This is a genomic window from Treponema primitia (genome assembly GCF_046533075.1).
Taxonomy (GTDB): domain Bacteria; phylum Spirochaetota; class Spirochaetia; order Treponematales; family Breznakiellaceae; genus Termitinema; species Termitinema primitia_B.
On sequence record NZ_JAJQRB010000088.1, the window covers coordinates 1 to 56,057 of the forward strand.

Below are 56,057 nucleotides of genomic sequence, written 5' to 3' on the forward strand. Positions count from 1 at the left end.
GAAATTATACGCATTGAACCAAACTCAGCCGATGCTTTTGAAAAACGGGGAAAGGCTTACGGAGCGTTGGGTCAGCATGACAAGGCAGCAGCGGATAACAACGAAGCGGCAAGGCTAAAGGATGAACAATTTGATGTGTATATTATTATTAAACATATAGCAGACTCTATATTCGTTGACATACAATTCTTTGAAATGTACGACAATGCAATAAAAATAATTAACGAAAAAAAAGAGACCCCTGTAAAAATGGCTGAAGCATATCTGAAAAGAGGCTGCCAGTTATTCTCAAATGAAAGAGAAGCTGATGGCATGGAAGCTATCAAAAAAGCTACTGAATTATTTTCAAGCATGAGTGAAACGGATATCATGAAGTTAAAATCGGAAATTGTTACGGACTTAAATGTCCATAGAACTGCTGCGATAGAGAATTTTAATAGTGAAATTGTCGATTGGACCGATGCCATAGATAAGGCGCCGGAGAAAAAAGCCGATTTTCTCGATAATCGGGGCAATGTCTTTATTGAGAAAGGGAAGTACATCAAAGCTTTTAGCACATGGCAAAAGGCAATACAACTGGAAAAAATAAACGATGACAGTAAAGATGTATTTGACCAGGCGATTGCCGATTATACTAAAGCCATAAGTTTAAACAATTCAGAGCAAAGTTTTTTGATAGATATTCTTAAAAACCGGAGTATTGCCCATATCGAAACCGGTGAATACGATAAAGCGATAGCCGATTGTAATGAAGCCCTGTCGCTGGATAAAGATGAGAATGTTTCGGTCTTGTACCTCCGGGAAATTGCCTATGACGCCAAGGGCGATCATGATCAGGCAATAGCCGATTATACCAGGGCCATAGAATTAACGCCCCCTAAAGAGAGGCAAACCATCGGTGACTATTTTTATAACCGGGGCTTTGTCCACGACGAAAAGGGCGAGTATGATCTTGCTATTGCAGACTATACCCAGGCTATATGCATTGCGGTATTGTCTCCTCTGCACAATGCCCGTGAAGCGTACCGCAACCGCGGTCTTGCCTACAAAGCATTGGGACAGATGGACAAGGCGGAAGCGGACTTTGCCAAATTGGACGGGGAAAATCATGAAGAAACAATCTACAGGCAGGGAAGAAAAAGCTACTCCCCATCACTGTACTCTGATAAAACTTAAAGGAAGAAAAAAACCTCCGCTTCCTTGCCTTCTTCGACTTCTTTTCCTTTGCGGTTGGATTTTTCTTCAAATTGGCTATGATATTAGCGATCGGATCAATCCACCCTATCACTCAATGATAGACTTATGTGATATACTCTAAACTATGAAGAATCAAAAAACCCTCCCCAAGACGGCGCTGCCGCGAATCTATCTTATCGACAAGGAAATTTCCACCGGGAAGTATCCCAACACCAAAACCCTGTCCCAGAAATATGAAACCGGAACAGCCACCATCAGCCGGGACATTGAGTTTATGCGGGACAGGCTGGGCGCTCCTATCGAGTACGACTATTTTGAAAGGGGGTATTATTACACCGAAAAGACCTTCCGCCTCCCCGCGGCCTTTACCTCCGCGGAGGATATGCTGGCCCTGGGGATGGCGAAGACCCTGCTTTCCCTCTACCGCAATACCCCGATATACGAAGCTGTCCACCAGTTGGTGGAGACCATCACCGCCCCGCTGGATGATCCCGGCAAAACCCGGTGGTATGAGGATCGTATCGTGGTTCCCCCGGTTCCAACGGTCCAATTCAAGCCCGAAGTCTGGCAAAACATCGTCGAGGCCCTGGGGAAAAACCACATACTCCGCTTTGAGTACCGCCGCTCATGGTACAGCGCCTGGCAGGTCCGCCGGGTACGACCCTACCAGCTCCTCTTTGACAACGGCGCCTGGTATCTTTACGGCTATGCCGAGGATCGCCGCGGCATGGGAATGTACTCCCTTTCCCGGATACGGACAATCACCCTGCTGAATGATATTTTTACCCTTCCCGCATCTTTTGATATCCGCACAAAAAACAAAGGAAGCTATTTTGGCGCCTATTCCAGTGAAAAGAAACAGCGCTTCCGTATCAATTTCTACGGCGAGGCAGCCCTGCGAATCCAGGAACGACAGTGGGCAGAGGATCAGCGCATTGAAGAAAGCGCCGACGGCATCACCCTAAGCTTTACCAGCGCCCAATACGGCAAAATCCTGGAACTGGTGCTCTCCTCCGGCCGGGACGCCCTGCCGCTGGAACCGCAGGAACTGGTCGACGACTGGCTTGGCAATGTGCGGGATATGGCGAAGCGGGCGAAGGGTGTTGCGCGGTAATAAGAAAGGGCGCATCCCCGCCTGCGGGAAAATATTTCACTCTATCGGTATATGATAGACTTGGGCGGTATAATACTCTTTGAAAGGAAAAAGTAATGGATAAAAAGGATTTTGAGAAACCCCATAATGAGCAAAAAGAAAGCCATGTTCCTATCTTTGAGAAAGAAGCCGATTTACCATCAGAAGTTAAGTCTGCTATGGCCGAAATATTTTCCCAGAACGAAATTGATCAATTGCTCAAAACAATAAATGGCGATGTACCTGATGACATAGATTTGTGTCCCTCAAAAGCTACCCGTAAGATTAAAATGTACGATTTTAAGCGCCCCGACCGTTTTTGCAGAGAGGAGCATGATTCCCTCCAGTGTCTTCATGAAAAATTGGCTCATAAATGGTCCGTATATATTTCCCGTTACTTCCAAAAGGAAATAGAAATTAATTTTGCCTGTGTAGATCAATTGACATACGACGAGTTTAATCGAAGCATCTCCAATCCAACAACAATGCTTGCTGTACCAGGAAGGTTTAGCTTTTCCATACCCCAGCCGTCTCCGCCATTGATTATTATTGAAATAGATCCTGTGATAACCATTGAATTCCTTAATAATCTATTTTGCGGTACTACGACGGAAGGACAGTTATTTCGCGAATTAACATCTATTGAAAAATCCGCATTACGGCATTTCTGTAAACCGTTATTGGACACCTATTCTCAAATTTGGGATGACAATTACGGAGAAAAACTGGAATTAGGCGATATGAGAATTGAATCAAATCCATATTTTAATAGAGATGCTTTTCCCGGAGAAATGGTGGTCTTGGTTACTTATCACATTCAATTCGGTAATGCAAAAGGCATGATAAACATTTGCCTGCCTTATCCTATTTTACATCCAATGAATCCTTTTATGCTCCCAAAGTATCACTATAACAATTTTTATCTTCAACAAACAGAAAAAACCTTGCCTAAAACTTTGCTAAAAAATTTACCCGTCGTATTGCAGGTTGAATATTTTCGCCAGATTATTTTGTACAAGGACTTAAAAAGCCTGCGCCCGGGGAACATCCTTTACGCTCCCCGCTGTTATCAAGACGGGTTGTGCAGTCTGATGGTTGGGAGCAAGGTTTTATTCCGGGGTGAAGTTATCGCCGATTGCACAAACCGGCTGAACCCTTACTGTAAAAAAATAATTAAAATTGTTGAAAAAATAAATCCTCATAAGGAGTTTGATAGTATGGCTAATCGTGATTGTATGGAAATGGAAAAGACCCTTGCCAATATGAAGGTTCTGCTTGCCGTGGAAATTGGCCGCACGGTAACCACGGTAAAGGAATTATCAAAAATGCGGAAAGGAACTATTGTCGAGCTTGACAGCCTTGCAGGTTGGCCTGTAACGGTATTTGCCAACAATACCCTTGTCGCCCGGGGCGAAGTGGTGGTTATAGATGAAAACTTCGGCGTCCGTATAACCCATCTCGCCGAAGCACCCGATGATCCGCCGGAAGGCGCCGCTGACGAAGGCGGCGCAGAGGCTGTAGTTTCCTCCGCAGAAGAACCCTCCCGGGGGGACGATGATAATGCCGCTGTTTAAGAAAAAGACCGGGGTACAACCCTTTGCCCCCTTGTTTCAACGCCTAAACCCGGCGGAATTCTCATTTTTTTTCCGGCTGGAGTACCCCCAAACCACCGCCTTTATCCTTTCTTTTGCCCCCAATAAAAGGTATGTCAGAAAAGTGATAAATTTGATCAAAGAAGCCGGTGAGCGGACGCAGCTTGCGGATTGCCTTAATACCATAGACACAAGGGCCAAATACCGGGACCCGGCCTTCATAGCGGCAATGGAAAAGGCGGTGTTGGAAGAAATAAATGCCGCAAAGTCCCAGGCCCCTCTTGTATATATTTTTAAAAAGTCCTATTGACAGGGGTATAAAATATGGTGTTGACTTTAACGATGCGGTCCGGGCGTATTATGATCCGTTCCGGCAGGACATTTTTGACGAACAACACAGTACCCAGGAAGAAATCCGATGGATATATTTGGGTTCCGTTGACGGCCTGGTTCTTTTTGTGGTTGAAACAGAACCTGACCAAAATACAGTCCGTATCATATCGGCCCGCCCAGCCTTAAAAAGAGAGCAGGAGGTTTATTATGCGAATCGTGAAAAGGACAATTAATTCATTACCGCCCCTTGATAGTGAGCGCATCAATAATTTAAAGCAGCTCAAAGATAAGGACATTGATGTTTCCGATATGCCCCCCCTAACCGAGGAACAACTTGCCCGACTGGTACCTGCAAAATTGCTTAATCGTTCACTCTATAAGCCGGTAAAAATTCCGATTAAGGTAAATTACGATGCTGATATTATTGAGTGGTTCCGTTCTTTCGGGAAAGGCTATCAGACCAAAATGAATGCAGCCCTTCGTGAATATATGATGGAGCATTTTGCAAAAAACAAATGAGGAATTATAGGAGCATATGTATACACGCCGTTTTTGGGTAGACACCGAAACCACCGGACTTGATTCGCGGAAACATTTTGCGTTTCAAATCTCCTATTTCATCGAAGAAAATAACCGGCTGCTCCTTGAACGCACCCTGGAAATGCACCCGGATAATTATGAACAGTTTGAATTCGATCCCGAAGCCGAAGATGTCCATGGGTATTCAAAGGAAAAAATCCTGTCCTTCTCTTCTGAATCGGAACAGTTCAGCGTATTCCTTGAGGATCTGCGGCAATATGGGAAGAACCGGCTTACCATAACCGGATATAACGTTTTGTTCGACATTCACTTTTTGCGCGCCCTATTTGCGCGGGAAACTGCGTTGAGAAATGCACGGAATGAACCATCGAATCCGGAAACAACGGATTTTTATAATTACTTTGATTACATGTACTGTGATGTCATGCAATTGGTCCAGGCCCACCGTGTTGCCGGAAAACTCAATTTGCCCAGCATTGAACTGGAGAAGGTATGTGGACATTTCGGCATCAGTATTGAAGGCGCCCACCACAGCATGACCGATATTGTGAATACCAAGGCGGTCTTTGACCGGTTGCTTGATAGGTAGAACGATGGGTGATATGATAAGGGAAATAGGAGGAAGGGTATGAAGATTCTGAGTTGGAATTGTCATGATCATTTTACTGATGCAAAATCAAAAAAAGTGACCCCTGAGGATCCTGATATACTAATTATTCAAGAATGTCAAAAGAAAGAATATGAAGAACAAAAAAAGGGCTGGGCATACCATTGTTGGTATGGCGATGGTCTGAATGGCGAACCTGGAGGAATTGCCATCTTTTCCAAAGATGGATACAGGTTAGAAAGATATCCCATTTCTGAATTCGGTAAAAAATTGAGATATGTTATACCTTACAAAATATCTGGAAGAAAAGATTTTACATTAGGTGTTGTATGGACAAAAGGGAAACCGTTTGGTTATACTGAAACAGTTTTGATGGCTATTGATGAATATAAAATGTATGACTCGACAATATTGATAGGTGATTTTAATACAAGAAGTAAAAACAACAAAGATGATAATTACCTCAAATTAGAAAAAGGAATGCAGTATAGAAACTTTTTTAATTGTGATATAGATGAGACCCCTGCATTTACGTTCTACAGAGGATTGAAAAAAGTAATAGACGATTATTGTTTTGTATCTGAAGATATAAAATGTCAGGTAAAAAGCAAAACTGGTTTTCATGAAACATGGACCCCCGCTGATTATCAAAAAGGAACGAGCGATCACTGCCCTTTAATTGTTACAGTTGACCTTTAAGCAGTAGGGAAAAAATGTCCTATTCTTTGAAAGAGGGCCGATACTATCCCCGGCCCTCTTTTTTTGCTCATCCTGTCTTAAACAAAAAACCATAAAAAATGATCCACCCTATCACTCTATGATAGACTGATGGTATATACTGACATTAGTCATCAAAAACTATGACCAATGGAGGAATTAGGTGTCTAAATACAACCAAGAAATAAATTACCTGTTCGTAGGCACAGACATTTCCGAAGAAGAACTCGTTGAAATAATCGCAGAAGCCGACAGAATAATCCTGGAAAACAAGGAAACTCCGGAAAAGATCGCAGAAGCGTACCTTAAAAAAAGCCAATGCTTGCAGAAACTAGAAAAGTACCAGGAAAGCAGCGAACCTCTGGAGAGGGCCTTGGAACTGGCGCCAAAAACGGCCGAAGCCTTTACCCAATTGGGGAATATCCTTCACGAAGAAGAAAACTACGAAAAGGCAATAGCCCACTATACGGAAGCGATACGGCTTAAACCGGATTATGCGGTGGCATTTAACAACCGGGGGAATTCTTTTGCTGAAAAAGGTGAATACAATAAGGCGATAGCGGACTATACGGAAGCGATACGGCTTAAACCGGATTATGCAATTGCTTATTATAATCGTGGAAACAAATACAGGAACATTGGAAAGTTTGAGCAAGCTCTGGTGGATCTGGAAGAAGCTATTCGGCTAAAACCATGTTTAAAAGATTTAGGAATAGATCTTCCTCTTGATATTGCTCTTAGACACATATTTGATTCCGATGCCGATGAAATTTCTGAAATGTACAATGACGCAGAAATAGTAATTAAAGAAAAAATAAAGAAACCTGAGAAAATAGCGGAAGCGTATCTTAAGCAAAGCTTATATTTATTTTTGAACGAAAAAGAAGAAAATGGCAAAGAAGCCATCAAAAAAGCTGCCGATTTATATTCCGACATGGATGAGGTGGATGTCACCGTACTTAAATCAGATCTTGTCAAAGCTTTAAATATCCATGGAACCACCGTGGGAGAAAGACTTGATGAAGGAATTGCCGAATGGACCGATGCCATGGGTAAAAATCCGTGGAAAAGATCTGTTTTTCTTAATAACCGGGGCAATACTCTTATTGCGAAAGGAAAATATATCAAGGGTTTTAGTGCATGGCAAAAGGCGATGCAACTGGAAAAAATAGGCGATGAAAGTAAAATAATATTTGACCAGGCTATTGCCGATTATACCAAGGCCATGGGATTAAATAAATCGAATCCACGTTATTTGGCGGGGATGCTTAAAAATCGGAGTATTGCCTATATCGAAACCGGTGAATACGACAAAGCTATAGCGGATTGTGATGAAGCCTTGGCGCTCAGTAAAGATGAAGGTGTTTTTATCTTGTACCACCGTGGAATTGCTTATGACGCCAGTGGTAATCGCGAACAGGCAATCGCCGATTACACCAGGGCTATAGAGTTAGCTCCCTGCAATTACGAAAGGTTGTTCTATGAACTATTCTATAGCCGGGGCCTTGTGCATGACGAAAAGGGTGAGTACGAACTTGCCATTGCAGACTATACCCAGGCGATATGCATTACGGCAGCAATGTTTTCGTCCGGCGATGCCGTTGATGCATACTGCAACCGGGGCCTTGTCTACAAAGCGCTGGGGCAGATGGATAAGGCGGAAGCGGATTTTACCAAATTAGACGGGGAAACTGCCTATAAACGTGGAAGAAAAAAGGGCATTTTAACCGATTTAATTTAATCGGATAAGTATTTGTGTCTACCATTATATGATAGACACAAATATTATTATGGCTACATACGGAGGAAAATACTATGTCGGCATTAGCTAATGTTATTTGGTTTGTATTTGGGGGCAGAACCTTGTGCGGGAAATATTTTTCACTCTATCGGTATATGATAGAGTGAAATGGTATAATGACGCTACATGGCTAATACAAGCCATGCAAGGAGTCGTCTATTAAGACTGAAATACTTACCCAGGATGAAATTGAACAATTGCTTGATGCATTAAATGGGGGAGATAATCGAGATTCTTTTACCTCCGAGGACCCTTCCAACATAAATACCGAGGATATTGAAACCATAGATTTATGCTCCTCAAAGGCTACCCGTAGAATTAAAATATACGATTTTCAACGCCCCGACCGTTTTAGGAAGGCGGATATTAATACCCTTTTACATTTACATGAAAAATTGGCGCCCATATGGTCCGCTCTTATTTCCCGGTATTTCCAAAAGGAAATGCAAATTCGCGTTGCCAGCGTGGATCAATTGACCTATGAAGAATTTATAGGAAGCATCCCCAATCCCACCGCTATGTTTATCACATCGGGAACGCTTAATTCCGTTGCGCCCCAGACGCCATCCATACCCCTTACGCCGCTTATTATTGAAATAGATCCGGCTTTTGACATTGAAATGTTTAGATGTCTGTTTGGCGGCGCAGCGGAAGAACCCGCAGAAAAAGCTCAGCCATTTCATGAATTAAGCACTCTGGAGAAATCAGCGCTGCGTTATATTAGTAAGCCCTTGCTGGATATCTATTCTCAAATCTGGAATGACTATTGCGGGGTAACCATAGAATCCAGCGATGTAACGATTGAATCCCATACCTCTTTTGATAGTAAGATTCCTCCCAAAGAAATGGTCATCTTGGTTACCTGTGAAGCCAAATTCGGCAGTATCGAAGGCATGATAAACATTTGCCTACCCTATCCCTTTCTGTATCCTTTGCAAAAGCTTCAACTCCTTAAGCATTACCAGGATGATTCCCCTCCTCAAGTCCAATATTCAAAAAACACCCTGCATAAAACTCTGATAGGCGATTTGTCTGTCGTATTACAGGTAGAATATTTTCGCCAGATTGTTCTGTACAAGGATTTAAAAAACCTACGTCCGGGCAACATCCTTTACGCTCCCCACAGTAATCAAGACGGGTTGTGTAATCTGATGGTTGGGAACAAGGTTTTATTCCGGGGCGAAATTATCGCCGATTGCACAAATCGGCTGAACCCTTACTGTAAAAAAATAATTAGAATTGTTGAAAAAATAAATCCCCACAAGGAGTGTGACAGTATGGCTGATCGCGATTGTATGGAAATGGAAAAGACCCTTGCCAATATGAAGGTTCTGCTTGCTGTGGAAATTGGCCGCACGGTAACCACGGTAAAGGAACTATCAAAAATGCGGGAGGGAACTATTGTCGAGCTTGACAGCCTTGCGGGTGAGCCGGTAACGGTATTTGCCAACAATACCCTTGTCGCCCGGGGCGAAGTGATGGTTATAGATGAAAACTTCGGCATCCGTATAACCGAACTCGCCGAGGCGCCCGAGGATCTGCCGGAAGGCGCCGCTGACGAAGGCGGCGCAGAGACCGCAGTTGTTTCCGCAGAAGAGCCCTCTCGGGGGGAGGATGATAATGACGCTGTTTAAGAAAAAGACCGGGGTACAACCCTTTGCCCCCTTGTTTCAACGTCTAAACCCGGCGGAATTCTTATTTTTCTTCCGGCTGGAGTACCCCCAAACCACCGCCTTTATCCTTTCCTTTGCCCCCAATAAAAGGTATGTCAGAAAAGTGATGAATTTGATCAAAGAAGCCGGTGAGCGGACGCAGCTTGCGGATTGCCTTAATGCCATAGACACAAGGGCCAAATACCGGGACCCGGCCTGCATAGCGGCAATGGAAAAGGCGGTGTTGGAAGAAATGAATGCCGCAGTATAATATCCTAAACGCCGATCACTACCTTCTAGAAATCAGCCTGCGCCGGGAAACTGTCCCCTCGTTTAAGGAGTACCCTTTTTCCCTGCCCATCATACGGCATTTCCGCACCCTGTCCCCCCATCCCAAAATTACCTTTATTGTAGGCGAAAACGGCAGCGGTAAATCGACCCTGCTGGAGGCCATTGCCGTTGCCTGGGGTTTCAACCCGGAAGGGGGCACAAAGAACTTTAATTTCCAAACCCGCGCTTCCCATTCGCCGCTCCACAAACACCTTAAACTTTTAAAGGGCCTCACTCCCAAGGATGGATTTTTCTTTCGTGCTGAAAGTTTTTTCAATCTTGCAACGGAAATTGAAAATCTGGATAAAGGCGCTGGACCCAGACTCATCATTGATTCCTATGGGGGCATCTATTTGCATAACCAATCCCACGGCGAATCCTTCTTTGCAACGATACAGAACCGTTTCGGCGGAAACGGCCTTTACCTGCTTGATGAACCGGAGGCTGCCCTGTCCCCCACTCGTCAAATGTCCATGCTGCTGCTTTTGCACCAACTGGTACAAAAGCATTCCCAGTTTATTATAGCCACCCATTCCCCTATACTGCTGGCTTATCCCGATGCGGATATTTATCAGATTGGGGACAAGGGCTTGTGTAAAATAGCCTATGAAGATACCAGCAACTATATAGTAACCAAGGCGTTTATCAACAATCCCAGGGGGATGATCGCAAGGTTGTTTGAGGGGGATTGAAGGTTGAGAGAAATATTTCAGTCTATCGGCATATGATAGAGTTAGGTGGTATAATATTCTTTAGTAAAGAGAAAAGTAATGAGAAAAAAAGAAAGGGCTATTTCAGCAAAAGCTCTGAAAGCCCAAATGGATCTAGAAAAAGAAAGTGCAAAAACCTTCTTAAAATATCTGGAAACTTTAAAAGAGGATAATATGAGAATAGTAAGCTGGAATTGCCATTATGGATTCACCTCGGAAAAGGCGAAGGCTATATCAGAGTACGATGCGGATATCCTGGTTTTACAGGAATGTACCAAAGCAGACTATGACGCACAGAAAGCCGAATGGAAGTACAGGAATTGGTATTGGGATGATTTGAACAATGAAAACAGCAGTCTCGGAGTTGCGATCTTTTCAAATGAGTATAAAATAGAATTTACCGTTAACTTTGACCGCAATTGGCGTTATGTCGTTCCCTATCATATAACAGGCAAGGATACAGATTTTGTTTTAATGGCCGTTTGGACCAAATCGGGATACACAAATTATCATGAGCCAATTTACAGCGTATTAAATTCGCATCAGGGCACGTTTGAAACCCCGGTACTGCTTATCGGCGACTTTAACACAGGCAGAACGGTAAATGATGAATCCTGGTATAATGACCTGGTAACAAAATTAGCGGCAAAAGGATTAAAGGATTGCGGCAACAAAAAGGCGCCGACCTATTTCCGCTATTTTGACTTGGACCGACCATATCAAAATGATTATTGTTTTGCCTCGGAAGGATTTGGCCGGATCGTCAGTTTTGAGATCGGCGATCCAAAAGAATGGATAAAACCGGAACTTTCGGATCATTGTCCTATTATTGTGGATTTTGAGTTTGATGATACGGATAAGGTAATTTCTACAGAAGAAGAAGCTCATAAAGCAGCACATGAGGACTTTGAAAGAGCTGCCTTTTTGAGAAAGAGGAATTAAAAAAATATTATCGTTATAATAAAGGAGAAATGCTATGCATTTTGATGAAGTAATACAAAGACTTAGTGAGTGGGATATTCACTATCTATGGCGGGAAGCGAAGTATGAAATGTCCCGTGCTTTGATTGGCGCTGCGGAAGAAACAAAAGAAAAAGCGTTAACTGCCATTTCAGAAACTAAAGGGAAAACTATACGGATTGAAATGGATAATGCAAAAATGTGGTCTACCAACCATTCTACAAAAGATCAAAAATATATTTTGAGGCTTGTTAAAAAAATGATAGATGAACACCAGTTTAATTCACACGAAGAAATTATCATTACAGATGATGACATTAAGGAAGAAAAAATAGAAAAAACTGTTCCCGAAGAAACCGATAATGATATTCTTGAAAGTATTATAAAAAATATTGAGGTTACAATTAAAGAAAATAGACATTTGGATTTAATGTTGTGTAATCTTCAATCTCCGGAACAGCATTTTTTGGCCAAGGCCCTTGACCATTTTGAAGACCGTAAGGATGATCTGGCAAAAATCACATCTCTCCATATTGAGATGAAATACCTGAATGACGCGAAACTGTTATTTGAGATAAATGGCATAAAAAAATATTTCATTATGTAAATTTTTTGATCCAAGTAGCTATTCCCTTGAAATACTAAGTAAGTGCACTAACCTGCGAGAGCTTGAAATTCATGATAGTGACTGGAAAACAATTCCTGACTGGATGAGTGCTCTGACATTCCTCGAAAGTCTAGTCTTTGACTATATAAAAATAACCGAATTGCCGGATTGGTTTTCAAAGTTTACAAATCTTAAAAAGTTGACCCTTTCTTTGGACGGTAACCCTGTAATATTTCCCGATGTTATTTGCCGTATGCCTTCGCTTGTTAGCCTTAATTTGAGTGGTACTAATATCACAGGTATTCCTGAAAATATTGTAAATTTGTCACTGCTTGAAGAACTCGACTTGAGTAACGGAAAACTATTGTCGCTGCCTGATAATTTTGGTAGTCTTGGGGCGCTCAAAAAAATCAATATAAGTGGAAATGAATTGATCTCCCTGCCGGACAGCGTGGGAAATCTTTTGGAACTTCAGGAATTTAATTTATCCCGAAATCCGCTCCCATATCTTCCTGAATGTATAGGTAAATTGGAAAAACTTGAAAATCTTGATTTGAGCAATACTAAAATCAATGGATTGCCAAAAAGTATTGGGAACCTTGCGCAGCTTACCAGCCTGGATATTCGGGGACTGAATATTGAAGACGCTTATATTCCTAAAAGTCTTTTGGACAGACCCGGTGTTTACAGTCCGGATAAGGAAAATCACGGTTTGCATATCATTCGATACAAGTATGCCTATCCTGAAGGCGCCCTGAATTATGATACTTTTATTGCCCTATACTATTTAACTTTTCAGGATATTTTATGTTTTTCAGAAAAAGCAGAAAGGGAAGGGCTTCTGTCATTGGAAGATGAAATTGAATATATAGGAAATGCTATTTTCAGGAAGGGTTTACGCCTTGTGGTTGAAGGGACTGATAATAGTATAATTAGGCATGTTTTATTAACCTCTATCGAAAGAGAAACCAACCAGTACCAGAAAAAACTAAAAATGCTTGCCCTTGAAGGTATACTAGCTATACAGGCCGGTGAGTCTACATCATCAATGATGTTACGCCTCAATTCAATGATAGCTATTAAAGACAATTTGTTTGATAAGGCCTGCGCAGCTTATCTTAATGGCGATGAAGAATCCTATGAAAAAGCTATGGAGGCTATTAGTAAAATAAAGATCCCCGAAGAACGTGAAGAAGTGAATTTTATCCTGCGGGCCATAAAGTTTAATGAGATTATCCGCCGTTCCGGGTTTAAGGCAATAGAAAAAATGCTTAATACCCAAGCCCTCGCTTCCCGTGATATTTTTGAATATGGGCTTCGGCTTTATTTGGATTGCGAACAGGAGGAGTATATAAACCAAATACTTGATAATTTTATTTCCCAGGAGACAGATCCTGATCGGAAAAATTTATGCCTCGCTAAAAGGAAAGCCCTTGACTGCATTATTGCAGGAGATAATACTCGTATATTAACCATGAGCCTTATAGCCTATTTCGATGAGTATGTAGAACAGCGTGTACTAAAATCGGGATACGCAAACTATCACGAACCAATTTACAACTAAGCCTTGGCTAAAAAGACAGCAAATCCGCGGGTACATTCAATATGTAAGGACTTACTATCGCCGCCGCCTTCCACATAGATCTTCATTACTACCACCTTTTTCCGCCAAGTTCTCCGCTTATCCAAAGTTCACCGAGCCGATATTTTTCAAGCCATGGCTTAAGTTCTTCAGCGCTTAACCGGCTTAATTCTGTTCCTGATTCACCTTTTTCGCAGATCAAAACAGATTCAGGCTGGTCGGTCATCGCATCGACTAGAATATCCGAATGGGTAGTTACGATGAGTTGACATCGTGTTGAAGCTTCCTTCAGCAACTCCGCAAGGGTAGGTAAAATATCAGGGTGCAATCCCAGTTCCGGCTCTTCAATGCAAATGAGCGGCGGTGGAGTGGGGTGACAAAGTATTGCAAGCAAACACAAATAGCGCAATGTGCCATCAGAAAGGCGTGTTGCGGGTATCGTAAAACCATGCTCTTGCATGACTACCTGAACATATCCGGCTATAACTTGCACATCATAGTCATCAATTCCATCAAAAAGTTCTTGCAAGGCGCTTAATATTCGTTGCTTTACCGGTGGTATTTGACGAAGGCGATTTAAGACTAACCCTAAATTAGAACAATCTTCATCTAAAAAGTCATTTGGAAGATCCGCCTTTTGAGGATGACGGGGAAGACAATTCTGCCCAATTCCCCACTTATCATAAAGTTTTATATGATTCAGCGTATCTCCAAGATGAGTGATTTCAGGATACATATCGGGATCGCGCAGTTGCGCAAGAATTGAACGCTCCGGGTCAACGCTTGTTAATGTCCGTATAGTATCTTTTGATTTTGCCCTTGGTTCCCTTTCATTAAACTGATAATACCATTTAGGAGTTTCACAATCCATTTGCGGTTTTGCGTCTTCAATTGATTCATCAACCATAAAAAAACGATGATTGCGGATAGCGAAGCAAAGAAAGTAACGCAAATCCATATTTGGCGAATCAGGATAATCAATAACTGCATCAACACCAACAATCGGCGTTTCATTTGCTCCTCTCCACAACCAATCATCTACACCACCGGTTTCATGAAAAGTTTTTTGTAATTGCCCTGGTAAATTTTTCAATAATCCTATTGCTTCCAGGAAATTAGATTTGCCTGATCCATTCGGCCCAATAATAACATTGAGCGGTTTTAGTTCGGTAACATCAGAATTGCTGCCAAAACTCAATAAATTTATCAACTTGAGTGATTTAATTAACATATTTCCCCCTTCATCTGTAGAAGCTTCTCTCAAAGATGCCTGGCTTCCTAGGTAACTATATTATATCAATAAATCCTGGGGATGCAAGCGACAAGGAAGAACTTAGTCCCAGTACCAGCGCCCCGCTCTTCCCGTCCCTCTTTTCCGGCGTTGTTGCGGTAAGCGTTACCTGCGTCCCGGACTCCAGGGTTTCTACGCCATCTCTTTTACCGCTTACCAATACCAGCCCCCGGACGGAACAGCCGTAGCGCCCGTGAAGCGCCGCTGGGCCATTCCGTTTTCCTTCGCCGGTCAGGGGGAACGGGTCGGAGATGACTCGCACCGGGAGGGAATCTTGAGGGGCAGGTTCCGATGCCGGCGCCAAAGCTGCGTTAACCGGTCCTGCCAGGAGAAAACTCAGGACGGCCCGTTCCTTGGGGATCCCCGCAGCTTCCGAGAGCCGGTGCAGGGCTGCCGGGGCATCGGTGGTGGTAAAGGCAAAGTGGCACCACTTGGTATCCGCTTTTTCGGAGCGGGAGGCGGCGGGAATACCCGGCAGCGGACAGGGGCCGGTGTGGGGACAGGGGGACAGGGGAAGACGTCCCTTGGCGGAAAGGGAAGCCCGGAGGAGGCTTATAAATTCGCCGCAGCGGGGAACTCCGGGCTCAAGCGCCAGGATGGAACCCGATTCCAGGGTCAGGGGCGAAAGGATACGGGCCTGTTTTTCCGTAAATGACGCAAGGGCCGATACTCCGGGGAGCTTCCAGAAAAGTTCGTTAAACAGATTAACTGCGGTAAGCAGCTTAGCCTTGGAGAAACGGACCGGCTCTCCAAGGGAAGCCCGGATTGTTTTGATGGTCCAGGGGCAGCTCGTGTTGGCAGCAGTGTTACTGCTCGTAAGGGCTGTGAAGATTTTTTTCCCCGCCTCAAGGGCAGGACCGGAGCGATCCAGGCAGCGGAACTCCAGGGGGAGCTGCCGCAAATCGGGCCGGGATATCCACAGGGCAATAGGCAGGGTAAGAGGGCCTGAACCCAGGTCGGTCAGGGCGTCGCCGGCGGCAAGGGGGAGGGGCAGGGACGGGAACAGCCGGGCAAGGCGATAGACATTCCAGGGGAGGAAGTAACGCAGGTAGGCCGAGAGCAGAGGAGCTTCGTTCAGGTAGGAGTCGTTCCGCTCCCCACGGCCGCTGGTAAGGAGGCGGGAAAGTTCCGCCACATCCCGGCTCAGACCGGAACGGAAACGCTTCGGTATGGGGAGGACCTGATCGACCAGGGCGGGGATTGAATCTACCTGCCGCCGTATTTCCACAGATAGCGGTGGGAAAAGAGTTTCCATCAGACAGGGCCCTGGTCATTCGCGGGGGGCTGGGTTGGACCGTCCGGCTGATGGACCAGAAAGTACAGATCCACCAGGTCCGAACGGAGCGCTTCAATGTACGCTTTGAGATTTTGGTTTTCAAGCCCGGCGCCGGTAAATTCCCGAAAGAGCTGTTCCCGGGCGCCTTCAATAGTAAAACGGCGATCGTAGAGGAGGTACTTCAGCCGGAAGAAGATCAACAGGTCCCGTTTGGCGTAGACCCGTCTGCCGGCGAGATCCTTGCGGCTCTGAATCAGGGATATTTCCTTTTCCCAGTAGCGGATCACGTGGGCCTTAACCCCCAGGAGTTTTTCCAGATCCCCAATCCCGTAGCTTGCCATGGCTCAATGCCGCTCTTTTCGGGAACTATTCTTCCGGGTCAAATCGTTCTTGGCGGAAGCGCGTATCTCTATACCCAGGGGGATCAGGGAATAGCCCAGGTCCCGGCGTATCTTGTTTCGGAGGTAACTGACATAGGATTCGCTCACCGCCTTGGGACGGGAGGCGAAGACGATAAACTTTACGGGGTTGTCCGAAACCTGAACAGCGTACTTCAGCTTGAACCGGGTTTGGGGGCCCGACGGCGGCGGACTTTCCGTAAGCCAGCGTTCCAGGGCATGGTTCAGGGCGCCCGTATCGGTGTGGAGATTAAGCTGGGCGTACATCCGGACAGCGATGTTGAGCAATGCATCGATACCGGAACCGGTTTGGGCGCTGACCGGCATGATGGGGGCGTATTCCATCTGGCCAAAGAGAAAATGGATACGATCCTGAACCGCAGTAAAGGTGTTTTTTACATCCGGCATGGTATCCCACTTATTGAGGACCATGATGATCCCCCGGCCCCGCTCATCCGCCAGGGCGGCTATCTTCTTGTCCTGATCCGAAAGCCCCTCCTGAGCGTCAATCATTAAAAATACTATATCTGCGTCGTCCATGGTTTTGATGGCCCGGTTCACCGAATAGTATTCGATATTCTCCGTAACCTTACTTTTCCGGCGTATCCCTGCGGTATCCAGAACCTGGAAATCCCGGTTCTTGTAAGAAAAATGACCCTCCACCACATCCCGGGTAGTGCCGGGAATATTGCTTACAATGGAGGCCGTAGTGGAGGTAAGGCGGTTCGAAAGGGTGGACTTCCCCGTATTGGGTTTCCCCACGATAGCTATTCTGATGGGCCGCTTATCCGGATCGTCAAGCTCAACCTTGGAAAAATCGAGCCGGGCGATGATGGCGTCCTCCAGATCCCCCACATTGTCCCCGTGTTCGGCGGAGATCATCAAAACCTTGTCAAAGCCGTAGGAGAGGATATTCCAGGATTCGTTTTCCCGGCGGCCGCCCTCGGTCTTGTTCACCACCGCTAAAAGTTTTTTCTGGTATGGCCGCAGCAGGCCGATGAATTCCTCATCCTCGGGGGTAAGTTCCCCCGCTTCCAGGATCAGGAGGATCAGGTCCGCGCTTTCCAGGGCTCCCAGGGTCTTCTCCACCACCAGATCATCCAGGGTATCGTCGGGAATATCCCTGCCGCCATCGGCCTTGCGGTCCAGCTTAAAGCCGCCGGTATCCATGAGCCGCAGGGGTTTCCCGTTGATAAAGGCGTCCATGGCCACGGGGTCCCGGGTTACCCCCGGAGTCGGATCCGTAATGGCGCGCCGCGTGTGGAGGAGGCGGTTGAAAAGGGTGGATTTGCCCACATTGGGGCGGCCGGCCAAGACTACCGTGGGGAGCTTCCGGTACTTATACTGGGGATCAAATTCCATTATGGCAGGTCCTTTACTTAGATGGGAAATATTCGGCTAACCAGGCGTTAACCAAGGTGTCGGTCTGCTTGTAGGAGGTACAGCCCATGGCTTTCTCCGCCAGGGTACGGCAGCTTTCGATGGTGGTACCCAGAATAATCCGTTTAACCATAGGGATAGCCGAAGCGGTCATACTGAATTCATCCAGCCCGAGACCCAAGAGTATGGGCGTTGCAAAGGTGGCGCCGGCCAATTCTCCGCACATGGCGGCCTTAATACCCTTGGCATGGGCAGCGTCGATGGTTAGCTTGAGGAGCCGCAACAACGCCGGATGGAAAGGCTGGGCAAGGTAGCTTACCTTTTCATTTCCCCGGTCAACCGCCAGGGTATATTGGAGAAGATCGTTGGTCCCTATGGAGAAAAAGTCCGATTTTTGGGCAAGAATATCCGCAGTAAGGGCAGCGGAGGGGATTTCGATCATGGTCCCCACATCTATCTTTTTGGCAAAACGCTGCTTCCTCTGCAGACATTCCGCCTTCGCTTCCTCCAATAAAGAAAGGGCCTGCTCCAGTTCCTCAACTCCGGAGATCATGGGGAACATGATTTTTACATTTCCATGGACACTGGCCCGGAGTATAGCCCTAAGCTGGGTCTTAAAGAGGTCCGGCTGGGCAAGACACATTCGTATAGCCCGCCAGCCGAGGAGCGGATTTTTATCATCCGCCGGCTGAATATTGGGGGATACCTTATCGCCTCCCATATCCAGGGTCCGGATGGTCACCGGCAGATCTCCCATGGCTTTCAGCACCGAGCTATAGGCATGGTACTGCCGCTCTTCCTCCGCAGCCTGACCGGGGGTAAGGAAGAGAAATTCCGAACGGTAGAGGCCTATGCCCTCGGCGCCATAGTGCAGAACCGCCTCCGCTTCCTCGGGTACTTCGATATTGGCCTTGAGGCATACCCGGTGCCCGTCCTTGGTTTCCGCCGGCAGATCCACCTCCGAAAGGAGTTTATCCTGTTTCCGCTGGTATTGTTTTATGGCATCCTGGTATTTAAGCAGGACGCTCTTACTGGGATTGATGATAACCTGACCGGCGCCGCCATCCACCACCAGGATATCACCGGTGGTGATCTCCCTGGTAACCGTGGAAAGCCCCAATACCGCCGGTACCCCGAAGGCCCGGGCCAGGATAGCGGTATGGGAGGTCCGGCCCCCCATATCCATCAGAATACCCTTGACCCTATCTTTATTCATGGCCAATACTTCCGACGGCATAAGGTCGTGGGCAACCAGGATAACGTCCTCGGTTAGATCCGCCAGGGAAAATTCTTTTACCCCAAGGAGCTTATGCATCATCCGGTGGGACACATCGGCTATATCCACCGCCCGTTCCCGAAGATAGGCGTCGGAAGAGGACACCATTTTTGAGACAATTCCACGGGAAATATCCGAAACAATCCACTCAATGTTTTCACGATCCGCTTCCAGCTGTTTCTTAATCTGATCCTGAAATTCCGTATCCTCCAGCATCATCAGGTGGGCCTGAAAAATATCCGCTTTTTCTTTGCTCGTTTCTTGGACAGCCTTATCATGCAGGGCGCGGACATCCGCCGCCGCCGCCTCGGTGGCCGCAAGAAAACGCCGCCACTCGGAATCGATCTGGGTCTTTCCTATGGCATACCGGGGAATATCATGGAATTCATTCCCCTGATAGAGAAAAAACTTCCCAATAACGATACCCGGGGATGCGGAAACACCGCTCAACTTCTTCATATTATTGAAGAATACCCCAAGAGCCGGGAACTGTCAAATGAATGAGGAGTGAGAGGGCGGTTCCTCATTGCTCATTCCTCATTCCTCATCTTATAATGGGTGCAGGAGATTTCAGGTGGCAAAACACCAGGATAAAAAGCCCCGGGCCCCGGACTGTCTCAAGTGCGTCTATTTTAAGGTTACCTGGGAACCTGCCTTCCCCCGTTCCTGCGCGGTATTCGGCATTAAAAGCCGGAACCTCCCCTCCCTTGAGGTACTCTCCGCCACTGGGCGCCATTGTCCAAGCTTCCAGCCAAAGGAAGGCTTTTAGTGTTTTGTCTGGTCCAACCACCCCTGGTACAGCTCAACTCCCCCTACCCCGCTCCGTATTACCTGAAAACTTTTCTTGAAGGCCGGGGTTATCAGGTCCGGGTCCAGGATCATTCCATCGGTCTCTTTGAACGGATCTTTTGCCGTTCCGGGCTGGAACGGATCTTTGTCGACGCCCAAAAGGCAGGTAAACCAAAAAATAAAAATGTTTTCTATAATATAGACCGTTTTCTCTCCGAAGAGGATCGCTGGCTTTCCTCCATAGACCGGCTGATTGATTTTCTTCGCGGCCGTGACCGGGAGTTCGGCCACCTTCTGGCCCTGGCAAACGGCGTTCTCCCCGGAGGTCCCCGGTTCGACGCCTGCCTGGATTCCCTGGATGGAAACCCCCTAAGTGACGATGCCCCACTCCTGGCAAGCAAACTCCTCGCAGATCTGGCGGACTTTATCACCGTCACGGTGGACCCCTCCTTCAGCCTCGTCCGCTACGCCGGTAGTGTTAGTGCGGGGCTTCGGGATTTTTCTGCGGTGGAGCAAGGTCTCAACAGTTATATTCTGCGGGAATTCTACCGTCCCCTGCTTGAGGATCATTGGGACGCACTGGACCGGCTGATTGCCGCAGGCAACGATCCCCTGACAATCGGGGTAACCATCCCCTTCCCGGGCTGCCTCGCCGGAGCCCTTGTCTGCGCAGCCTCCGCCAAAGCCCGGTACGGTAGTAACGTTACCACCATTGCCGGGGGCGGTTATGTGAACACGGAACTCCGGTTTATGGACGAGCTGGCGTTTTTCAACTACTTTGATTACCTTTCCTTTGACCGGGGTTACGGTTCCCTGGCAGCCATCCTGGAACATACCGGAGATACGCCGGTATACAAAACCAAGTACCGGTCCCGGCTTGACGGTCATGTTATAAGCGATCCGGGAATTGACAGTATTTCTACCCTTGGGGAGATTGACCGTGATGCAGTACAAACCGTCTTCCCCGATTACAGCGCCGTGGATTTTTCCCGCTACCTCCGCCCGGTGGACGACTTGAACCCCATGCACCGGCTCTGGTCCGACGGCCGCTGGCTCAAGGCCTACCTGGCCCACGGCTGCTACTGGCACGCCTGCGCTTTCTGCGATGTGCAGCTCGACTACATCCGGTGTTTTGAGCCCCTGGAACCGTTGGCCCTTTTCCGGCATCTGCAGGACCAGGCGGAAAAAACCGGTGTCCGCGGCATCCATCTGGTGGACGAAGCGGCTCCGCCGGATTCCCTGCTTCGCCTTGCCCTGCTGAACCGGGAGGCGGGACTTCCACTAAGCTTCTGGGGAAACATCCGCTTCGAAAAAGATTTTACCCCGGATACTACGGCTATCCTTGCCGCCGGAGGATTAGTGGGAGTCTCCGGAGGAATTGAGGTGGCCGCCGAAGAGGGCTTTAAGCGCATTGGTAAGGGAATAGGCCTTGGGGATGTGGTCAATGCCTGCGCCGCCTTTAAGGAAGCGGGTATCCTGACCCATGCCTACCTGATCTACGGATATTGGGACCAGGATGACCAGGAGATCATCGACTCCGCAGAAATACTGCGCCAGCTCTTTGCGGCGGGTCTCCTGGATTCCGCCTTCTGGCACAAGTTCGTCCTAACCAGGCATTCCCGGATCTACGCCGAATGGAAACGGGGCAAACACCCGGAACTTATAGTTACGGGCGATGGCAAACAACGGAACCTATTTGCCCTGAACGATTTATCCTTTGCAGGGGAGGAAAAATTTGACCGCTTCACCGGGCCCCTGGACCAGCTTCTGACCGCATGGATGGCCGGAGAAACTTCGGCGCCGGTGAAACAGGGCTTCCCCTTTACGGTCCCTAAACCAAATGTAGCGGCGGATCTGGTAGCGGGACTTCTGGACGACTACGCCCGGAACCGGGACTGTAATCGTACCGAGCTACCCGCTCCCGGCAAAACGGACCGCGTACTTTTCCTGGGCTCAAGACCGATGGTACAGAACACTGCAGGGGGGCTCTTCTGGCGATGGCGGCTGGAAGACCGGCTGCTGCCGATTGGGTCAAACCAAGAGAAAGCAGCGGCGGCAGTAGTACTGCTGGAGAAAGCAAGAAGAAGTAACGGCCTTGGCACCGCAGACTTTTACCGGGATCTGGCGCGGCTCCTCGGGGACAGCGCAGCGAAAAAAGCCTGGAACGTTTTGCGGGAGAGCGGGCTGGTACAATATAAGGAATAACTGAACTTGTTAGCGGAGATACTTGATTCTTTTTGTAGTATATTCTATTTTTAAGGTTGATTTTTCAAAATTTGCGGGGATTTATGGAAAACGTCACCATGCGGCCGATTATCAAAGTTCTGGAAGATAAATGTATCAACTGCCACCGTTGTATCATGGTGTGCCCGGTAAAGATGTGCAACAACGGGTCCGGAGCCATTGTGGACCACCACAGCGACCTCTGCATCGGCTGCGGGGAATGTATCACCGTCTGTTCCCACGGAGCGCGGATAGGAATCGATGACTTTGATGAATTCATGGCGGATCTTAAAAAGGATGATAAAATCGTCGCCATCGTGGCCCCCGCTGTGGCGGCCAGTTTTGATGGTAAGTACCCGGAACTGAACGGACTCCTTAAATCTTTGGGGGTCAAGGCGGTTTTTGACGTAAGTTTCGGGGCGGAACTGACGGTCAAGTCCTACCTGGACTACATGAAAAAGAAAAACCCCCTCACGGTTATTTCCCAGCCCTGCCCCACCCTGGTTTCATTCATTGAAATGTACCGCCCCGAACTGATCCCCTACCTGGCTCCGGCGGACAGCCCCATGATGCACATGATGAAGGCTATCAAGAAATATTATCCCCAATATTCGGACTGTAAGATCGCGGCCATATCCCCCTGCTATTCCAAACGGCGGGAATTCGACGCCTGCGGAATCGGGGACTATAACGTTACCTTCAATTCTATCCAAAACTGGCTGGACAGTAAGAAAGATACTATCGCCAATTATAATGCACAGGATTACGATAACCCCCCGGCGGAACGGGCGGTGCTGTTCTCATCCCCCGGGGGGCTCATGCGGACGGTTCAGCGCTACGACAAGGATATCAACAGCAAAACCCGGAAGATCGAAGGGTCCCCCGAGGTCTACCATTACATGGCCTACCTTTCGGAGGCTATCAAGAACTCCAATGGCCCGGTATTCAAGCTTATCGACTGCCTGAACTGCGCCATGGGCTGTAACGGCGGGCCCGGCACGGGGAACCGGGGGAAACACCTGGACGATGTGGAATACCTGATAGAACAGCGGCAGATGGAGATGCGGAAAAAATATCAGCCCAAAAATATTTTTCAGAAACTGTTCGCCCGGAACAAGCTGGAAAAGATGCTGGACAAATACTGGGAGGAGGGCCTCTACAGCCGCTCCTACACCGACCGGTCGGCGATATTCAAGAAGATGGTTATCGATCCTACCGATCAGCAAATCCAGGTGGTCTTTACCAGGATGCACAAAACTACCGGCCAGGATATCCTTAACTGCGGCGCCTGCGGGTACCGGAATTGTGAGCAGATGGCGGTGGCTATTATCAACGGCCTGAACAAGATGGAAAACTGCCGGCACTATGTGGAGATTGAAAAAAGTCTTCAGAATGAAGAGGCGGTCAAAAAGCAGCTCAACACGGTCTACGATCATACCCTGGAAGAAATGAATAAAAACCTGGGGGGCATCAGCTCCCTTTCGCTCAATATCGGCGAAACGGCGAACCATGTTCTTTCCTCATCCACCGCCATACAGCAGATGGTGGAAAATACCCGTTCCATCCATCAAACCCTGGAACAGAACGCCCGAACAGTTTTACTGCTCAACGAGTCATCCTCGGAAGGGAAAAACCGGCTGCACCGCATCGCGGAACTGATAGATGATGTCTCCGCCCAATCGGACGCGCTCATCGAAGCCTGCAGCGTCATCGGAGACATCGCCGAACAGACCAGCATCCTGGGGATGAACGCCGCTATTGAGGCGGCCCACGCCGGGGAAGCGGTTGGCAAGGGCTTTTCGGTGGTCGCCTCGGAAATCCGCAAACTCGCCGACAATTCCAACAAGCAGGCGGCGGAAATCGCCGGCAGCCTTAAAAACATCAAGACCCTGATCGACAGTTCCAAGGAATCCTCCGGCCAGGCGGAGCAGCAATTTGACACCATGGTAGGCCTTATCAACACCGTTAAGAACGAGGAACTCCACATCAACAACGCCATGGAGGTGCATAGCAGCGGGGGGAATCAGGTTATCCAGTCCCTGAACGAAATCAACAGCCTGATCCTCAAGGTTAAGGAAGAATCCGCCTCCCTTCTGTCCAGCAGTGAAACTATCATCGAGGATATACGCGGGCTTAAGGCTATGTAGTTACGGGAAACTTCGTTGCAAATTGCGCTTCCCCAGCTTCCTGCTTCCCCAGGCCAGTAACACCGCCAGCCCATACCCGGCAAAAGACGAGATCAGCCGATCAAGCAGGTTCATCGGAATACGTGAGCCTATGGACACAATAATGGCGGACAGATGTCTTCGTTCCAGAGCGAGAGCAAAATTCTGTTCAGGGGATACGGAAGCAGTAGTCAATGATGGGCTAAAATGCCCAATAATTACCGCAAAAAAGCCCCCAAGAATGCTTATAACCAGGCATAGGGCAAAGGATAAAAGGACAAGCACAATGGCCCTTCCCATCAGGTCCTGGAGCCATTGGCTTTGCCAGAGACTTTTTCCGTGACTTTTGGAAAGTTGTTTTTCTGTATAGTTAATACTCAGCTCCTGGGGAAACCAGCGGATAAAGAGGGCAGTAACCAGGGCTACCGCTATATTGCAGAGGACGAACAGATAGGGGAGCCAGCCGTAAAAAGGGAGGCTTTGCTCAATCAGATTGGTCAGGGCGCCGGTTAAGGCGCCCCAGAACACCCCGCCGTAAAACGTGACGGTCATGGTCAGCACCGTGTCCAGAAACAGGGGAATGCCCAGCCAACCCCGTGAAAAATACTGGATCAGCATATTAAGCAGAGCCCCCGCAATAGATACAAAAAGCAAAACAAGCGGATTTTTCGTTCTATGGCCTGAAGCAGACTGCATAGACGTATTAAAAACCTTTATTTCTCGTTTGTCCAGCTTCCGGTATCCTATTGAAGGTGATAATGTGTATGGGCTATGATAAGGCCATGCCAGCCGAAAGTGCCCTATTCTCCTCGGAGTTTGATTCATATTTCCGTTTGTTGTGGCTTCTGGTGCTTTTTATCAGCCTGCTTATGGTTTTTCTCGGTTATATCTATCTTGCAATGCGAAAAGCCCGGGAACGGGAATCCCAAAGCGCGGCTTTTTCCTCTTTGGCGCTGGAAGCCCAGGAAACCGAGCGGCGGCGCATTGCTGCGGAACTCCACGACACGGTACTGCCGGATCTGCGGGATACCCCCGCTGCCGCCCGGATCCGGGAAATTTGCAGTCGGCTTATGCCCCCGGATCTTAGCCGCTTCAGTCTGAAGGATTCCCTCATTTCTTTATGCGACAGCTTTGTTAAACGTACCGGAATTGAATGTATCGTCGAAATAGAAGAAAGTCTGGACTTTAGCGGGCTGAGCGGAGAACACCGGCTGCACCTCTACCGTATCGCCCAGGAATCGCTCAACAACATCGGCAAACACTCCCATGCAAAACAAGCTGTGCTGGTCGCCCGGCAAGGCAGCCCGGAAACCAGAGGGTTTCTTGGAAAAGAGCGGCCCTTGCTGTTCAGTATTTCTGATGACGGCGAAGGTCTGCAAAGCAGAGGCGGAATGCAAATCGAAGGAGCGGAGGACGGTTTTGGTATGCGGACCATGCGTCAGCGGGCAGCAATCCTGGGTGCGCATATCGACTTTATCAGCGTAGAAGGCGGCGGCCTTATGGTATGCGTTAAAATACCCCCCGTGGAGTTTAAGCCATGAACAGTATCGTTATAATTGAGGATCACCCAGTCATGCGTAAAGGACTGGCCGCATGGTTTGCCGGAACCGGGCGCTGGCAAGTGTTAGGCATCGCCGCGGATCTTACAGAAGCCAGGGATCTGTTTTCAGAGCTGGCGGCGCTTCCGGACATCCTGCTCCTTGACATCCAACTAGGCGCTCATGATAGCGTAACTTGTAACGAAGACGCCATGGGTCTGGATCTTATCCCCTGGCTGAGGGAAAGGTTTGGCAAAACTCCCCCGATAGTTGTGTACACCCAGTTTGACGACTACGCCCATGCCAATGCCGCCCTGGGCTTCGGTGTCCGGGGTTATGTCTGCAAATACCGGAGTGAAGAAGAACTCGAAACCTCCCTCCAGGCGGTGCTGCAGGGCGAAGTCTCCATGGACAAAGCGGTGGAACCAAAGTTAAAAAACGCTGCGGAAACCCAAACACTCCTTACCCGCCGGGAAGCGGAAATACTCAAGCACGTAAGGGATGGCCAGAGTAACAAGCGTATCGCCGCCGCCCTGGGTATAAGCCCCCGTACCGTAGAAAACCTCCTTTCCCGCATTTACTACAAAACCGGCATCGCTTCACGGGCGGATTTGCAGAAGATATAGGTGAGATAGGGGCCGAAACTCGTATAAAAGACGAAAAATCCGTATACTGAAACGCCGTTTCGAAAGCCCCGCGGCAAAGAACCTGGCGAGGAGTTTGAGAAATAGTTCCTCTAAACTGTGCGTAACCACCTACAAAACACCCCAAAAAACACTGCAATTATGAGTAGTCAAACTCACGACAAATACTTTTTTATATGAAAAAATGATCAAACTAATCGCTAAAGCGGTTAGGTGTAAAAATTTTTATCGGCGGGACATAAAACCGCAAAGGAGTGATTTATGAAGGGGACAAAAAATCTTTTTCATTTGGGAGCGATAGCCCTTGTGCTTTCGTTTTTGGTTCTGACAAGCTGCGGAGGTGGTGGAAATCCAAAAGCTCTGGCGAAACAATCCTACGAACTTGCCGGAGAGGAATGGAGGCGTGATTTTAGTGCGGAAAATGCGGCTGAACTGGACAAGAAAGCGGCGGACATCCAAGCAACGCTGGCTAAACTGTCTGAAAAAGACCGGGCGATCTACGACAAGGAGCTTACCCGTTTTGAGGACGAAGCGCGCAAGGCGATAGATGATTTCTTCCAGAGTTATGAAGCATTTATCACTAAAGTTAGCAATGCCAAAAAAGATGACTATTTGTCATTGCTAACCGAAGGCTTGAAATTTACCACAAAGGGGAATGAAATCGCGGATACTCCAGTCTGGACAGTTGAGGATCTTCAAAAATTAACTTCCCTGACCATTAAAGCGGCAGAAGCGCTTGGTTCGATTGAATAACAAGGAGAAAAATTATGGGTTTTTTTAATGAAAAATGGAACAACAGTTCTATTGTAACTAAGGTTCCTGCGTTCGTCATGCTGCTAGATGCATTTTTGCTTCTAATTTGCGCTATCGTATTTTTTGCGCTTAGCGGGCAGGTGTCAGCGGCAAAAGGCTATGGCATTGTGTTCCTCATAGCATTCCTCTATAATGCCCTGATTTCCTTTGGGTTATTTAAGGTTAACCGCGTAGCAAGAATCGCAACGATTATTGGAGGACTCGGTATTGTACTTCCCTTTATTCTGTACATCATCCTGATTATCGTTTCCTTAATAAAGTTCCCATTTTTGAAAAGTTTACTGACAATGTACAGCGGTCTTCTCAAATCTATTTTGCCAATGGTCATATCTTTTGTGCCGGCAGAAACGAAAGGACTTCTTGCGTTTCTTTTGATAATTTTCATTGGACCTTTTGTTCTAAACGTGGTTTCAATGCTGCTTCTGTTCTTTTGCGGCAAAGACTTCAAAAGCAGCGGAGCAGCAAAGTCTAAACTTGTCGCGTACCTTTTATGGCTTTTTCTCGGATTCGTCAGCGCGCACAAGTTTTACCTCGAAAAAGACGGAATTGGCATTCTGTATTTTCTTACCTGTCAAATATTTTTCTTCGGCTGGTTTATCAACCTCTTCACGTTAGGGAAACAGGTTGATGCATACAACGCGAAGCTGGTGAGCAGTCAAGCCTGACCGGAATCCTGGAACATCCCTCGAAGATTGCCGGGGAGGGGGCACTAGCGCCAGGCGCTGTTTTTGAACAGTAACAAAAATGCGGCGGGGTCTGTTGCGTATAGCAGCTGTCTCCGCCGTATTTTTGTTACAGTTCTTCGTGTGAAAAACAAAATCCACGCTATTCTATTTTATGGCGAACAGGCCCCTACCGCACCTCAAAATCCACCGTCGCGCTTCCCCCGCTTTCATCCTCCACCACAAGCCGGTGCTGCCCCCGTCTCAGGGTCAGCGGGAAGACCCCTGCGGTATTCAGGCTTCCCTGAAGCGTATCGTCAACATACACGACACCGTTGATACCAAAGCCCACGGTTTCTACCCGCAGGGCCTGCGCATCTTCCGGCAGGGATGGGTCAATGTAGAACACCGAGCCTGGCGCCGGGAGACGGATGTAACCTGCGGCTCCACGTTGCCCGGTATTTCCTGCCCGAAAGCGTTCGGTAAGCCAAGCTTGATACTCCGGGGGGTATATCAATTCTCCCGCTTGGTGCCAAGAACAGGGTTCCTGCTTTCCCCGGCTCCCCGCTGTTTCTTTAATGCGGATCCATTCCCGGAGTGTCCCGGCGCAATAGGGAGTCGCGGCCATGCCGGAAAGGGCGCAGATTTCTATTTCCCCCGCCTCTGCCGGGACAGGCCCCCCCAGGGATTCCCCGAAACCGCCTCCACCGGATGACTGTTCCATGGCAGCCAACAGTTCCGCTGCGATCCGGGCAGGGATGGAACTTCCGGTACGGCCCACCACGGTCTCTCCTGAAAAATTTCCCATCCACACCCCCACGGTAAAACGCGCCGATGCCCCTAAAGCCCAGATATGCTGAAACTGATTCGCCGTCCCGGTTTTAAACATTGACGGAAAGGATGTAGATAAAACCGGCGCCGGGCCAAAGGCGACAAAGCGGCTCCCCCGGTCGGAGAGTATATCCGAGATGACCCAGGCTGCATAGGGCGACATAACTTGTGTAGTATTACTGTTACTATGATTACCTTCAATAAACTGCAGTTCCACAGGGACGCCCAGGCGGGGAAACACTGCAAAGCCCCGGACCAGTTCCTCAAGACTGACCTCGGCATTACCCAGGGCAAGGCCGGTTCCGTGGGAACCCATGGCGGCAGCCACGGAATCGAAACCAAGGCCGACCAGAAATTCCTCGAAGGGCCGCACCCCAAGCCGCTCCAGGGTATATACCGCAGGAATATTGAGGGACGATGCCAGGGCGACCCGCAGCCGTACCGGGCCGTTAAAGCGGCGGTTAAAGTTCGAAGGGATATAGGCTTCGCTGCCGCCAAAGACCTGGGGGATATCCGGCAGTATTTCTGCGGGGCTGAACCCCGTATCCAATGCCATGGCGTAGAGAAACGGTTTAAGGCAGGAACCGGGCTGGTTCAATACCCGTATCCCGTCTATTTTGCCGGAACTCCCATCGTCAAACCACGAACGGGAACCAGCATAAACGCGGACCGCCCCAGTCTCGTTATCAATTGCCAGTATGGCGCCGTTACTGACCCGGTTGTTGGTGAGCATGGCCAATTCGTTTTGCAGCAATTCTTCCGCGTAGGATTGCAGATCCAGGTCAAGGGTACTGCGTACGGAATGAATAGTACTATTGCCGCCAGATCTCAAATCCGATGCCAGCCGTTCGGTAAAGTGGGGAGCATAGAAGGGACTGCGCGGGGAACTTGTCGACTGAAGTCGGCGTTGCAAGTAGGGTTCTGTGCCCCGGTATCCATCGGCATCGGGGGAAGCTTCCCGGGCGGCGGCTTCCAGGACCGCTTGATCCAGCCCCAGTTTAAGGCGGTGCGACAGGAACAGCGCCGCCCGTACCGCCGCTTCGGGATTTAGCGCGGGGTCGTACAAACCGGGCCGCCGGGGTACCGCCGCGAGGAGCGCAGCCCTGGTGTCGTCAAGCTGGGTAACGGGCTGCCCAAACCGGTTCCGGGCCATGGCGGGGAGGCCCTCAATATTACTGCCAAAGGGGATGCCGTTGAGCCAGAGTTCCAGTATAGCCTTCTTTGAAAGCCGGGCTTCCAGGCGAAGGGCGTCCCAGGCTTCGGCAGCCTTTCCCCCCAGGCCCGGACCCCTGGGCCGGATCAGCCGGGCGAGCTGCATGGTGATGGTGGAGCCGCCGGAAACGATCCGGCCCGCCCGCAGGTTCCGCAGGGCGCTCCCGGCAACGGCGATTGGATCAAGGCCGGGATGAAAATAAAAGCGGCGGTCCTCGGCGCGGATAAATACCCGGAGCGCCCCGGCGGGAATATCCCCCAGGCTTGCCCACTCGCGCTTTACCCCATCATCCGCCGGAACAACCCGGAGGGTAACGCCGTTTCTATCGTTAATCACCAGGCCGTACGACCGGGACCGGTAGTATTTCAGTTCCGGGTAGGGTGATAAACACAATACCAGAAACAGTAATACTATTATCGATAGCACTATCGCTGAAACAAGAAGATGGCTTCGGCGAAGTTTTATGGAAAGAAAATCCTTCATCTTCACCGTATCACGATTAGTTCCCCGGGAGCGCGGCCGAAAACCTCACCCTCGTACATACACTCCGCCTCCGCAGGCGGTGTGGGATATACCCCGGGCATGACCGCCCGGAAACGGAAGACCACTTCCTTTTTCCCCTGGGGAAATTGCTCCCAGTGGAACCGGACCTCATCGTCAAAGATGAATTGCAGGGGCGGCTGCTCATAGGGTATCCATTGGCCCCGCTCAGGATTAGTGTCGTTTTCCGGAGGAACGGTCGAACTGCTGACAAAAGAAGCGTCCACAATTTCCGCCCCCGAGGGGACCGGGACCCGCACCGCCACATAGGAACGGGCCCGGGGACTCGAAATCACCACCCGTCTGGTGTAGACCTTCCCCGCAGTAAGCCTGCCGTCGGTTACCGGACGGCCGTCGGCGTCCAGGGTTTCCACAAATACCCCAAGCCCCTCGTCCCGCACACCCGCCAGTTCCGCGGGAATGCCGTAGCGGAGGCTTGCGGTGTAATAGAGCCGCGCTGCTACTTGCAACGAAGTTCCCCGCGCTGATTCGGCGTTCAGAGCAGTGGCGGTCCGCTCAATACGCAGGGGAAGCAGGGTATTCCGCTCAAGTCCCGCCAGGGGCGGTTCAGTAAAACTAAAGATATGGGAAACCGGAATCCCGCCCCTGGGTTCAAAATCCGCGCTAAACAGAGCATGTCCTCCCAGGGAAACCCGCGCGGTCTGGGGGGCGGCGTCCAGGGCCTCAGTATCGCTGACCCTCCCAAAGGCGAGGACAGCCCAGAAGCTTGCGGCCGTATCGGACCAGCCGGCTCTCCCCTGCCCCCGCCGCTGCTTGCCGATCAAGGCGTTGGCGAGCCGGGTGGTCATATCATCCTTGGGATTCATGGACTGGTAGAGCATCAGCGCCAGGGCATACTTATCGGTTTCCCGGTTCCAGTAATTCCCAGCTATCTGGGACTCCGCAGTATCCGTAATGTCCAGGGAACGGGTACCCGGGCGAATGAAACGCCTTACCCGGTCCCGGGCGGTAACTGCCAGATCCTTCATGTCCAGTTCCAGAGCGGTAAGCCCGGCGAAACTCATGCCGCTTATACCCAGCTCGTCCCCCCGGTTCAGGTAGGTCCGCAGCTCGCTCCCTACCCTTTCTCCCAGCATGGCCCTGACCCAAAGGCTGTAGCCCTGGAGAAAGGGGTCCCGGGTTAGATGGTACCGGGCGGATTCGGAGGAACTCAAAAAGGTGAGGAGCCTGGGGATATCAATACCGCCGGGAACCGCATAGCCCTTCTCCCTGGCCAGCGCCGCGATATGCCCCACACGAAGGGTGACAAAATAGTCCCCCCGGCTGTTCCCCGGCCAATAGGGATAGGACCCGTCGGAGAGCTTGTTCTTCGCGAGAAAAGTCAATTCATCCTCGATAGTCTTTCTGATATCCGTCACGGGGCTGTCCAGCTGAAGGGCGGCAAGGCTGTCCCCAAAGGCAATCAGGGGAAGGAGCCGGGCGGTACACTGTTCAAGGCAGCCATAGGGGTAGTCCAGAAGGTAACCCACAGCATCCTTGAGCATGGCCAGCCGTGAAGCGGCCAGAGAAACCGACAGTGTTCCTGTTTCCCCGCCTATCACCACCCCTTCTTCGATAAAAGGATTTTCACCTAAATTCCCCATCACCGTTACTGTTTCGTAAACCCGGGGCCGGTCTATATCGATTTCCCGGATGATCCGCTCGTTCACCGACCGGGAGCGGAGGGTAAAGATAAGCCGGGCCTTCCCGGAACCCACCGCCGCCACCCGGAAAGGCGCCTCAAGGGACTCGCCGGGCTGCACATTCAGGGTCCGCTCCGCCGTACCGTCCACCACGAGTACCGGAGTATCCTTCGGCAGGTCCTCAATTTCCAGGCTAACCTTGGCTTCCGCCGCGGTATTTTCAAGATTCGTCAGGATCAGGGAAACCTGGCCGGTATCGCGCCAGCGCAGCTTCCGTGGAGCGGCGATGAGGGCCGTCATGGGGGCGCTCACCCTAAGGTCCCGCTCCTGTATGCCGAAGGCGGCAAACCCTGCCTCCTGCCCCACCGCTACCGCAGTACAGCGGTAGGTGGTCAGTGAATCCGGGAGGCTGAAACGCACCATCACTGTTCCATCGGGACCGGTGAGCAGGTAGGGCTCGAAAACTGCGGTGGGCCGGAAGTCCTTACGCTCTTCAAGTTTGGATTCATCCTCAGCATCGCCCCCCTGGAGATCCGAAAGGGCATAGGTTACGGGATCGATAAGCAGGGACCGGCTGTCCGCCCCCCGCACCCCCAGAGGAAAATTACTGGGCTTGTAGAAAAACGCAAGCGGGTCCGGGACATGGTAATTGATGAGATCCACCACCCCCCGGTCTACCGCCATAAAACTCAGTTCCACCCCCGAAACGGGCTTGCCCCCCATGGTCACCCGGAGCCGCACATCGGCATCATCCCCGGGGCCGTATACCCCCTGGCTGGGTTCAATCTCAATCTGATAATGACGGCTTGCGTTATCCACATAAATGGCGGCGATCCCGAAAATCCCCCTGGGCTTATCCAGATCCGGTTCGTAGTAACTCGTCTCAGCGGCCCCGGACCGGATCGTATAGGACGAAATAGCCGCATATACAATCGGTACATAAGATTCTTCTATAGGAATGTCGATGGTCCGGGCGGAACCATCAAGGTCGATGATCTTTTCAGAGAAGATCCCCTCCCGTTCCAGGGTAAGCAGGTACTTTCCCTTTGGCAGGGGCGACTGGACCAACAGTTTTGCTGTTTCTCCGGGGGCGTAGATCCCTTTGTCCGTCCTCAGGGTGATAGCGTCCGCATCCGCCGAACCCCAGCGTACCCACCCTGCCCCGCTGACATAAAAACTCAGCCGGGTAACCACGGGCCGGTCCCGGGCATCCCGGCTCCGCAGCCGCAGTTCCCACTGACCGCCCTGGTCCGGGGTAAAGTTCAGCACACCGCTGGATGCGGCTGCCGGACGTACCGTCCGTTCCTCGACCACGGTTTCCACCCGCTCCCAGAGCAGGTTCACCCGGCCGCCTATTCCCGCCTGCCGGGACTGCTTCCATTCGTGACGCACAAATTGAACGGCGAGCTCACCCTTCCCGTTTTCGGGAAAGCGGTAGCTTTCGCCCTGGGCATTCACCAGGGCCCAACTCACCGTGGCGGGGCTTCCCGCGGCGAGAAAATAGGCGGAATTCTTCGATTCCGCCAAATTGACCGCCCGCATAGTCCCGGTATCCAGCCGGGCGGCGATGTAAAACGAAGCGGGATGCACCGTTACGGCGTTCCGGCTGGAAATTTCCTGCCGCCCCGCATCCTGTACCGACCCTTCCAGCCGGTACCGGTAGACGGCGCCCTCAACTCCATCGCCCTGGGGTACCAAACTGATATCAGCGCTCCCCTGGGGGCCTAAATTCCCTTCCCCCCGGCTCAAAAAAGAGCGCCCGTCGCTATTTTCAGGACCAAAATACCAATATTGCCAGTTCCCGCCGGGATTGAAGGCCGCAGGTTCCCGGGTCCAGTAAAAAGAATAGGGGGCTCCGGTCAAGGCGCCACCCGCCAGGTAGGAAGCGGAAAGTTTCCCCGTCAGGGTTTCACCCTGGTAGAAGGCCAGATCCGGAAAACTCACCGACCCATCCACCCGGAGGCGCTCAAAATTCGCCACCTGGAAACTGAGGTTCTTCACCCCCGGATTCTCCTTGGAAAGCCGGGTATAGCGGAGTATATATTGCCCCGGCTCCAGATCCGCGGGCAGGGTGAAGGCGCCCGAACTTCCCCCGGTACCGGTACTTACCCCCTCAAGAAATGCCAAAGCCCGGTTGCCGGCGGGCGCAAAAATTTCTACGCCATACTTGTCCTGGTAGGGCTGGTATAGGCCCCGGGTAAGGCTGCGGTCTATGCCCCGGAAAGTCAGGGTCTCCCCAGGACGGTATAAGCCCCGGTCGGTGAAGAGGAAAATCATCGGCTGTTGCAGCTCCGCCCTAAAGGGGCTCGTCACAGAATCTACCCCAAAGCGCCAGAGGTTATGGCTGTCGTTGGGGACAAACTCAAGCTCATCCCCGCCGGCCTGGGCGCCGCCGTTCTCGACTACCCGGATACGCAGTCCCTTTCCGGCGCTTTCCTTCAAATTTGACGAAGTTTCCGGCGGGCTAAAGCGGCGGACAAACTCCCCATCGGAAAAATTGAAAACCGCCAGCCCTTCGGCATTGGTTATGCCCTGGACCTGCAATCCGGTTCCCTCGAGGAGCTCCACCTGCGCTCCCGCTACGGGCGCCCCAGTGGAAAGCCTGGTCACCCAGACCAGCGCCCGGTTATACCCGTACCGGGTGGTGACGCCCAGGTCCGTAACCTGCACGGAAAGCCAGGCGGAGTTCCGGTACACCCTCCCGGCTTCCCAGGAGGACCGGGTTGCGTAATCCCAGCTCAGGGCGGCGCTCCCCTTACCGCCGCTCCCCAGGAAGGGACTGAGGTCTTCCATAAAGTACCGCTTGGAATTCCGGGGAAGCGGGCCCACATCCTCCACAGGGGGTTCCGCACGATCATAGGGACCCCGGGCGGCGGAAAGACGCCGCTTTAAGGAGACCGGGTTCTGGGCTTCCCAGACAATCATCGGGGGGAATCCGGCTTCCAGCATCTTAGACCCGGTATTGCGGAAGTACACGTAGCTATTGGCATCCCCAACCTTTACCTGAATCGCCTGGGCCTGCCCCAACTGCCTGCCCCACAGATCCTTGAGCTCCGCCGCTATCCGCACCGTGTAGTCATGCTGATATTCCAGGGGAAGCCGGTTCAGTACCACCCTATCCCCATAGACATGGATATTTTCCTTCTTAAGCGCCCCAATCCCATCGATGGAAAAATATTTCTCCACCCCCTCAGGATCGATCCCATGGGTAAAATCAAGGGAAATGGGGATCGTATCCCCCTCCTGGGTACGGGGATTGGAATCGGTCCTCACCGAATACCGTCCAAACCTAAAGGGCCGCAGGGTATGGAAGCTTTCCCGCTGCTTCTCCTTCGATCCCAGCCAGTCCGGCTCCGACCGGGCTCCTACCAGAAGGCGGATCTCCACATCCGTGTCCGGGGGAAGCCGTTCCCGCAGGGAAAGCCGTACCCCCTGCTCCGGCGCCGCCGCAGGACGTCCCCGCAGAAACCCCCAATCCTTGATGATTTCAGGCCGGGAAACCGTAAAGGGCCAGGTCCTTCCCGCCCCGCGGATTTCAATCCACTTCATGATCTCCGTTAGACTGACGGGGTAGGAAAAGATCAGGTTGATAAGCCCCCCGTCCTCGGGTCCCACATCCCAGGGGAACACATACTGCTCTCCGGTCCCCAAACTCCAGGTCAACAGGGAAAGCCGCTCGGTTTCAAAGCTGAAGGACCGTTCCCCGGTGAGCCGCTTTCCCCCCAGGGATTGCAGCCGGTCCGAAATCGTTACGGTATAGCGCCGCTGGGGCAGGCTTTCCGCATCCGGTTCAAAAGCCAGAAGCCGGGACCCATACCACCGGTACACCCCTTCCAGGGCCGGTTCCACCGTAAAAAACGCCTTCCCATCCCGAATAGGCGCCCCCAATCGGGAAAGGGGAACCACAGGCTGGGAAAACACTACATATATAGAAGGTTTTTTTATTTCGCTGGGCAGATCCCCCCGGGGACCATAATCTACAATCGTAAAGGGCTCATCACTCTCCTGAATAAGCCCGCCGGAACCCTCAGTCTCGGCCGCCGCTATCGCCTCGTAATAAGCGATACGGTACTCCGCCAGCTCCGCCGGGATCTTCCCTGCGGACACCGCCGTCCCGGAAAACGCCGTCACCGGCCCACCGGCCCGGGCATCCTTCCCGCAGGCGCCCAGGGCCAGGCAAGTCAAGGCCGTGCAGAACAGGGTAAGCGCCGGGAACGAAAAACGGTAAAACCGGTTAGAATAATTTGGATGGGTCATGGTCATAGTATAGGTCCCTAACCGTGCAAACGCCAAGATCGCCGGGGTAGGTCTCTTAGCTAAACTTGACCCACAATTAAGAAAGAAGAAGAAAAAAAACCGCAAGGTCGCAGAAGGCGAAGAGGAGAATAAAAGAAAGGAGAATGAATTTTCTTAAATACTTGTTCGCCTTCGGTGCCTTTGTGGTTAAAAAATCCTTAAGTTTATGATGTTGCCCATAGCATCACTTCCCGGGGGATAAACTGGTATTTGTGATAGAACACCAGTCAACCCTCAACTGGAACATGCCCTTACGTTTCCTGTCGTATATTGCCCGGGTTTATGAGAAAATAGTTGAGCGCCGGGCTTTGTATAAAACCGCTTTGGTGAAGATCCCCAAACCGGAATTTATCGTCTTGTATAATGGACTCGTGGAAGCGCCGGAAAAGCGGGAACTACGGCTTTCGGATGCCTTCATAGGGTTGGAAGCCGGCGAAAAAACCTCCCTTGACCTGATCATCAGGGTGTATAATATTAATTATGGGCAGAACACGGAACTGCTCCGGAGAAGCGAGTCTCTGGCGGGGTATGCACAGTTTGTCGCGAAGGTACGGGAAAACGAGACGGCTATGCCCCTGGAACAGGCGGTAACTGAGGCGGTCCGGTATTGTATAAAGAACCGGATACTCGTGCGGTTTTTAGAAGAACATGGTGGGGAGGTAGTAAACATGCTATTTGGCGAATGGGACTGGGACGAGGCAAAAGAGGCTTGGCAGGAAGAAGCGCGGGAAGAAGGCGAGCAGAAAGGCAGGGCGGAAACTCTAAACGAGGTTCTGGAACTCTTAAAACAAGGATACCGGGCAGAGGAAATTGAAGCCAAACTATCCTTTAAAGCCATAGACAAATAAACGGTACTTCTAAAGGTGACCCACCATATGCGGATATGTTGGGTATACCCTATTTTTTGCGCTTTTTTGAGGGCAGCGGCCTGCTCAGCGTTTCACTCTGGGGTTTCGGCGCAACTTGCAACGGAGTTTCCCGCGCAGTTTCAGAGTATTCTACCAGCCAATCCAGGTATTTCAACACATAATCCTGTAAAAGATCGTCCATTTTGTTGAAATTTCGGATGATCCGCTCCAGTTTGGGATCTTTTTCGGTATCAAAGATCTCCCCCTCACCGGTTTTAAGCCAATTTTCATTCACGCCGTAGGTCATGCAGATTATTTTCAGGAGACGGTCGTTGACTTTACGATGATTTGCCTCAATTCCAGCCAAAGAAGACCGACTTAGAGTGATATCATGTGAAAATTTTTCCTGCGTATAACCTAAGACCCTACGAATTTGGAGAATACGCTGGTTTATCCCAAAGTCATAGTCCAACAAAAAACCTTCCTATTATTCTATGGTAACAAAAACAAGGGTAAGTAACAAGTAAAATGCTTTTAATTAACATCTTGATACTTGACAAGTATCCTATATGAAACATAAAATAGTTTTTATTGAACATTTGTATTAGATTTTGACGGTTCGGCTTCTTTATGGATATGAACGATATGACCAGGAAAGAAAAGCAAGCTCGTTTGATAGCGGGATACCACAAGATAAGCCCCGGAGGAAGGGGCATTTTGGATAAAACCGTCCGGGATTTGGCGGAATTACCTTCGCTTCCGACAAAGACAGTATTACTGCAAAATAGTACGGATGAAGAGGAAAAAAGCATAAAAGAATGTTAGCTATAAAAACTACATATTTGATCTTGGCAATTATTTTTCTCTTTTTAGGTATAGCAATTTATATGAGCTTTAGAAATTCAGATATACTACTATATCACTGGTTTTTTAAACCGAGTTTTATTGATTCGTTATATAAACCTGTCAATACGGAAATAAGTTTTATTAAATCACTATTTGTTTATAATTTACCGGATGGGTTATGGTTTTTGTCAGGAACATTATTTATCCGTTTTATATGGATTAAAAAAATAAACATACATAGATTGTATTTTATTATTTTTACCTTAATGGCTATTGTGTTAGAAATTATTCAACTGAATAAAAATGTTCCTGGAACCTTTGACGTATTAGACCTCTTTTTTATGGGTATAGGCGCCCTCGTGGAAGGTATTATATATAACGTATTTGTCAGAAGGAGGATAATATGATAAACAAAAAATGGGTACCGCATTTGATTACGGTAATGGCATTATTGATTTTTGGCTTTTTGGGTCTGGCGTGTGCAACTACTCCACGCCCTGCTTATAAGCCATTGGCTTCCAATGAAGAATCTATTGGAACGGTTCAAGTAAGTTATATAAGCACCAATACTACCCTTGGGGCGATGGACCAACTTGCATACACAAGATTATTAGAGGAAGCAAAAAAAAGCTATCAAAACAATATTGATGTTCGAGATATAAGTTGGGTTACGGTAAAGAAGGTCAAAGGTTATGGTTATGAATGGCTTGCTAGTGGAATCGTTATTTTACTGGGCGGTAGCGGGAGAAATACGACAGCAGGCGTTGAAGGCGCCTTGGCACGCGCCTCCGAACAAACCCTGAAAAATGTTCCGGCAAAGTCAAAAATTGCCATTGTGTATATTACGGCGCTTGATAAAAGTGGATTATATAGCCGGAGAACTGGAATTTATCTGGGTCAATGATGGTTATATCATAACTGATAGAAGCCAGTTGGATAGATTAAGGCGGGAGCAGAATTTTCAAATGAGCGGTGAGGTCGATGATGAAACTGCTGTTTCTATTGGTAAATTTGCCGGTGCAAATATAATTGTAACCGGGAGAGTAGACGGAGAAGGTAACCTTCAACGATTGCGGTTACGGGCACTTGATACCCAAACGGCGCAGGTTGTTGGCGTGGCCTCTGAGAGATTGTAAAAAATGCAAATTTAAAAAAATATCCACGCCCCCCACTTTCCGGTATCTGGACAGAAAACCATTACCGGATTGTTTAAGAATTTCATTTTATAACTAAAGCAAATTCCTCCCCCGCCACCGTATGTCTTGCGGAGGCATTTATGCAAAGCAATTTCCTTTCACCCCTAAGCGACTATGTCGTACCGCATCTACTCCGTGACTCTTGACAAGGGTAATCCAATGGCTTATATATATCATATAACTACATCGGCGCCGGTCACCGTCATTGAGACACCATCCTTTATACGGGATGGAAAGAAGCTGCTTGATGATGATGAACAGGAAACCTTGGTCAATTATCTGGCCTATAACCCAATGGCTGGTGATTTGGTCAGGGGAACTGGCGAGATTCGCAAGGTCCGTTGGGCCCGTGAAGATGCGGGAAAAAGCGGGGGATTTCGGGTGATATATTTTTTTCACTCCAAAATAGAACAGGGAGGATAAAAAAATGAGCGGAAGCCGGATTGTTGATAGTATGAAGGAGGCGCTTGCCATTTCCCGGGGTGAGCTTGCCCAAGATACCTACCGGATTCATATACCGGAGCAGATTGACGTTAAAGCCATCCGGCAGCAGTTGGGGCTTTCACAGCCCGCATTTGCCAACCGGTTCGGATTGTCGCTTTATACTTTACGGAATTGGGAGCAGGGAAAACGGCAGCCGGACCCTGCGGCCAGGGCTTATCTTAAAATAATTGAGCAAATCCCGGATTTGGTTTCGAAGGTATTGGCAGGGTAACATTCGATTTCCTTTGGTTTGAACTGTTGCCCCACCAGCAGACAGACATAACACCGTAGCCTTGATTTCTCTCCAATAAAGATGACCCACCCTGTACGGATCACTGAAGTAGCCCTTGCATCCGGTTTTTCCAAAGCTAGTTATTATGGAGAAATATTCAAGCGGGTAACCGGTATAAGCCCCGGCAAATACCGCCGGAAGCTGCGTACCAAGGATACGGCTTCCCTTCCAAGATTTTAAGATAGAGTGTCTAATTTAGTAATATCAAATAATATTTTCATATCCTAATCCTCAACCAATTTTAGTATTTCTCCGCAGGGCCCGTGCGAAACCGCTGATCACAAAAACCAGTGAAACTCCCTGCTGGATAATCAGAATTATCTTGCCCTGGATAAACATCAAACTGCCCATACTGATAACCATCAGTCCATAAAACAGCCAGCCTGCGGGGTTTTTCCCGGCAAGGAGAAAACTTCCCAGGAGGAATCCTATGGTAACGCCGATTTCAAGCGCCTGGGAGAAGGCAGTGAGGCCGCCGAAGGAGTAGAGACTGTAGACGGTTCCTAGTACAATCATGATATAGGTAACGATCCTGACGGCCCAATCAAAAAATTTCGGCGCCCTATCAAGTCTTTTCCAGGCTAAGAGCAGGCCGAGTAGCAGAGAGGGGCCGCCCCCCACTTCGTTTGCGGCGGCAATCCAATTACGCCTACCGGCCAATAAAATGACCCAGGCGGGAAGACCGAATAAATACATGGACCAGCCTGCCATACGCCATATTCGATCATCCCTGAGCCCTTCGGCATGGGAAAGCAAAATTTTTGCCAGAAGGTAAGCGCTACCTCCCCATATTTGAAGAAAGATATCCATTAATCACGCTCCTTTGGAGGGCCTATTCATTATATGGGCTTACTTTTCATCCCCTTCCATCATACTTTTAAGCAGGATGGCGTCGACCACTTCATCAATGACCGCCTTTTGATGGGCCGGCAGGAGCCGGTATTTTGCCAGAAGCGAAGCGTCCGATGCGGATATGTTGAGGTCGGGGACTGAAAACATCTCCCCGGACCCGGAACGGAGCCATTCCGCATTGACATGGAACGCCCTGGAAACGGAATCAAAAAAACGGGGGCTGGGGTTGGTCTTTTTCCCTCGTAATATCATAGATATATAGGGCTGTGAAAAACCGGTTTTTTGTGCAAAATCATTTTCTTTTATTCCCAAATGACAAATAAGGGCTTTCAAGCGCGTATTTAGCATAACATATTCTCTGGTTATATAATAATCCCATTTTATTACTCGGTCAATTCATTGGCAGAAAAATGCTTAACGAATATTACTTAGTTATTTATAATCATCTATTTATTACTATTTAAGAATATTGTTTCGTAAAAACTATCAAAAAGGAAGGACCCTGGGTGAGAGTACGAACAATGAGGAAAGCCTAAACGAGCTATCCTTTGAAGAAAAAATAAAACTTCTTTCAGAACTGGATAAATCTTACTTACAGGGATATATTGATAAAGCAGTAATATATTGTCGAAAATCCAAAAATACTAGGAAAAACAAGAGAAAATCCGGAGAAGTGGATGAAAACAAATAACAGCATACTCCGCCTTCTTTCCAGCGGAAAATTTGAAAATCAGGGGGCGTCGCAGGCCGCATCTGACAACCGAATTCGAAGAAACCCTCGAAGCCGTTCAAGAGCTGCTATGGGAGTAAAACTAACAAGCATCTATTCCGCTATCAAACAAGATGGCGGTATGAGAGCCCAGATGCGGCTTGCCATGATGATGGGCATGCCAAGCCAGATGGCGGCTAATGTTCCGGATACTCCGGAGGAGCTGGAAAGGTTCAGTCGGGCTTACCGGGATATCACCGCAAAGGAATGTCCGGTCTCAATGCAAAAAGGAGGAACCAATGTCTGAATTTGTAAAAAGGGAACTGCAGCTGGAACACCGGTTTGACCAGAAAACCTGCCGTCATACCATCAACGGAATCACGGCGGTACTCCACTGCCACCATTTTGCCACCCTTACCACCCAGCTTGCCAATGACTGCGGCCTCCTGGATGGGAAGAAGCTCCTTGCAGACTGCGCGGAGGACGCCTTTTATCAGGTTCTGAGTTCTTATTATAAAGAGCATAGCATACAGGAGATTGGGACCTACAATTATTACGAGGCGGATGTAGTTGAATACGGCGAATTTATCGCAACCAGGACAAAATAAAAAATGAACATAGCGTTTGTTATAAGGAAAAATTATCAGCAGCTTCTGGTGGTCGTTTTTATTTTCCTCTTCATGATTGCGGGCAGTTTAATCTCCACCGGTATTATTATGCGAAGACAGCTTATCGCAAACGCCAACGAGTTCATCCATACTGCGGATGCAAATTTAAAAACAACCCTGCGGGAACCGGAATCCACCTTAATAAGTTCCGCCTTTAATATTCAGGATATGATAGTGGATAAGCATCATTCCCAGGAAGATATACTCCGGTATTTGACATCCCTTACGGACTGGCTCACCGCAAATGAGGACCGGCTTTCGGGGTTTAACGGAATGTACGGTTTCATCCTGGAAGAGTTTCTTGACGGTACAGGATGGGAACCCCCGGAAGATTATGTGCCTCAGGAACGGCTATGGTATATAGACGCCAAGAAATCTCCGGGGCAGATCATCATGACAAGTCCCTATGTGGATGCCCAGACCAATTCAATTGTGGTAACCTTTGCCCAGGAGCTGTTTGATGATTCCGGGATATCTCTTGGGGTTCTCGCCCTGGATGTACAGCTTACCCGGCTTGAAAGCTATGTGCGCTCCCTCAAACTAAGTGAAGGAGGGTACGGTATACTGCTCAATGAAAACCTGGAAATCATGGTCCACCCCGATGGAGCATACATCAACAAGTTCTTGGGGGATTTATTCTCCGATACCTGGGATCCTAATATCAAAGGAAAGCAAACCACTACAAAAACTTCTGCTCTGATGAAAACCCTGGCGAAAAAAAAGGAAGTAAATGCCCTGCAGATATGGGATAATAACAACAGCAGGATTATTGTTTTTTTCAGGCAGGCATATAATGGCTGGTATCTGGGACTCGTGGTTCCGGAGGATGATTTTTATCATGACATATACCGAATCTCTTTTTTCATCTTCCTGGTAGGAACAGTTTTGATGTTCATCCTCTGTTATATGCTGATCCGTTTAAGCGCTGCGAAGATCCGTTCCGATGAGGAGAACAAAAGCAAGTCCTCCTTCCTGGCCCGGATGAGCCATGAAATCCGTACCCCCATGAATGCGGTGATCGGCATGAGTGAACTGGCCCTTCGTGCGGAAACCCTTCCCAGGATGAACGAATACGTAACGGGGATCAAACAGGCGGGGCTCAACCTGCTTTCCCTGATCAACGATATACTTGACCTGTCCAAAATTGAGGCGGGAAGCTTATCGATAAACTCCGCTCCCTATCTCCTGGCCTCCCTCATTAACGATGTGCTCAATGTAATTCGTATCAGGATCAGCGAAAAACCCATCCTGTTTACCGCAAATGTGGACGCCAATATACCCAATAACCTTGTGGGCGATGAAGCGCGGATCAGGCAGATCCTGCTCAACCTCCTGTCCAATGCGGCCAAGTATACCCGTGAGGGGTATATCATGCTGACCATAGGGATGGAAAAGTCCATAGCAGGGGAACTTGTACTCACCATAGCGATAGCCGACAGCGGCATCGGCATAAAGAAGGAGGACCTTCCGGGACTTTTCGGCAACTTTGTCAGGTTTGACGCGGAAAAAAACAAAAACATTGAAGGTACCGGGCTTGGTCTGGCAATTACCCGGAACCTCTGCCTTGCCATGGGCGGAGATATAACAGCACAAAGTGAATACGGAAAGGGATCGGTCTTTACCGCCCGGATTCCCCAGGGGTACACGGATGATACAAAACTTGCGGAGCTTGAAAATCCGGAAGAAAAAAGAATTCTTTTTTATGATGACCGCGCCCTCTACGCAGAATCCCTCTTCCTTACCCTGGAGAACCTCGGCCTTCCCGTAACGGTTACCATCACTGCCGATGATTTCCTGGAAAAACTCAAAACCGGAGAGTTCCCCTTTGCTTTTGTCTCCGAGAGCGTTGTGGAAAACGCAGGAAAAGTAATACAGGATGGAAACCTCAAGACCGTACTAACACTGCTGGCGAATTTAGGAGAAATAAGTTCTTTTCAGGATATTCCCATCATCATCATGCCCGCATGGTCGGTCCCCATCGCCAATGTACTCAATGGCATCAAGCAGTCTAATTACCGGGAAAACGTGGATGTCCGGTTTATTGCCCCCCAAGCCCGGGTCCTTATCGTGGATGATATCGAAACGAACCTCAAGGTCGCCGAGGGGCTCCTTTCCCTGTATCGGACGGGAATTCATACCTGTACCGGGGGAGAACAGGCCATAGCCCTGGTTAAGGAACACGCCTACGACATCGTCTTTATGGATCACATGATGCCCGGCATGGACGGCATTGAGACCACAGAGGCGATCCGTGCCCTGAGCCCTCTGAGGGGTGATTACTTCCGGCAGCTCCCCATTATCGCCCTAACCGCCAATGCCGTTGCGGGGATGAAGGAAATGTTTTTGTCCAAGGGATTCAACGACTACCTCGCCAAGCCCATAGAGATGTCCAAGCTGGAAGAGATCATGGCGAAGTGGATTCCCCGGGAGAAGAAACAGAAAAATGAAGCGGCAAAAACTGCTGCCGAAAGAACATCTCTGTCCGCCGATTACTCGTCCCTCGCCGGTATAGGGGTGGATTTTACCAAAGGCATAGCCATGACCGGCGGTACAGAAGCGGCCTACCGGAAGGTATTAAGTACCTTCCGTAAAGACGCTCTGGAACGGCTGCCCTTATTGGAACGTGTTCCCAGTGAACAGGAACTTTCCCTGTTTACCACCAGCGTACATGCCCTCAAGAGCGCCGCTGGAACCATCGGAGCTGCGGCTGTGTCAAAGGCTGCGGCGGAACTTGAAGCGGCGGGGAAAGCCGGAGACATGGCTCTTATTACAGAGCGGCTTCCTGATTTTTACCGGAACCTCCAAGCCCTGGCGGAACAGATAGGGTTGGCGTTGGATATCCACACCGCTGCTGAAACTGATTCCGGCGAGACTTTTACCCAGTACCTCCCCCTGTTTACGGAACTTGCGGCAGCCCTGAAACAGGAAGATATTGGGATCATCCGCCGCATCCTTGCGGAACTTGAGGGAAAGCCCTTTGACGGGAAAACGAAAGAGGCTATCAATAATATTTCCAACGCAGTGTTACTGAGCGACTTTGAAGAGGCAATAAAGAAAAATGAAACCTTAATAAATAATAAGGGAGAAATAGTATGAACGGAAATTGGGTAAAAACAGTATTACTTATCATCATTCTGGGAAGCTTTTTGTTACTTGAGGCTTGCGGAAACGGGAAAAATGCCGCCGCATGGCGTCCCGGCAAAGCCCTGGCTAAAGAAAAGATAAAAGTCGGGGTGATCTACATGACGGATCCCTTAACGGAAACTTCCGGGTATTCATACGCCCATGAAATGGGCATACGGGAAATGCAGGAGCGTCTTGGTTTAAAGGATGAGCAGATAATCACCAAAATCCATGTGCAGGACACCGATGCCGAGGGAATAGAAAGCGCCATGAGGGATTGTATCGCTAGGGAGGCGAATATCATCATTGCCACCAGCTGGGGCTATATGGATGCCTGTGAAAAACTTGCTATAGAATTTCCTCATGTGGTATTTGCCCATGCCTCGGGTTATAAATACAATAGTACTAATTTTACCAATTACTTCGGCCGTATCTATCAGGCCCGCTACCTTTCGGGTATCGCCGCAGGCCTTAAAACAAAAACGGGCAAGGTAGGCTACGTGGCTGCCATGGGCAAGGATAGCAGCGAAGTAACCGGAGGGCTTAACGCCTTTGCCCTGGGTGTCGAGAGCGTGAACAGCAAAGCAAAAATCCATGTACGAATAACCTATAGCTGGTTTGATCCCATGGAGGAGGCCAACGCCGCCCGATTCCTCATTGCCGCAGACTGCGATGTAATCGCCCAGCACTGCGACACGCCCTTCCCCATGACGGAAGCGGAAAAGGCCGGCGTCTGGGGTCTGGGGTACAACAGCGATATGTCAAAAGAGGCGCCTAATGCGGTTATCAGTTCGGTACTCTGGAATTGGGGCGCTTATTATACCTTCCTGGTACAAAGCGTCATGGACGGTACCTTTACTGCCGAACCCTACTTCGGCGGCATCAGCGAAGGGCTTGTCGATATTACCCCGCCTAATATGCTCGTCGCTGCGCCTGGTACCGCAGAAGCAATCGAGGAAGCCAGGAACCGTATGATAAATAAAAGCTTTAATGTCTTTGACGGAATCCTTGAGACCAACGACGGCAGGACCATAGGAGAGGCGGGGCTCACCCTTGCGGACAGTGAAATTACCGGGAACATGAACTGGTATTACCGCAATGTAGTAGAAAGCCTGGGGTTTTAATATGAGTAATAAAACGGCGTCAAGGAACCATCCTTTTCTTCTTTTACCGGTACTCCTGTTCCTGCTTTCGTCCTGCCATAGCAAGCAGCAGTATTTATGGAAACCCGGCGAAGGTATTCCAAAAGAACAAATCAAGGTGGGGATTATCCATCCAAATGAAATCGCTGAAACGTCAGGGTACGACTACGCCCATTATATGGGAACAATCTACATGCAGCGGGAACTGGGCCTTCGGGATACACAGATACTGCGGAAGACCAACGTGTTTGAAGACGACAGCAGTGCGGTAGAGGATGCCATGCGGGACTGTATCGCCGAGGGTGCCAATATAATCATAGCCGCGAGCTGGGGCTACATGGATTCCTGCGAAAAACTTGCGGCGGAATTCCCCGGCGTTATCTTTGCCCATGGTACGGGCTATAAATTCAACAGTACAAACTTTACCAATTATGCGGGGCGGCTCTATCAGGCCCGGTATCTTTCCGGCATTGTTGCGGGGATGAAAACAAAAACAAACAAGATAGGTTTCGTGGCGGCCATGGGTAAGGAAAACAGCGAGGTAAGTTCGGGCATTAACGCCTTTGCCCTAGGGGTGGAAAAGGTAAACCCTGCTGCGCGTATCTATGTAAAGGTAACCTACAGTTGGTTTGATCCTCTGGGTGAAGCCGAAGCCGCCCAGGCCCTTATCGCCTCCGGCTGTGATGTTATCGCCGAACACTGCAATACGCCGGTTCCGCAGATCACCGCCGAAAAAGCCGGTGTATGGGGCATAGGGTTTAACAGCGATATGAGGAAAGACGCGCCCAACGCGGTCCTTTGTTCGGTCGTTCTGAATTGGGGCGTGTACTATACCCATCTCGTTAGGAGTCTGATAGACGGCAGTTTTACTTCCGTACCCTATTTCGGCGGCATAGCTGATGGTATGGTAGATATAACACCCCTCGCGGAATTCGCGGAGAGCGGTACGGCCGAAGTAATTGAGAAGGAGCGGCGGCGCATGGTGTACGAAGGCTTCAATGTCTTTGACGGGGAGATCGAAACCAATGAGGGCGGGATCATCGGCAAAGAAGGGACAACCCTGGACGACAGCGAGATAATCAGCGGCATTAACTGGTATTACCGTACGGTGGAAGAAATACAGAAATGAAAAACAAAACGAGAAAAGTTATCAGTAAAAATTATCCGCTGTTTGTTTTTGTTTTTATCACTTTTATATTGATGATACTGGTAGGCGGTCTTTTTGTCAGTAATATTCTGCGCAAACGCCTGCGGGAAGAGGCGGAAACGGTACTGTTTACTGCCGAGGCGAATATAAATGCGGCCTTGAGCGAAGTTGAATCCATACTCCTCAATTCGCAGTACATAATTGTCAACATGATTGAACAGGGCTCGTCCCAGGAAGAAATCCTCGCCTACCTGCAAGAAACTACCGCCTGGATGCGTCAGCGCGAAGGGGGACTCTTAAAAATTTATGGGATCTACGGGTATATCCGGGGAGAATTGATTGACAGTATGGACATTAATCCTGATGAGACCTATATACCCCAGCGGCGGCCCTGGTATCAGACGGCGGTACGGAGCGGAACAAAGACCTCTTACACCGCCCCCTACGAGGACTGGGCCAACGGGAACACCATTATTTCGGTAGTAAGAAATATTGACGGCCCTAATGGAAATATGCATGGGATTCTTTCGGTGGATGTGGATATATCCTGGATTCAGGACTATATAAATTCCATGCATCTGGCCCCCGGAGGCTACGGCATGATAGTCAGCCAGAATATGATTTTGATAACAAAGCCCCATACCCAAGACGAGTACCATGGAATTCAACTGCAGGAATTGGGCGCCGATTATCAGGAAATTTCCCGGATGCTCAGAAGGGAGGAGAACATAAGCGCCCAACGGATCAGGGATACCGACGGCTCCGAGGTAATTGTTTTTTTCAGGAAAATATTCAACGGTTGGCATGTGGGGCTCATTACCCCCTTCGTCCGGTTCTATCGCGACCTTTATTACACCATAGCGGTCCTTTCGGCACTGGGGATCATCCTGGCTTTTTCGTTAAGCTTTATTCTTTTACGGATCACCCGGGCAAAAATACAATCCGATGAAGAAAACAAAAGTAAATCTTCTTTCCTGGCCCGGATGAGCCATGAGATCCGTACCCCAATGAACGCCATCATCGGTATCAGCGAACTTGCTTTATGGGAAGAAAATTCCCCAAAAACAACGGAATATTTAGGCGGCATCAGGCAAGCCGGAGAAAATCTCCTTTCCATCATCAACGATATTCTGGATTTTTCAAAAATTGAATCCGGCAAAATAGACATCATCAGCGCCGAATATATGTTCGCCTCCCTGATAAACGACTGCATCAGCATCATCCGTACTCGTCTTTCGGAAAAGCCCGTAGCTTTACTAACAAAAATTAACGGCCGCCTGCCCGCTTCCTTCACCGGCGATGAATCCAGAATACGCCAAGTACTGCTGAACCTGCTGAGCAATGCGGTTAAGTATACCCATGAAGGCTACATTACCCTGACTATTACAAATAGTAATACTACTAGCAATGCCGCCGATGGGGATACCATGCTCCTTAGCTTTGAAATTGCCGATACGGGGATTGGCATAAAAGAAGAGGACATGGGTAAGCTCTTCGGCGATTTCAACCGGTTCGATCAAATGGCGAATCAGGGTATTGAGGGGACCGGGTTGGGGCTTGCCATCGCCCGGAACCTCTGCCGCCTCATGGGCGGGGATATTACGGTTACATCGATCTATGGTAAGGGTACGGTATTTACTGCGGTTTTACCCCAAAGGGTGGCGAACTGCGAACCCTTTGCAGAAGTGAGAGAAGCAAAAACGAAGAATGTACTGGCCTATGAAACGACTAAAGAATATGCGGAATCTATTGTCTACTCGGTAGAAACCCTGGGCGTATCCTGTACCCTGGCGGAGAGCCGGGAGGAATTGTCCGTCTCCCTAAAAAATCAGGCCTATCAATATGCAATGGTAAGGTCACCTTTATTCGGGGAATTACAAAACCTGATACAGGATACGGTTATGCCCATAAAACCTGTTCTGATACTATTGGCAAATCAGGATGAGGGCGTTTCAAAATCGGATATAAAAACTATTATTATGCCCCTGCATCCCCTCACCATTGCCCGGCTGCTCAACGGCGAAATAGACAGTTCCGGTGGGGTTCAGCATAAGAAAGTAAACATCAGGTTTACCGCCCCAGAAGCACGGATACTGTTGGTAGATGATGTTTCCACCAACCTTATCGTGGCGGAAGGTCTTTTGGCGCCCTATCAGGTTAAGGTTGACTGCTGCAGTTCCGGTGAGGAAGCGCTCAAACTCGTGGGGAAGCATTCCTACGACATTGTTTTTATGGATCACATGATGCCGGGGATGGACGGCATTGAAACGACCGCTGTCATACGTGCCTGGGAAGCCAAACAGCAAATATTGGAACATACTTCGCATATTCCAATCATCGCCCTGACCGCAAATGCGGTTTCCGGCATGAAGGAGATGTTTTTATCCAGGGGCTTTAACGATTATCTTTCAAAACCCATAGAACTTTCAAAGCTGGACGAAATTATGGGGAAGTGGATAAGCCGGGAGAAGAAATGTAAAAATGAATCGACGAAAACCGATGTCGAAAAAACGGACCCTATACTCACCGCCGCTTACTCGCCACTCGCTGCCATAGGGGTGGATCTTACCAAAGGTATCGCCATGACCGGTGGTACGGAAGCGGCTTACCGGAAAGTATTAAGTACCTTCCGTAAAGATGCTCTGGAACGGCTGCCCTTATTGGAACGTGTTCCCAATAAACAGAAACTTTCCCTGTTTACCACCAATGTACATGCCCTCAAGAGCGCCGCCGGAACCATCGGAGCTGCTGCTGTGTCAAAGGCTGCGGCAGAACTGGAAGCGGCGGGCAAGGCCGGAGACCTTGCGCTTATCGCAGAGCAGCTTCCCGGTTTTTCCCGGGACCTCCAAAACCTGGCGGAACATATTGGAACGATGCTGAATACCGACACCGCCGTTGAAACAGATTCCAATGAGACTTTTACCCAATACCTCCCCCTGTTTACGGATCTGAGGACGGCGCTGGAACAGGAGGAGATCGGAACCATACGCAGTATTCTTGCAGAACTGGAAGCGGCGTCACTTGATAGAAAAACACGGGAAGCCCTGACGGCGGTTTCCGACGCGGTGTTGATGACCGAATTTGCGGAAGCAATTGACAAGATAGACGTTTTGTTGAACAGAATAAATCGGGGGCTGGGATGATAAAAGGAATAGTAAATATCATTTGGAACATACTGACTTCCGGAAAGGCGCCTAAGGGCGACAAGAAAGAGCTGTCCGATTATATCATCAGCTATATCCTTATGAATTTTATTGCTATTTTTGGTTTCATTTTTCTCATTTATTATATAATTGTTAATATTAATAAGGGTTCCTATATGGACGCCGCTATTTGTGCAGGCATGTCGATGATAGCCATCATATCGTTTATTGCCGCCCGCACCAGGGTTGTTCCTATTGTTCCCGCCATGATTATCCTGAACGCCTACTGTTTATTCTGCGCCCTCCTCATCTGGAACGGCGATGCAGAGGGGATGAATTTCTTGTTCGTCTATCTGGTCCCTCCACTTACCTTAATGATGGAACGCCTGAAGCAGGGTATTATCTATTCCACAATAGTACTTGTTGTTATAAGTATTGAAGTCTTTGTACCGGGTATATCCAAGTTTTATTATTCCGCCGATATAGCATCCCGGATAGTTGTTACCTATTTACTGATTTTCGGGACCACCGTTGCGGTAGAAGCCACCAGAGCTTCCAAAGACAAGGCAAATTCTGAATTAACCGCAAAACTCCGGGAAGAAAGCCAACGGGCCGAAGCCGCTACCACGGCAAAGTCAAATTTCCTTGCCAATACCAGCCATGAGATACGGACCCCAATGAACGCTATTATCGGCATCAGCGAACTTGTCCTCAGGGAAGAGATCTCTCCCCGGGTAACCGAATACATCTCGGATATAAAACAGGCGGGCCACAATCTCCTGGTCATTATTAATGACATACTGGACTTTTCAAAAATTGAATCCGGCAGGCTGGACATTGAGAAGGCGGACTATCTGCTGGGTTCGGTGGTAAACGATGTGATCAGTATTATCCGCACCCGGCTGAGCGAAAAACCCATTATCTTTACCGTTGATATTGACAGTAAACTCCCCAACCACCTGATCGGCGACGAAGTCCGCCTTCGTCAGGTGCTGATGAACCTTCTCTCCAATGCGATCAAATACACACGGGAGGGGCACATCGTTCTTACCATCTCAGGTACGCCCCAGGAAGACCGGGTTGTCCTGACCATGTTAGTCTCCGACACCGGTATCGGCATTAAACAGGAAGATATGGGCAAATTGTTCGGCCAATTCCAGCAGCTTGATACCCATAAAAACCAGGGCATTGAAGGAACCGGCCTGGGACTCGCCATAAGCCGCAACCTCTGCCGTCTTATGGGCGGAGATATCACGGTGAGCAGCGTATACGGAGAGGGCAGCATCTTTACTGCGACCATACTCCAGCTGGTGCGGGACAACGAACACCTGGCTGCGGTTGAAAACCCGGAAACAAAAACGGTACTGCTCTATGAGCCCCGGAAGGAGTACGCCGGTTCGATTATTCGCTCGATGGAGAATCTGGGTATACCGGTAACGGTGGCCGGGGATAAAGAAATTTTTGCCCGGGAACTTAGAGGCTATTCACACCCGGGGGAGAAAAGTTATGCATTTGCTTTTGTAAGCGTCAATGCGGTAGAAGAGGATCAATCACTAATACAGGATTTATCACTGCCCACAAAGGTGGTTCTCCTGGCGAATCAGGAGGAAATTGCTTCCTTCAGGAACATTCCTACTATCACCATGCCCGCCTATACCCTGTCCATTGCCAATGTGATTAGCGATAAGATAGAACTCAACTATCACAAGGAAACCGATGTACGGTTTACCGCTCCCAGCGCCCGTCTCCTCATCGTTGATGATATTGTTACCAACCTGAATGTAGCCAAGGGCCTCCTGAGTTTATATCAGACCGATATCACCACCGTGACAAGCGGCAAAGAAGCAATAGAGCTGATAAAGAAAAACCGTTATGATATAGTGTTTATGGATCACATGATGCCCGAAATGGACGGCATAGAAACGACCGCCGCCATACGTGCCTGGGAAGACAAACAGCAAATGTCTCAGGAACATACGGTTCCCATCATAGCCCTGACTGCAAATGCGGTAACGGGGATGAAGGAAATGTTCCTGGCAAAAGGTTTTAACGACTACCTTTCCAAGCCCATAGAAATATCCAAACTTGACGGGATGATGGCTGAATGGATTCCCGCTGAAAAAAAAGTACTTGCCGGACCGAGAACCACCATAGAAAGACCCGAAGAAGCCGTCGACATAAAAATTACCGGGGTGGATACCGCCAGGGGCTTGGCCATGACCGGCGGTACCGAAGCGGCTTACCGGAAAGTGCTGGCGTCCTTCCGTAAAGATGCCCTGGAACGGCTTCCCTTATTGGAACGCCTTCCCACAGAACCGGACCTTTCCCTTTTTACCACCAACGTACACGCCCTCAAAAGCGCCGCCGCTACCATAGGCGCCGCTGCCGTCTCAAAAAAAGCAGCGGAACTGGAGGCAGCGGGAGGGACTGGGGATATCCATCTTATCGAAAAGGAACTTCCCCATTTTTACCGGGAGTTAAAAAATCTGGCGGAACAGATAGGGGCGGCGTTGAATTCCAACGCCGCCGCTAACACCGATTTTGATATTTCTCAATATCTTCCCTTGTTCGCAAAACTTAGGGAAGCGCTGGAACAGGAACAGCCGGGACTTATCCGCAGCATTCTTACGGAACTTGAAAATAAGCCTATTAATGGAGAAACGAAGGAATTAATCAGCAGTATTTCTAATTCAGTATTGATGACCGAATTTGAAAATGCGTTGAGTACAATAAATGAACTGATAAGAAAAAACGAAAGGAGATCTTAACATGGGAAGCGAACAGGAATTAATCATTCTAGTGGATGATAATCCCACCAATTTAATGAACGGGATCAATGTATTAAGCGCGCAATACAATGTTTTTACCGCCCCCTCGGCAAAAAAAATGTTCACCCTTCTTGAAAAACACCAGCCGGGCCTGATCCTGCTTGATATTGAAATGCCGGAGATGAACGGTTACGAGGCCATCAAAATCCTCAAAGAAAAAAGTGAAACCAGGGACATCCCGGTTATCTTTTTAACCGGCAAGAGTGAAACCAACGATGAGCTTGACGGCTTAACCCTGGGCGCCATTGATTACATAACCAAACCCTTTGTACCATCACTTTTACTAAAACGTATTGAGGTACACCTGCTGGTGGAATCACAGAAACGGACCCTGGAATCTCAGAAACAAAAACTGGAAGTTCAGCAGCAGGAATTACAGTACTACAACGACAATCTTAAAAAGGCATTTTCCACCTATGTATCCGGGGATGTGGTGCAGGACGTGATGAGCGACCCTTCCCGGCTGCAGCTTGGGGGATCAAAACGGAATATGACCGCAATCTTTACGGACATTCAGGGTTTTACCACCATTGCGGAGAAACTGGACGCGGAAGATCTGGTACAACTCCTCAATATCTATCTTTCAGACATGAGTAATATCATTCTTGAACAGAAAGGAACCATAGATAAATATGAAGGGGACGCCATCATGTCCTTTTTCGGCGCCCCCCTGGATCTGCCGGATCACGCCCGGCGGGCCTGTACTTCGGCGGTCCTGATGAAATACAAGGAACGGGAAATCAATACCTATCTTACTGAAAAAGGCTTAAGTTCCGTTCCGCTTTTTACCCGGATCGGGATCAATACGGGAGATATGGTGGTAGGGAACATGGGAAGTGAACGGAAGATGAACTACACCATCATGGGAAACGCAGTAAATCTGGCGTCCCGGCTTGAGGGGGTAAACAAACAGTACGGAAGCCGCATACTGGTAACCGAAGAAACCCTCAGCGCGGCGGGGGATGGCTTCCTGACCCGCCGGCTCGACACGGTACGGGTGGTAGGTGTGGTGACGCCCGTACAAATCCATGAGCTTTTGGATACCGCCGAATCGGCTACGGCGCAAACACAGCAGCTTGTCGAATTATTCAACCGCGCCAGGGACATCTTTGAAAACCGGGACTGGGCCGCCGCAGAAGCGGCCTTTGAAGCGGTACTAAAAGTGTCTCCCAGTGATGGACCTGCCCAACTATTCCTGGAACGGGCGAGGGCCTTCCGACAAAAACCGCCCGAAACGGACTGGGACGGGGTGTTTAACCTCAGCGAAAAATGAAGCTTTCTTCCATATGTCTGATAATATTGACGGATATAAGCTTTTTGCATATAATCTATTGACCGTAAGGGGAACCGGGTGAAGAATCGTGTATGGTCTTTTCTGAAGGGCCAAAAAGTCATATTTGTATTTTTCATCTTTGTTGTTATTATTATTCTCATTACCATCAATGTTAATATCCTGATGCGCCGTACCGTTAGACTGATGGAAGATTCGGTCCGGAACCACCTTATGTCCGCCGCCGCTGCCGCCGCGGATTATATTTCCGCAGAAGAGCTGAATCGGTATCAAACCGAAGAGGATACAGACACTCCGGATTATGAAGCCCTGAGGGAAAAGCTGGTACAATTTGCCGATAAATACCATGTGCTGTACGTCTACTATTGGCGGGATTTCGGTGGCGGCCAAGTCCAGTATATTGCGGACAACGACCCGGACCCTGTTACCCAGTACAGCCCGGATGATCTGGTTCCCATCGAAGCGTATGACCTGAAAGCCCTCTCCGGGGAGATCTCTACCACCGATCTGGGCTTCTATACCCCTACCTGGGAGGGCCTTATCAGCGGTTTTGCGCCGGTGTATGACCGGGATGGAAACATTATCTGTATTGCCGGGGTGGATATAAGCGACGAAATACTCCTTCGCCAGCATAACGACACCCTTTTTCTCAATGCCATCCTCATAGGCGCCATTCTTATTTCCATCGCCTACAGCACCTTGAGCGCTTTGCTGTACCGAAATAAGGCAAAGCAAAGCGAAAGCGCCAATA

50 protein-coding genes and 1 pseudogene are annotated in these 56,057 nt (G+C 49.3%); 40 read left to right on the forward strand and 11 right to left on the reverse strand.

Features of this window, described 5'->3' with window-relative positions:
• The 15 genes from LQZ19_RS18295 to LQZ19_RS18365 form a co-directional block, all read left to right on the forward strand.
• On the forward strand, window positions 1-1,176 hold a 1,176-nt coding region (locus LQZ19_RS18295; protein WP_411049132.1), incomplete at its 5' end, for a tetratricopeptide repeat protein.
• A 145-nt stretch (window positions 1,177-1,321) separates the two neighbouring features.
• Complete coding sequence (locus LQZ19_RS18300; protein WP_411049133.1) at window positions 1,322-2,311, forward strand: helix-turn-helix transcriptional regulator; 990 nt, start codon at window positions 1,322-1,324, stop codon at window positions 2,309-2,311.
• Window positions 2,312-2,406: 95 nt separating this feature from the next.
• Window positions 2,407-3,903 carry a FliM/FliN family flagellar motor switch protein gene (locus LQZ19_RS18305; protein ID WP_411049134.1) on the forward strand — a complete coding sequence of 499 codons (1,497 nt, stop codon included), beginning with the start codon at window positions 2,407-2,409 and terminating at the stop codon, window positions 3,901-3,903.
• Window positions 3,890-4,231 (forward strand): hypothetical protein, encoded by a 342-nt coding sequence (locus LQZ19_RS18310; RefSeq protein ID WP_411049135.1) that lies wholly within the window; start codon window positions 3,890-3,892, stop codon window positions 4,229-4,231. Before LQZ19_RS18305 ends, LQZ19_RS18310 begins: the two co-directional genes overlap by 14 nt.
• The gene (locus tag LQZ19_RS18315) at window positions 4,179-4,487 is read left to right on the forward strand and encodes a BrnT family toxin (protein ID WP_411049136.1); all 309 of its coding nucleotides are present in this window, start codon (window positions 4,179-4,181) and stop codon (window positions 4,485-4,487) included. Before LQZ19_RS18310 ends, LQZ19_RS18315 begins: the two co-directional genes overlap by 53 nt.
• A complete protein-coding gene (locus tag LQZ19_RS18320) occupies window positions 4,462-4,773 on the forward strand; it encodes a BrnA antitoxin family protein (protein ID WP_411049137.1) in 312 nt (103 codons plus the stop codon). The genes LQZ19_RS18315 and LQZ19_RS18320 overlap by 26 nt, the downstream gene beginning before the upstream one ends.
• A gap of 16 nt (window positions 4,774-4,789) precedes the next feature.
• Window positions 4,790-5,383 carry a 3'-5' exonuclease gene (locus LQZ19_RS18325; RefSeq protein WP_411049138.1) on the forward strand — a complete coding sequence of 198 codons (594 nt, stop codon included), beginning with the start codon at window positions 4,790-4,792 and terminating at the stop codon, window positions 5,381-5,383.
• Window positions 5,384-5,422: 39 nt separating this feature from the next.
• Complete coding sequence (locus LQZ19_RS18330; RefSeq protein WP_411049139.1) at window positions 5,423-6,100, forward strand: endonuclease/exonuclease/phosphatase family protein; 678 nt, start codon at window positions 5,423-5,425, stop codon at window positions 6,098-6,100.
• A gap of 181 nt (window positions 6,101-6,281) precedes the next feature.
• A complete protein-coding gene (locus tag LQZ19_RS18335) occupies window positions 6,282-7,859 on the forward strand; it encodes a tetratricopeptide repeat protein (protein ID WP_411049140.1) in 1,578 nt (525 codons plus the stop codon).
• A gap of 257 nt (window positions 7,860-8,116) precedes the next feature.
• Window positions 8,117-9,553 carry a FliM/FliN family flagellar motor switch protein gene (locus LQZ19_RS18340; RefSeq protein ID WP_411049141.1) on the forward strand — a complete coding sequence of 479 codons (1,437 nt, stop codon included), beginning with the start codon at window positions 8,117-8,119 and terminating at the stop codon, window positions 9,551-9,553.
• Complete coding sequence (locus tag LQZ19_RS18345; protein WP_411049142.1) at window positions 9,540-9,842, forward strand: hypothetical protein; 303 nt, start codon at window positions 9,540-9,542, stop codon at window positions 9,840-9,842. The genes LQZ19_RS18340 and LQZ19_RS18345 overlap by 14 nt, the downstream gene beginning before the upstream one ends.
• On the forward strand, window positions 9,829-10,593 hold the full coding sequence (locus tag LQZ19_RS18350; protein ID WP_411049143.1) for an AAA family ATPase: 765 nt from the start codon (window positions 9,829-9,831) through the stop codon (window positions 10,591-10,593). Before LQZ19_RS18345 ends, LQZ19_RS18350 begins: the two co-directional genes overlap by 14 nt.
• A gap of 78 nt (window positions 10,594-10,671) precedes the next feature.
• Window positions 10,672-11,553: an endonuclease/exonuclease/phosphatase family protein gene (locus tag LQZ19_RS18355; protein ID WP_411049144.1), complete on the forward strand. Its 882-nt coding sequence runs from the start codon at window positions 10,672-10,674 to the stop codon at window positions 11,551-11,553.
• A 34-nt stretch (window positions 11,554-11,587) separates the two neighbouring features.
• Complete coding sequence (locus LQZ19_RS18360) at window positions 11,588-12,178, forward strand: FliG C-terminal domain-containing protein (protein WP_411049145.1); 591 nt, start codon at window positions 11,588-11,590, stop codon at window positions 12,176-12,178.
• Window positions 12,179-12,281: 103 nt separating this feature from the next.
• On the forward strand, window positions 12,282-13,742 hold the full coding sequence (locus tag LQZ19_RS18365; protein WP_411049146.1) for a leucine-rich repeat domain-containing protein: 1,461 nt from the start codon (window positions 12,282-12,284) through the stop codon (window positions 13,740-13,742).
• A gap of 88 nt (window positions 13,743-13,830) precedes the next feature.
• On the opposite strand, the gene LQZ19_RS18370 is transcribed toward LQZ19_RS18365, so the two are convergent.
• The 5 genes from LQZ19_RS18370 to ptsP are packed head-to-tail and all read right to left on the reverse strand — an operon-like array spanning window position 13,831 to window position 19,840.
• On the reverse strand, window positions 13,831-14,991 hold the full coding sequence (locus LQZ19_RS18370; RefSeq protein WP_411049147.1) for an AAA family ATPase: 1,161 nt from the start codon (window positions 14,989-14,991) through the stop codon (window positions 13,831-13,833).
• Between the two features lie 55 nt (window positions 14,992-15,046).
• On the reverse strand, window positions 15,047-16,306 hold the full coding sequence (locus tag LQZ19_RS18375; RefSeq protein ID WP_411049148.1) for a small ribosomal subunit Rsm22 family protein: 1,260 nt from the start codon (window positions 16,304-16,306) through the stop codon (window positions 15,047-15,049).
• Window positions 16,306-16,668: a MerR family transcriptional regulator gene (locus tag LQZ19_RS18380; RefSeq protein WP_411049149.1), complete on the reverse strand. Its 363-nt coding sequence runs from the start codon at window positions 16,666-16,668 to the stop codon at window positions 16,306-16,308. Before LQZ19_RS18380 ends, LQZ19_RS18375 begins: the two co-directional genes overlap by 1 nt.
• Before the next feature lie 3 nt (window positions 16,669-16,671).
• Window positions 16,672-18,087 (reverse strand): ribosome biogenesis GTPase Der, encoded by a 1,416-nt coding sequence (gene der, locus LQZ19_RS18385; RefSeq protein ID WP_411049150.1) that lies wholly within the window; start codon window positions 18,085-18,087, stop codon window positions 16,672-16,674.
• A 13-nt stretch (window positions 18,088-18,100) separates the two neighbouring features.
• Window positions 18,101-19,840, reverse strand: coding sequence for a phosphoenolpyruvate--protein phosphotransferase (ptsP, locus tag LQZ19_RS18390; RefSeq protein WP_411049151.1), 1,740 nt, complete (start codon window positions 19,838-19,840; stop codon window positions 18,101-18,103).
• A 115-nt stretch (window positions 19,841-19,955) separates the two neighbouring features.
• On the opposite strand from ptsP, the gene LQZ19_RS18395 reads away from it, so the two are divergent.
• From LQZ19_RS18395 to LQZ19_RS18405, 3 genes are all read left to right on the forward strand, one after another.
• Window positions 19,956-20,150, forward strand: coding sequence for a hypothetical protein (locus tag LQZ19_RS18395; RefSeq protein ID WP_411049152.1), 195 nt, complete (start codon window positions 19,956-19,958; stop codon window positions 20,148-20,150).
• Window positions 20,150-22,375: a B12-binding domain-containing radical SAM protein gene (locus LQZ19_RS18400; RefSeq protein WP_411049153.1), complete on the forward strand. Its 2,226-nt coding sequence runs from the start codon at window positions 20,150-20,152 to the stop codon at window positions 22,373-22,375. Before LQZ19_RS18395 ends, LQZ19_RS18400 begins: the two co-directional genes overlap by 1 nt.
• 83 nt (window positions 22,376-22,458) lie before the next feature.
• The gene (locus LQZ19_RS18405; protein WP_411049154.1) at window positions 22,459-24,540 is read left to right on the forward strand and encodes a [Fe-Fe] hydrogenase large subunit C-terminal domain-containing protein; all 2,082 of its coding nucleotides are present in this window, start codon (window positions 22,459-22,461) and stop codon (window positions 24,538-24,540) included.
• Here LQZ19_RS18405 and LQZ19_RS18410 read toward each other — a convergent pair whose 3' ends face one another.
• Entirely contained in the window at window positions 24,541-25,254 is a 714-nt protein-coding gene (locus LQZ19_RS18410; protein WP_411049155.1) for a hypothetical protein, read from the reverse strand. It abuts the gene before it with no gap.
• 86 nt (window positions 25,255-25,340) lie between these two features.
• Between LQZ19_RS18410 and LQZ19_RS18415 the strand changes: the two genes are divergently transcribed.
• From LQZ19_RS18415 to LQZ19_RS18430, 4 genes are all read left to right on the forward strand, one after another.
• Window positions 25,341-26,099, forward strand: coding sequence for a sensor histidine kinase (locus LQZ19_RS18415; protein WP_411049156.1), 759 nt, complete (start codon window positions 25,341-25,343; stop codon window positions 26,097-26,099).
• Window positions 26,096-26,722 (forward strand): response regulator transcription factor, encoded by a 627-nt coding sequence (locus tag LQZ19_RS18420; RefSeq protein ID WP_411049157.1) that lies wholly within the window; start codon window positions 26,096-26,098, stop codon window positions 26,720-26,722. Before LQZ19_RS18415 ends, LQZ19_RS18420 begins: the two co-directional genes overlap by 4 nt.
• Before the next feature lie 279 nt (window positions 26,723-27,001).
• A complete protein-coding gene (locus tag LQZ19_RS18425; protein WP_411049158.1) occupies window positions 27,002-27,493 on the forward strand; it encodes a hypothetical protein in 492 nt (163 codons plus the stop codon).
• Between the two features lie 14 nt (window positions 27,494-27,507).
• Entirely contained in the window at window positions 27,508-28,218 is a 711-nt protein-coding gene (locus LQZ19_RS18430; protein WP_411049159.1) for a TM2 domain-containing protein, read from the forward strand.
• 187 nt (window positions 28,219-28,405) lie between these two features.
• Here LQZ19_RS18430 and LQZ19_RS18435 read toward each other — a convergent pair whose 3' ends face one another.
• Complete coding sequence (locus LQZ19_RS18435) at window positions 28,406-30,742, reverse strand: transglycosylase domain-containing protein (RefSeq protein WP_411049160.1); 2,337 nt, start codon at window positions 30,740-30,742, stop codon at window positions 28,406-28,408.
• A 2-nt stretch (window positions 30,743-30,744) separates the two neighbouring features.
• Entirely contained in the window at window positions 30,745-36,699 is a 5,955-nt protein-coding gene (locus LQZ19_RS18440) for an alpha-2-macroglobulin family protein (RefSeq protein ID WP_411049161.1), read from the reverse strand.
• 251 nt (window positions 36,700-36,950) lie between these two features.
• On the opposite strand from LQZ19_RS18440, the gene LQZ19_RS18445 reads away from it, so the two are divergent.
• On the forward strand, window positions 36,951-37,586 hold the full coding sequence (locus LQZ19_RS18445; protein WP_411049162.1) for an RpnC/YadD family protein: 636 nt from the start codon (window positions 36,951-36,953) through the stop codon (window positions 37,584-37,586).
• Between the two features lie 49 nt (window positions 37,587-37,635).
• Here the strand turns inward: LQZ19_RS18445 and LQZ19_RS18450 are convergent, their stop codons facing one another.
• Entirely contained in the window at window positions 37,636-38,061 is a 426-nt protein-coding gene (locus LQZ19_RS18450; RefSeq protein ID WP_411049163.1) for a helix-turn-helix domain-containing protein, read from the reverse strand.
• Window positions 38,062-38,231: 170 nt separating this feature from the next.
• On the opposite strand from LQZ19_RS18450, the gene LQZ19_RS18455 reads away from it, so the two are divergent.
• From LQZ19_RS18455 to LQZ19_RS18485, 7 genes are all read left to right on the forward strand, one after another.
• Window positions 38,232-38,411, forward strand: coding sequence for a hypothetical protein (locus tag LQZ19_RS18455; RefSeq protein WP_411049164.1), 180 nt, complete (start codon window positions 38,232-38,234; stop codon window positions 38,409-38,411).
• Window positions 38,405-38,839: a hypothetical protein gene (locus LQZ19_RS18460; RefSeq protein ID WP_411049165.1), complete on the forward strand. Its 435-nt coding sequence runs from the start codon at window positions 38,405-38,407 to the stop codon at window positions 38,837-38,839. Before LQZ19_RS18455 ends, LQZ19_RS18460 begins: the two co-directional genes overlap by 7 nt.
• On the forward strand, window positions 38,836-39,336 hold the full coding sequence (locus LQZ19_RS18465) for a hypothetical protein (protein WP_411049166.1): 501 nt from the start codon (window positions 38,836-38,838) through the stop codon (window positions 39,334-39,336). The genes LQZ19_RS18460 and LQZ19_RS18465 overlap by 4 nt, the downstream gene beginning before the upstream one ends.
• The gene (locus tag LQZ19_RS18470; RefSeq protein ID WP_411049181.1) at window positions 39,293-39,568 is read left to right on the forward strand and encodes a CsgG/HfaB family protein; all 276 of its coding nucleotides are present in this window, start codon (window positions 39,293-39,295) and stop codon (window positions 39,566-39,568) included. The genes LQZ19_RS18465 and LQZ19_RS18470 overlap by 44 nt, the downstream gene beginning before the upstream one ends.
• A gap of 219 nt (window positions 39,569-39,787) precedes the next feature.
• Entirely contained in the window at window positions 39,788-40,051 is a 264-nt protein-coding gene (locus tag LQZ19_RS18475; RefSeq protein WP_411049167.1) for a hypothetical protein, read from the forward strand.
• A gap of 4 nt (window positions 40,052-40,055) precedes the next feature.
• Window positions 40,056-40,343 (forward strand): helix-turn-helix domain-containing protein, encoded by a 288-nt coding sequence (locus LQZ19_RS18480; protein ID WP_411049168.1) that lies wholly within the window; start codon window positions 40,056-40,058, stop codon window positions 40,341-40,343.
• Between the two features lie 81 nt (window positions 40,344-40,424).
• The gene (locus LQZ19_RS18485) at window positions 40,425-40,583 is read left to right on the forward strand and encodes a helix-turn-helix domain-containing protein (protein ID WP_411049169.1); all 159 of its coding nucleotides are present in this window, start codon (window positions 40,425-40,427) and stop codon (window positions 40,581-40,583) included.
• 51 nt (window positions 40,584-40,634) lie between these two features.
• Here the strand turns inward: LQZ19_RS18485 and LQZ19_RS18490 are convergent, their stop codons facing one another.
• Together LQZ19_RS18490 and LQZ19_RS18495 are read right to left on the reverse strand one after the other, a co-directional pair.
• On the reverse strand, window positions 40,635-41,213 hold the full coding sequence (locus tag LQZ19_RS18490) for a multidrug transporter (protein WP_411049170.1): 579 nt from the start codon (window positions 41,211-41,213) through the stop codon (window positions 40,635-40,637).
• 39 nt (window positions 41,214-41,252) lie between these two features.
• Complete coding sequence (locus LQZ19_RS18495) at window positions 41,253-41,588, reverse strand: helix-turn-helix domain-containing protein (RefSeq protein ID WP_411049171.1); 336 nt, start codon at window positions 41,586-41,588, stop codon at window positions 41,253-41,255.
• A gap of 136 nt (window positions 41,589-41,724) precedes the next feature.
• Between LQZ19_RS18495 and LQZ19_RS18500 the strand changes: the two genes are divergently transcribed.
• From LQZ19_RS18500 to LQZ19_RS18545, 10 genes and pseudogenes are all read left to right on the forward strand, one after another.
• Window positions 41,725-41,946 carry a hypothetical protein gene (locus LQZ19_RS18500; RefSeq protein ID WP_411049172.1) on the forward strand — a complete coding sequence of 74 codons (222 nt, stop codon included), beginning with the start codon at window positions 41,725-41,727 and terminating at the stop codon, window positions 41,944-41,946.
• The gene (locus LQZ19_RS18505; protein WP_411049173.1) at window positions 41,933-42,271 is read left to right on the forward strand and encodes an SIMPL domain-containing protein; all 339 of its coding nucleotides are present in this window, start codon (window positions 41,933-41,935) and stop codon (window positions 42,269-42,271) included. Before LQZ19_RS18500 ends, LQZ19_RS18505 begins: the two co-directional genes overlap by 14 nt.
• On the forward strand, window positions 42,264-42,572 hold the full coding sequence (locus LQZ19_RS18510; protein WP_411049174.1) for a hypothetical protein: 309 nt from the start codon (window positions 42,264-42,266) through the stop codon (window positions 42,570-42,572). Before LQZ19_RS18505 ends, LQZ19_RS18510 begins: the two co-directional genes overlap by 8 nt.
• Before the next feature lie 3 nt (window positions 42,573-42,575).
• Window positions 42,576-45,728: an ATP-binding protein gene (locus LQZ19_RS18515; RefSeq protein ID WP_411049175.1), complete on the forward strand. Its 3,153-nt coding sequence runs from the start codon at window positions 42,576-42,578 to the stop codon at window positions 45,726-45,728.
• Complete coding sequence (locus LQZ19_RS18520; RefSeq protein ID WP_411049176.1) at window positions 45,725-46,879, forward strand: BMP family ABC transporter substrate-binding protein; 1,155 nt, start codon at window positions 45,725-45,727, stop codon at window positions 46,877-46,879. Before LQZ19_RS18515 ends, LQZ19_RS18520 begins: the two co-directional genes overlap by 4 nt.
• A 1-nt stretch (window position 46,880) precedes the next feature.
• The gene (locus LQZ19_RS18525; protein WP_411049177.1) at window positions 46,881-48,026 is read left to right on the forward strand and encodes a BMP family ABC transporter substrate-binding protein; all 1,146 of its coding nucleotides are present in this window, start codon (window positions 46,881-46,883) and stop codon (window positions 48,024-48,026) included.
• Window positions 48,023-51,187 carry an ATP-binding protein gene (locus LQZ19_RS18530; RefSeq protein ID WP_411049178.1) on the forward strand — a complete coding sequence of 1,055 codons (3,165 nt, stop codon included), beginning with the start codon at window positions 48,023-48,025 and terminating at the stop codon, window positions 51,185-51,187. The genes LQZ19_RS18525 and LQZ19_RS18530 overlap by 4 nt, the downstream gene beginning before the upstream one ends.
• On the forward strand, window positions 51,184-53,955 hold the full coding sequence (locus LQZ19_RS18535) for an ATP-binding protein (protein ID WP_411049179.1): 2,772 nt from the start codon (window positions 51,184-51,186) through the stop codon (window positions 53,953-53,955). Before LQZ19_RS18530 ends, LQZ19_RS18535 begins: the two co-directional genes overlap by 4 nt.
• 1 nt (window position 53,956) lies before the next feature.
• Window positions 53,957-55,288 (forward strand): response regulator, encoded by a 1,332-nt coding sequence (locus tag LQZ19_RS18540; RefSeq protein ID WP_411049180.1) that lies wholly within the window; start codon window positions 53,957-53,959, stop codon window positions 55,286-55,288.
• A gap of 78 nt (window positions 55,289-55,366) precedes the next feature.
• Window positions 55,367-56,057 (forward strand): annotated as a pseudogene (locus tag LQZ19_RS18545) (sensor histidine kinase); the annotation flags it as partial.

Bases quoted from the DNA above. Each gene is read 5' to 3' on its own strand.
- LQZ19_RS18430 (WP_411049159.1), top strand. From the start codon at position 27,508: ATGGGTTTTTTTAATGAAAAATGGAACAACAGTTCTATTGTAACTAAG.
- LQZ19_RS18405 (WP_411049154.1), top strand. From the start codon at position 22,459: ATGGAAAACGTCACCATGCGGCCGATTATCAAAGTTCTGGAAGATAAA.
- LQZ19_RS18480 (WP_411049168.1), top strand. From the start codon at position 40,056: ATGAGCGGAAGCCGGATTGTTGATAGTATGAAGGAGGCGCTTGCCATT.
- LQZ19_RS18505 (WP_411049173.1), top strand. From the start codon at position 41,933: ATGAAAACAAATAACAGCATACTCCGCCTTCTTTCCAGCGGAAAATTT.
- LQZ19_RS18540 (WP_411049180.1), top strand. From the start codon at position 53,957: ATGGGAAGCGAACAGGAATTAATCATTCTAGTGGATGATAATCCCACC.
- LQZ19_RS18380 (WP_411049149.1), bottom strand. From the start codon at position 16,668: ATGGCAAGCTACGGGATTGGGGATCTGGAAAAACTCCTGGGGGTTAAG.
- LQZ19_RS18485 (WP_411049169.1), top strand. From the start codon at position 40,425: ATGACCCACCCTGTACGGATCACTGAAGTAGCCCTTGCATCCGGTTTT.
- LQZ19_RS18535 (WP_411049179.1), top strand. From the start codon at position 51,184: ATGATAAAAGGAATAGTAAATATCATTTGGAACATACTGACTTCCGGA.
- LQZ19_RS18330 (WP_411049139.1), top strand. From the start codon at position 5,423: ATGAAGATTCTGAGTTGGAATTGTCATGATCATTTTACTGATGCAAAA.
- LQZ19_RS18315 (WP_411049136.1), top strand. From the start codon at position 4,179: ATGCCGCAAAGTCCCAGGCCCCTCTTGTATATATTTTTAAAAAGTCCT.
- LQZ19_RS18435 (WP_411049160.1), bottom strand. From the start codon at position 30,742: ATGAAGGATTTTCTTTCCATAAAACTTCGCCGAAGCCATCTTCTTGTT.
- LQZ19_RS18355 (WP_411049144.1), top strand. From the start codon at position 10,672: ATGAGAAAAAAAGAAAGGGCTATTTCAGCAAAAGCTCTGAAAGCCCAA.
- LQZ19_RS18510 (WP_411049174.1), top strand. From the start codon at position 42,264: ATGTCTGAATTTGTAAAAAGGGAACTGCAGCTGGAACACCGGTTTGAC.
- LQZ19_RS18515 (WP_411049175.1), top strand. From the start codon at position 42,576: ATGAACATAGCGTTTGTTATAAGGAAAAATTATCAGCAGCTTCTGGTG.
- LQZ19_RS18345 (WP_411049142.1), top strand. From the start codon at position 9,540: ATGACGCTGTTTAAGAAAAAGACCGGGGTACAACCCTTTGCCCCCTTG.
- LQZ19_RS18415 (WP_411049156.1), top strand. From the start codon at position 25,341: ATGCCAGCCGAAAGTGCCCTATTCTCCTCGGAGTTTGATTCATATTTC.
- LQZ19_RS18425 (WP_411049158.1), top strand. From the start codon at position 27,002: ATGAAGGGGACAAAAAATCTTTTTCATTTGGGAGCGATAGCCCTTGTG.
- LQZ19_RS18465 (WP_411049166.1), top strand. From the start codon at position 38,836: ATGATAAACAAAAAATGGGTACCGCATTTGATTACGGTAATGGCATTA.
- LQZ19_RS18325 (WP_411049138.1), top strand. From the start codon at position 4,790: ATGTATACACGCCGTTTTTGGGTAGACACCGAAACCACCGGACTTGAT.
- LQZ19_RS18455 (WP_411049164.1), top strand. From the start codon at position 38,232: ATGACCAGGAAAGAAAAGCAAGCTCGTTTGATAGCGGGATACCACAAG.
- LQZ19_RS18310 (WP_411049135.1), top strand. From the start codon at position 3,890: ATGCCGCTGTTTAAGAAAAAGACCGGGGTACAACCCTTTGCCCCCTTG.
- LQZ19_RS18440 (WP_411049161.1), bottom strand. From the start codon at position 36,699: ATGACCCATCCAAATTATTCTAACCGGTTTTACCGTTTTTCGTTCCCG.
- LQZ19_RS18300 (WP_411049133.1), top strand. From the start codon at position 1,322: ATGAAGAATCAAAAAACCCTCCCCAAGACGGCGCTGCCGCGAATCTAT.
- LQZ19_RS18475 (WP_411049167.1), top strand. From the start codon at position 39,788: ATGGCTTATATATATCATATAACTACATCGGCGCCGGTCACCGTCATT.
- LQZ19_RS18365 (WP_411049146.1), top strand. From the start codon at position 12,282: ATGAGTGCTCTGACATTCCTCGAAAGTCTAGTCTTTGACTATATAAAA.
- LQZ19_RS18530 (WP_411049178.1), top strand. From the start codon at position 48,023: ATGAAAAACAAAACGAGAAAAGTTATCAGTAAAAATTATCCGCTGTTT.
- LQZ19_RS18360 (WP_411049145.1), top strand. From the start codon at position 11,588: ATGCATTTTGATGAAGTAATACAAAGACTTAGTGAGTGGGATATTCAC.
- ptsP (WP_411049151.1), bottom strand. From the start codon at position 19,840: ATGAAGAAGTTGAGCGGTGTTTCCGCATCCCCGGGTATCGTTATTGGG.
- der (WP_411049150.1), bottom strand. From the start codon at position 18,087: ATGGAATTTGATCCCCAGTATAAGTACCGGAAGCTCCCCACGGTAGTC.
- LQZ19_RS18460 (WP_411049165.1), top strand. From the start codon at position 38,405: ATGTTAGCTATAAAAACTACATATTTGATCTTGGCAATTATTTTTCTC.
- LQZ19_RS18305 (WP_411049134.1), top strand. From the start codon at position 2,407: ATGGATAAAAAGGATTTTGAGAAACCCCATAATGAGCAAAAAGAAAGC.
- LQZ19_RS18490 (WP_411049170.1), bottom strand. From the start codon at position 41,213: ATGGATATCTTTCTTCAAATATGGGGAGGTAGCGCTTACCTTCTGGCA.
- LQZ19_RS18525 (WP_411049177.1), top strand. From the start codon at position 46,881: ATGAGTAATAAAACGGCGTCAAGGAACCATCCTTTTCTTCTTTTACCG.
- LQZ19_RS18520 (WP_411049176.1), top strand. From the start codon at position 45,725: ATGAACGGAAATTGGGTAAAAACAGTATTACTTATCATCATTCTGGGA.
- LQZ19_RS18375 (WP_411049148.1), bottom strand. From the start codon at position 16,306: ATGGAAACTCTTTTCCCACCGCTATCTGTGGAAATACGGCGGCAGGTA.
- LQZ19_RS18410 (WP_411049155.1), bottom strand. From the start codon at position 25,254: ATGCAGTCTGCTTCAGGCCATAGAACGAAAAATCCGCTTGTTTTGCTT.
- LQZ19_RS18370 (WP_411049147.1), bottom strand. From the start codon at position 14,991: ATGTTAATTAAATCACTCAAGTTGATAAATTTATTGAGTTTTGGCAGC.
- LQZ19_RS18320 (WP_411049137.1), top strand. From the start codon at position 4,462: ATGCGAATCGTGAAAAGGACAATTAATTCATTACCGCCCCTTGATAGT.
- LQZ19_RS18350 (WP_411049143.1), top strand. From the start codon at position 9,829: ATGCCGCAGTATAATATCCTAAACGCCGATCACTACCTTCTAGAAATC.
- LQZ19_RS18420 (WP_411049157.1), top strand. From the start codon at position 26,096: ATGAACAGTATCGTTATAATTGAGGATCACCCAGTCATGCGTAAAGGA.